This window comes from Halorarum sp. SLYT50, assembly GCF_059821265.1.
Genome location: NZ_CM187555.1, coordinates 280392 through 336376, shown reverse-complemented (window position 1 = coordinate 336376; position 55985 = coordinate 280392). Strand labels below are relative to the sequence as shown.

Annotated in this window: 50 protein-coding genes, 2 tRNA genes and 3 pseudogenes (2 of these 55 cut by a window edge); 25 read left to right on the top strand and 30 right to left on the bottom strand. The window is 69.6% G+C overall.

All coding sequences use genetic code 11. The annotated features are described in order from the left end of the window. From AC6RUA_RS01705 to AC6RUA_RS01685, 5 genes and pseudogenes are all read left to right on the top strand, one after another. Nucleotides 1–730 (top strand): annotated as a pseudogene (locus AC6RUA_RS01705) (permease) (it extends 673 nt beyond the left edge of the window). A gap of 131 nt (nt 731–861) precedes the next feature. Beyond that, on the top strand, nt 862–1455 hold the full coding sequence (locus AC6RUA_RS01700) for a helix-turn-helix transcriptional regulator (RefSeq protein WP_499814230.1): 594 nt from the start codon (nt 862–864) through the stop codon (nt 1453–1455). 250 nt (nt 1456–1705) lie between these two features. Further along, nucleotides 1706–2026, top strand: coding sequence for a hypothetical protein (locus AC6RUA_RS01695; RefSeq protein ID WP_499814229.1), 321 nt, complete (start codon nt 1706–1708; stop codon nt 2024–2026). A gap of 138 nt (nt 2027–2164) precedes the next feature. Further along, entirely contained in the window at nt 2165–2581 is a 417-nt protein-coding gene (locus AC6RUA_RS01690) for a DUF302 domain-containing protein (RefSeq protein ID WP_499814228.1), read from the top strand. Nucleotides 2582–2588: 7 nt separating this feature from the next. Further along, nucleotides 2589–2942 (top strand): SHOCT domain-containing protein, encoded by a 354-nt coding sequence (locus AC6RUA_RS01685; RefSeq protein ID WP_499814227.1) that lies wholly within the window; start codon nt 2589–2591, stop codon nt 2940–2942. Between the two features lie 580 nt (nt 2943–3522). On the opposite strand, the gene AC6RUA_RS01680 is transcribed toward AC6RUA_RS01685, so the two are convergent. Both AC6RUA_RS01680 and AC6RUA_RS01675 read right to left on the bottom strand, forming a co-directional pair. Further along, nucleotides 3523–3885 carry a hypothetical protein gene (locus AC6RUA_RS01680; protein WP_499814226.1) on the bottom strand — a complete coding sequence of 121 codons (363 nt, stop codon included), beginning with the start codon at nt 3883–3885 and terminating at the stop codon, nt 3523–3525. 184 nt (nt 3886–4069) lie between these two features. Then, nucleotides 4070–4144, bottom strand: a tRNA-Glu gene (locus AC6RUA_RS01675). Between the two features lie 150 nt (nt 4145–4294). Between AC6RUA_RS01675 and AC6RUA_RS01670 the strand changes: the two are divergent. Continuing rightward, a pseudogene (locus AC6RUA_RS01670) lies at nt 4295–5538 on the top strand (CaiB/BaiF CoA transferase family protein). Nucleotides 5539–5541: 3 nt separating this feature from the next. Here AC6RUA_RS01670 and AC6RUA_RS01665 read toward each other — a convergent pair. Continuing rightward, complete coding sequence (locus AC6RUA_RS01665; RefSeq protein WP_499814225.1) at nt 5542–6018, bottom strand: cupin domain-containing protein; 477 nt, start codon at nt 6016–6018, stop codon at nt 5542–5544. A 135-nt stretch (nt 6019–6153) separates the two neighbouring features. Between AC6RUA_RS01665 and AC6RUA_RS01660 the strand changes: the two genes are divergently transcribed. Beyond that, entirely contained in the window at nt 6154–6486 is a 333-nt protein-coding gene (locus tag AC6RUA_RS01660; RefSeq protein ID WP_499815471.1) for a CHY zinc finger protein, read from the top strand. A gap of 101 nt (nt 6487–6587) precedes the next feature. Next, nucleotides 6588–7331, top strand: a complete 744-nt coding sequence (locus AC6RUA_RS01655) for a ThuA domain-containing protein (RefSeq protein WP_499814224.1) — start codon at nt 6588–6590, stop codon at nt 7329–7331. An 85-nt stretch (nt 7332–7416) separates the two neighbouring features. Here the strand turns inward: AC6RUA_RS01655 and AC6RUA_RS01650 are convergent, their stop codons facing one another. From AC6RUA_RS01650 to AC6RUA_RS01640, 3 genes are all read right to left on the bottom strand, one after another. Continuing rightward, complete coding sequence (locus tag AC6RUA_RS01650) at nt 7417–7974, bottom strand: metal-dependent hydrolase (protein ID WP_499814223.1); 558 nt, start codon at nt 7972–7974, stop codon at nt 7417–7419. Nucleotides 7975–8046: 72 nt separating this feature from the next. Further along, a complete protein-coding gene (locus AC6RUA_RS01645) occupies nt 8047–9201 on the bottom strand; it encodes a metal-dependent hydrolase family protein (protein WP_499814222.1) in 1155 nt (384 codons plus the stop codon). Between the two features lie 109 nt (nt 9202–9310). Continuing rightward, entirely contained in the window at nt 9311–10690 is a 1380-nt protein-coding gene (locus AC6RUA_RS01640) for an ABC transporter substrate-binding protein (RefSeq protein ID WP_499814221.1), read from the bottom strand. Nucleotides 10691–10785: 95 nt separating this feature from the next. Between AC6RUA_RS01640 and udk the strand changes: the two genes are divergently transcribed. Beyond that, the gene (gene udk / locus AC6RUA_RS01635) at nt 10786–11475 is read left to right on the top strand and encodes a uridine kinase (protein WP_499814220.1); all 690 of its coding nucleotides are present in this window, start codon (nt 10786–10788) and stop codon (nt 11473–11475) included. 3 nt (nt 11476–11478) lie between these two features. Here the strand turns inward: udk and AC6RUA_RS01630 are convergent, their stop codons facing one another. Both AC6RUA_RS01630 and AC6RUA_RS01625 read right to left on the bottom strand, forming a co-directional pair. Next, entirely contained in the window at nt 11479–11814 is a 336-nt protein-coding gene (locus tag AC6RUA_RS01630) for a DUF5785 family protein (protein ID WP_499814219.1), read from the bottom strand. Nucleotides 11815–12018: 204 nt separating this feature from the next. Next, on the bottom strand, nt 12019–12546 hold the full coding sequence (locus tag AC6RUA_RS01625; RefSeq protein WP_499814218.1) for a hypothetical protein: 528 nt from the start codon (nt 12544–12546) through the stop codon (nt 12019–12021). A gap of 161 nt (nt 12547–12707) precedes the next feature. Here AC6RUA_RS01625 and AC6RUA_RS01620 point away from each other — a divergent pair, with 161 nt between their 5' ends. Beyond that, nucleotides 12708–14066: an MFS transporter gene (locus tag AC6RUA_RS01620; RefSeq protein WP_499814217.1), complete on the top strand. Its 1359-nt coding sequence runs from the start codon at nt 12708–12710 to the stop codon at nt 14064–14066. A gap of 128 nt (nt 14067–14194) precedes the next feature. Here the strand turns inward: AC6RUA_RS01620 and AC6RUA_RS01615 are convergent. Further along, nucleotides 14195–14618: pseudogene (locus AC6RUA_RS01615) on the bottom strand (DUF3054 domain-containing protein). A 24-nt stretch (nt 14619–14642) separates the two neighbouring features. After that, complete coding sequence (locus AC6RUA_RS01610) at nt 14643–15281, bottom strand: class I SAM-dependent methyltransferase (RefSeq protein WP_499814216.1); 639 nt, start codon at nt 15279–15281, stop codon at nt 14643–14645. 66 nt (nt 15282–15347) lie between these two features. Here AC6RUA_RS01610 and AC6RUA_RS01605 point away from each other — a divergent pair, with 66 nt between their 5' ends. Continuing rightward, nucleotides 15348–15932 carry a GNAT family N-acetyltransferase gene (locus AC6RUA_RS01605; RefSeq protein WP_499814215.1) on the top strand — a complete coding sequence of 195 codons (585 nt, stop codon included), beginning with the start codon at nt 15348–15350 and terminating at the stop codon, nt 15930–15932. A 92-nt stretch (nt 15933–16024) separates the two neighbouring features. On the opposite strand, the gene AC6RUA_RS01600 is transcribed toward AC6RUA_RS01605, so the two are convergent. Continuing rightward, nucleotides 16025–16975 carry an alpha/beta fold hydrolase gene (locus AC6RUA_RS01600; protein ID WP_499814214.1) on the bottom strand — a complete coding sequence of 317 codons (951 nt, stop codon included), beginning with the start codon at nt 16973–16975 and terminating at the stop codon, nt 16025–16027. A 234-nt stretch (nt 16976–17209) separates the two neighbouring features. Between AC6RUA_RS01600 and fen the strand changes: the two genes are divergently transcribed. Next, nucleotides 17210–18187, top strand: coding sequence for a flap endonuclease-1 (fen, locus tag AC6RUA_RS01595; RefSeq protein ID WP_499814213.1), 978 nt, complete (start codon nt 17210–17212; stop codon nt 18185–18187). Between the two features lie 63 nt (nt 18188–18250). Continuing rightward, nucleotides 18251–18325 (top strand) — tRNA-Glu (locus AC6RUA_RS01590). Nucleotides 18326–18540: 215 nt separating this feature from the next. On the opposite strand, the gene AC6RUA_RS01585 is transcribed toward AC6RUA_RS01590, so the two are convergent. The 7 genes from AC6RUA_RS01585 to AC6RUA_RS01555 all read right to left on the bottom strand — a co-directional run bounded on the left by AC6RUA_RS01585 (nt 18541) and on the right by AC6RUA_RS01555 (nt 28864). Beyond that, entirely contained in the window at nt 18541–19146 is a 606-nt protein-coding gene (locus AC6RUA_RS01585; RefSeq protein ID WP_499814212.1) for a hypothetical protein, read from the bottom strand. A gap of 84 nt (nt 19147–19230) precedes the next feature. Then, complete coding sequence (locus AC6RUA_RS01580) at nt 19231–20271, bottom strand: hypothetical protein (RefSeq protein WP_499814211.1); 1041 nt, start codon at nt 20269–20271, stop codon at nt 19231–19233. Nucleotides 20272–20534: 263 nt separating this feature from the next. Beyond that, complete coding sequence (locus tag AC6RUA_RS01575; protein WP_499814210.1) at nt 20535–21089, bottom strand: DUF7344 domain-containing protein; 555 nt, start codon at nt 21087–21089, stop codon at nt 20535–20537. 120 nt (nt 21090–21209) lie between these two features. Further along, the gene (locus AC6RUA_RS01570) at nt 21210–23192 is read right to left on the bottom strand and encodes a SpoVR family protein (RefSeq protein WP_499814209.1); all 1983 of its coding nucleotides are present in this window, start codon (nt 23190–23192) and stop codon (nt 21210–21212) included. Then, entirely contained in the window at nt 23189–24514 is a 1326-nt protein-coding gene (locus AC6RUA_RS01565; RefSeq protein WP_499814208.1) for a DUF444 family protein, read from the bottom strand. Before AC6RUA_RS01565 ends, AC6RUA_RS01570 begins: the two co-directional genes overlap by 4 nt. Then, nucleotides 24505–26787, bottom strand: coding sequence for a PrkA family serine protein kinase (locus tag AC6RUA_RS01560; RefSeq protein ID WP_499814207.1), 2283 nt, complete (start codon nt 26785–26787; stop codon nt 24505–24507). Before AC6RUA_RS01560 ends, AC6RUA_RS01565 begins: the two co-directional genes overlap by 10 nt. A 7-nt stretch (nt 26788–26794) precedes the next feature. Then, nucleotides 26795–28864: a PrkA family serine protein kinase gene (locus AC6RUA_RS01555; protein WP_499814206.1), complete on the bottom strand. Its 2070-nt coding sequence runs from the start codon at nt 28862–28864 to the stop codon at nt 26795–26797. 320 nt (nt 28865–29184) lie between these two features. Between AC6RUA_RS01555 and AC6RUA_RS01550 the strand changes: the two genes are divergently transcribed. The 5 genes from AC6RUA_RS01550 to AC6RUA_RS01530 all read left to right on the top strand — a co-directional run bounded on the left by AC6RUA_RS01550 (nt 29185) and on the right by AC6RUA_RS01530 (nt 34129). Then, on the top strand, nt 29185–29577 hold the full coding sequence (locus AC6RUA_RS01550) for a DUF5820 family protein (protein ID WP_499814205.1): 393 nt from the start codon (nt 29185–29187) through the stop codon (nt 29575–29577). 25 nt (nt 29578–29602) lie between these two features. Beyond that, nucleotides 29603–30061 carry a UPF0179 family protein gene (locus tag AC6RUA_RS01545; RefSeq protein ID WP_499814204.1) on the top strand — a complete coding sequence of 153 codons (459 nt, stop codon included), beginning with the start codon at nt 29603–29605 and terminating at the stop codon, nt 30059–30061. A 125-nt stretch (nt 30062–30186) separates the two neighbouring features. Next, nucleotides 30187–30780, top strand: coding sequence for an NUDIX domain-containing protein (locus tag AC6RUA_RS01540; protein ID WP_499814203.1), 594 nt, complete (start codon nt 30187–30189; stop codon nt 30778–30780). A gap of 95 nt (nt 30781–30875) precedes the next feature. Continuing rightward, complete coding sequence (locus tag AC6RUA_RS01535) at nt 30876–33536, top strand: AAA domain-containing protein (RefSeq protein ID WP_499814202.1); 2661 nt, start codon at nt 30876–30878, stop codon at nt 33534–33536. Between the two features lie 83 nt (nt 33537–33619). Further along, a complete protein-coding gene (locus AC6RUA_RS01530) occupies nt 33620–34129 on the top strand; it encodes a DUF6789 family protein (protein WP_499814201.1) in 510 nt (169 codons plus the stop codon). 71 nt (nt 34130–34200) lie between these two features. On the opposite strand, the gene AC6RUA_RS01525 is transcribed toward AC6RUA_RS01530, so the two are convergent. From AC6RUA_RS01525 to AC6RUA_RS01510, 4 genes are all read right to left on the bottom strand, one after another. Beyond that, nucleotides 34201–35964, bottom strand: coding sequence for a PH domain-containing protein (locus tag AC6RUA_RS01525; RefSeq protein ID WP_499814200.1), 1764 nt, complete (start codon nt 35962–35964; stop codon nt 34201–34203). 13 nt (nt 35965–35977) lie between these two features. Further along, entirely contained in the window at nt 35978–36436 is a 459-nt protein-coding gene (locus AC6RUA_RS01520; RefSeq protein ID WP_499814199.1) for a PH domain-containing protein, read from the bottom strand. A 53-nt stretch (nt 36437–36489) separates the two neighbouring features. Then, the gene (locus AC6RUA_RS01515; protein WP_499814198.1) at nt 36490–38232 is read right to left on the bottom strand and encodes a NosD domain-containing protein; all 1743 of its coding nucleotides are present in this window, start codon (nt 38230–38232) and stop codon (nt 36490–36492) included. 309 nt (nt 38233–38541) lie between these two features. Beyond that, complete coding sequence (locus tag AC6RUA_RS01510; protein WP_499814197.1) at nt 38542–38787, bottom strand: hypothetical protein; 246 nt, start codon at nt 38785–38787, stop codon at nt 38542–38544. Between the two features lie 98 nt (nt 38788–38885). On the opposite strand from AC6RUA_RS01510, the gene AC6RUA_RS01505 reads away from it, so the two are divergent. Beyond that, nucleotides 38886–40565: a phospholipase D-like domain-containing protein gene (locus tag AC6RUA_RS01505; protein ID WP_499814196.1), complete on the top strand. Its 1680-nt coding sequence runs from the start codon at nt 38886–38888 to the stop codon at nt 40563–40565. Between the two features lie 103 nt (nt 40566–40668). Here AC6RUA_RS01505 and han read toward each other — a convergent pair whose 3' ends face one another. After that, nucleotides 40669–42585, bottom strand: coding sequence for a Hef-associated nuclease (gene han / locus AC6RUA_RS01500; protein ID WP_499814195.1), 1917 nt, complete (start codon nt 42583–42585; stop codon nt 40669–40671). 215 nt (nt 42586–42800) lie between these two features. Between han and AC6RUA_RS01495 the strand changes: the two genes are divergently transcribed. From AC6RUA_RS01495 to AC6RUA_RS01485, 3 genes are all read left to right on the top strand, one after another. Beyond that, entirely contained in the window at nt 42801–43022 is a 222-nt protein-coding gene (locus AC6RUA_RS01495; RefSeq protein ID WP_499814194.1) for a hypothetical protein, read from the top strand. Nucleotides 43023–43136: 114 nt separating this feature from the next. Further along, the gene (locus tag AC6RUA_RS01490) at nt 43137–43622 is read left to right on the top strand and encodes a Mov34/MPN/PAD-1 family protein (RefSeq protein WP_499814193.1); all 486 of its coding nucleotides are present in this window, start codon (nt 43137–43139) and stop codon (nt 43620–43622) included. Continuing rightward, nucleotides 43619–44053: an FAD synthase family protein gene (locus AC6RUA_RS01485; RefSeq protein ID WP_499814192.1), complete on the top strand. Its 435-nt coding sequence runs from the start codon at nt 43619–43621 to the stop codon at nt 44051–44053. The genes AC6RUA_RS01490 and AC6RUA_RS01485 overlap by 4 nt, the downstream gene beginning before the upstream one ends. 44 nt (nt 44054–44097) lie before the next feature. On the opposite strand, the gene AC6RUA_RS01480 is transcribed toward AC6RUA_RS01485, so the two are convergent. Then, a complete protein-coding gene (locus AC6RUA_RS01480; protein WP_499814191.1) occupies nt 44098–45009 on the bottom strand; it encodes a DUF1028 domain-containing protein in 912 nt (303 codons plus the stop codon). Nucleotides 45010–45159: 150 nt separating this feature from the next. Between AC6RUA_RS01480 and AC6RUA_RS01475 the strand changes: the two genes are divergently transcribed. Next, nucleotides 45160–46188 carry a Gfo/Idh/MocA family protein gene (locus AC6RUA_RS01475; RefSeq protein WP_499814190.1) on the top strand — a complete coding sequence of 343 codons (1029 nt, stop codon included), beginning with the start codon at nt 45160–45162 and terminating at the stop codon, nt 46186–46188. 49 nt (nt 46189–46237) lie between these two features. On the opposite strand, the gene AC6RUA_RS01470 is transcribed toward AC6RUA_RS01475, so the two are convergent. Further along, nucleotides 46238–46645, bottom strand: coding sequence for a DUF7528 family protein (locus AC6RUA_RS01470; RefSeq protein WP_499814189.1), 408 nt, complete (start codon nt 46643–46645; stop codon nt 46238–46240). A gap of 327 nt (nt 46646–46972) precedes the next feature. Here AC6RUA_RS01470 and AC6RUA_RS01465 point away from each other — a divergent pair, with 327 nt between their 5' ends. Continuing rightward, nucleotides 46973–47683: a DUF7117 family protein gene (locus AC6RUA_RS01465; protein WP_499814188.1), complete on the top strand. Its 711-nt coding sequence runs from the start codon at nt 46973–46975 to the stop codon at nt 47681–47683. 38 nt (nt 47684–47721) lie between these two features. On the opposite strand, the gene AC6RUA_RS01460 is transcribed toward AC6RUA_RS01465, so the two are convergent. The 5 genes from AC6RUA_RS01460 to glyA form a co-directional block, all read right to left on the bottom strand. Continuing rightward, a complete protein-coding gene (locus AC6RUA_RS01460; RefSeq protein ID WP_499814187.1) occupies nt 47722–48012 on the bottom strand; it encodes a GYD domain-containing protein in 291 nt (96 codons plus the stop codon). 151 nt (nt 48013–48163) lie between these two features. Continuing rightward, nucleotides 48164–49051, bottom strand: coding sequence for a tetrahydrofolate dehydrogenase/cyclohydrolase catalytic domain-containing protein (locus tag AC6RUA_RS01455; protein ID WP_499814186.1), 888 nt, complete (start codon nt 49049–49051; stop codon nt 48164–48166). A 121-nt stretch (nt 49052–49172) separates the two neighbouring features. Continuing rightward, complete coding sequence (locus AC6RUA_RS01450) at nt 49173–53717, bottom strand: choice-of-anchor D domain-containing protein (RefSeq protein WP_499814185.1); 4545 nt, start codon at nt 53715–53717, stop codon at nt 49173–49175. After that, entirely contained in the window at nt 53714–54154 is a 441-nt protein-coding gene (locus AC6RUA_RS01445; RefSeq protein WP_499814184.1) for a hypothetical protein, read from the bottom strand. The genes AC6RUA_RS01450 and AC6RUA_RS01445 overlap by 4 nt, the downstream gene beginning before the upstream one ends. Before the next feature lie 87 nt (nt 54155–54241). Beyond that, nucleotides 54242–55489 (bottom strand): serine hydroxymethyltransferase, encoded by a 1248-nt coding sequence (gene glyA / locus AC6RUA_RS01440; RefSeq protein ID WP_499814183.1) that lies wholly within the window; start codon nt 55487–55489, stop codon nt 54242–54244. Nucleotides 55490–55592: 103 nt separating this feature from the next. On the opposite strand from glyA, the gene AC6RUA_RS01435 reads away from it, so the two are divergent. Beyond that, nucleotides 55593–55985, top strand: partial view of a hypothetical protein gene (locus AC6RUA_RS01435; RefSeq protein WP_499814182.1) — the beginning only. Its footprint extends 1674 nt past the window's final position; 393 of the gene's 2067 nt are visible here — the first part of the coding sequence; its start codon is at nt 55593–55595; the stop codon falls past the right edge of the window.

Below are 55985 nucleotides of genomic sequence, written 5' to 3'. Positions count from 1 at the left end.
CAAGGAGTGGTCGATGATCTGGAAGGACGTAATCGCGGGCTTCCTGATCTCAGGGTTCGTCATCGTGTTCGTGCCACAGTGGGTGTGGAACGCCCTGTTCCTTCGTGGAGACGGCCTGCTCGTGAGCGCAGAAAACGCGATCATGGGCGTGACCATCGCCGTCCTCAGCTTTGTCGGAAGCATGGGCAACGTCCCCTTCGCCGTGGCATTGTGGGGTGGGGGAATCAGCTTTGCAGGCGTCATCGCGTTCGTCTACGCCGATCTCATTACGATTCCCGTGTTGAACGTCTACCGGAAGTACTACGGCTGGACAGTGATGGCGTACATCCTCGGCGTCTTCTTCGTGACGATGGCGTTCACCGGCTTCCTCATGGAGGAGCTGTTCGACGTCTTTGGTATCGTTCCAAACCTCGCCGGCGGACAGACTGCGAGCGAACAGACGTACTTCGAACTCAATTACACGTTCTACCTCAACCTGATCGCGTTCGCTCTCTCCGGGTTTCTCCTCTACGTCTACCGACGCGGACTCGGCGCGCCCGGCCAGTACCACGACCCCGTCTGCGGGATGCGAACCGACGACAGCGGTCCGAGCGTCACACACGACGGAGAGACGCTCTACTTCTGTTCGAAGCAGTGCAAGCGGTCGTTCGAAAAACACCCGTCCGAGTTCTCCCAGCGACATCTTCAGGTTTCGGGAGCGGGAGGTTCCCAGAGCCATGAACGACATTGAACGCCGTATCTCAGAACTTCGCCCTGGAGACAACCACCGCGAGTATTGTGTCGGAGAATCAAAACTGGTACAGCGACGGCACGGCAATCATCGCGTATGAACGAGTATCACGTCAAACCGTGGTTGGAAGAATGAATCGGCGACGCGTCGACACAGTGGTTGGTTTCCTCGTCGCTGCCGTCCTCGTTATTGGCGGTGCACTCAGCTGGCAGGCGTACCAGCGACAGCAGGCCTTCGAGCAAATGGGCTCGGTGATGGGTATGTCGATGGGGTCAGTTCACGGAACGAACCCACTCTGGTACGTCATCGGGACCCTCTTCGTCTCGGCCTTCATCGGGGGCGGATATCTCATACTCCGTGACGAACTCACCAACACCGACGCTATCGACTACTCACGGAACAAGACAGAGAGTCCGAGCGAGCGAGAGAACAATGAGTCACCAGAGCTCTCCGTCGAATCGACTGGAGCAATCCACCCGGAAACCCAGCCACAAGCTCGCGTGTTAGACCTCTTGCCGGACGACGAACGCCGCATCCTCGAACCCGTACTCTCTTCGCCCGGTATCACGCAGATCGAATTGCGTGACCGCTCGGATTTCTCGAAGAGTAAGGTGAGCCAGACGGTCAGTGCCCTCGAGAAGCGTGGTCTGCTGTATCGCGAACGCCAAGGGCGGACGTTTCGTATCTATCCAAGCGAGGACCTGCGTCAAAATCAAGAACGCTAACCCGGGTTACAGCAGTTCCTGAACGTTTGAACTCACCATCGACGGGCATCTCGATTGTTGGAACGACTACTGCTGCCGGGTCGTCTACGTAATCGAGGACCGATTCCGGCGAATTCGACGTTGATGAACGATTCCATTCGATAGAAACGTTTAGAACGCCCTATATACGTTCTCGAACGTTCTCCTGTGTGGATTCACATCCGCGGTGATAACTCCTGAGCCATCCTACGAGTAACCGAGGAGAACGACAATGACCACTTTCAAATTCGGACGCTGGCTGCTCGTGGTGTTCGCGATCGTCGGACTCGCCTTCGCAACGCCGCTTGTGAGCGCCCACGCAAATGAAACCGCTGCTGAGGACGCGCCCCCGTATGACGGCGACGCCGACGACTGGGCGGCCTGGATGGAGGCGCACATGACCGACCACATTGGTCCGGGTGCCGTCGAGTGGATGGAATCGCACATGGGTGTGACCGTCGATGAGATGGCCCGGGGCATGGCCGACGGGCGTTCCGACAACCACGGGATGTACGGCAATGGCGGGATGTACGGTCAGGGACGCGGGTGCTAAGCCTCGTCCTTGACAATTTTTCTCGATTACTACTCTGGGTGCTAGCTCTCAAAAACACGCTCAATCTGCGATTACTCTTCGTAAGGTGTCCCCGCCACGGACCACACCGTTAAGTCGGAGCGGAGAGTAGTGTGTTATATGTCCTATACAGCACAACATACGGTGTCGGGGGGCTTCGACGAAGTCGTCGACACGACGATCGCTGCGCTCGAAGATGAGGGATTCGGCGTTCTCTGTGATATCGATGTGCAGGCGACACTCGAGAGGAAGCTCGGCGAAGAATTCCGTCAGTATCGAATTCTCGGTGCGTGTAATCCGGCACTCGCACACGAGGGGCTGACAGAGGAGATCGAACTCGGTGCGCTTCTGCCGTGTAACGTCATCGTCTACGAAACGGATGGCAGAGATATCGTCGTAAGTGCAATCGATCCGCGACGACTCGTCGGAATCGCGGACAACGCCGCGCTCGATTCTATCGCTACTGAGGTCCACGATCGGTTCGAGAGAGTCCTCGAAGCAGTCTCACAGGAATTCGAATCTACTTCGGGGGTCTGATTCACCGATGTCCTCGCCGAACCAACTCGACACCACGACTATCGTCCTCCTAATCTTGGGGGCGATTGTCGTCCTCCCGTTACTCACGATGGGGATGGGTTTCGGCGGGATGATGGGATACGGTGGGATGATGGGTGGGTACGGACAAACCAGCGGGTGGTGGACGCTCGTTGGAATGTTCGTTCCACTCGTGTTCCTCCTGGTACTCCTCGGTGGTGGCTACCTCGTCGTCCGACGTGTCGCTGGAAACCAGGCACCCCACGATCCAGCGATGGAAGAACTCCGTACGGCCTACGCCCGAGGGGAACTCTCAGACCAGGAATACGAGGAACGCCGTGAACGCCTTCAAAGGGGCGAGTAGTAACGTCCAAACACTGTGCTTCGGGCTGTCCGGCTGGAGTTGCCCCTGGGAGACGACGATAGCTCGGCACGATTACTTTGAAAGCCGATGCCGTAGACTGTTCTCAAGGTAGGACAGCTATCTCTTGACAACGAATGATGAAACAGTACCGACTGACCAGACACCACCGTCTGATGTGCGAGCTCAACAGATGGGATACATGATACGATGAGGAAGAAAACAGTGACACGGACCGTTCTTCGCTTCGCAATCGTCATCGCGGTCGCAACGATGCTCACTTCGGGTATGGTCGGAACCGTAGCAGGCGCAGAGCATCAAAGCGAGGATACAGAGAACATCGAGGTTTGTCACGTTCCCGCGGGGAACCCCAGCAATGCGCAGTTGATTACGGTTTCCGAGCAGGGATGGAAGAATGGCCACTCGAAACACGCGAACGACATCCGCATGGACGAGCACTCCCCGCACCACCCCGACCACCAGCACAGCACGGAAACGATGTGTGAGCACCACGGCGCTCACATGACAAGTAATCAACTACAATCGACACGCACGTGACGTCTGTTTACTAACTTACTCGTCTTCACCGCGCTCGTGATGGCGCCACTTGAACAACATCTGGAGCGCCCTCTGGTGGTTCGATGGTCGACGTTCGACGGTCCTCGTAGGCGAGTCGTTTCAGAAAGGCGTCAGCGTGGTCGTGGGTCGGATCGGCGACGTACCGAGCTTCCTCCTCCCACACCCACCGATAGAAGTAGTCCATCCGAGCACCGCGTGCCTCGACTGTCGACTTCGCGTAGCCCTCAACCTTCTCTGGGTCTTTCCCGAACCTCAGGAGCCACTGGAGGCAGTCTTCTCGGTGCGAGCGATGGTCGACCCGTTGGCGCTCGTTGAGGTAGTTCCGGCTCGGTTCAGTGATGACTCGGATATCGTCAAGGTCTGCCATTGCGGGTCCCCCCGTAGAGCAGAGTGTTTCGACTTGCCGACTCAGTGAATCCCCACTTCGAGGCAATCGCTGAAACCGCACGACTGCGGTCGGGTGGGGTGGTTCGCGTAGTGTGTCTGCCCTCAGGTGGCATAGTGATCTGGGTTCTGCCACGGGCGAAATCGCGAGAAGGCGTCGGGGAGAGTGCTCCGACAGGGATTCGAACCCTGGTCATTGCCGTGAGAGGGCAATATGATTGGCCGGACTACACTATCGGAGCGCACCGCACCGCGCTGTGCAGTCGTCGATTGTGGCGAGGTGATTAAAACGGTGTCGTTTCTCGGCGGCCGTGCGGGTGGTTCACGGGAGTCCCGGCTAGCGATTCGCGGCCGAGCGCCACCGCTTTGCCCCGGGGGGGAGAGGTGAAGACATGGTCGGAGAGGCGGAGCACCCGGCGGGTGAGTCGGGGCCGCTCGACGGCATCACGGTTCTGGACGCCTCGCGCGTGCTCGTGGGACCGTTCTGCACGATGCAGTTGGGCGACCTGGGCGCGGAGGTACTGAAGGTCGAGCGCCGGGGACGGGCGACCAGACGCGCGGGTGGCACCCGCCGCGGTACGGCGACGCCGAGGAGTCGGCCTACTACATGAGCGTGAACCGGAACCGTCGCTCGCTCACTCTCGCGCTCGACACGCCGGAGGGCCGCGAGACGTTCCGCGAACTCGCGCGCGAGGCGGACGTGCTCGTGGAGAACTTCCGCGTCGGCCGGATGGAGGAGTGGGGGCTCGGGTACGCCGACCTCCGCGAGGCGAACCCGGGGCTCGTCTACTGCGCGCTCTCGGGGTACGGCGAGTGGGGACCGGACAGGGACCGCCCGGCGTACGACATCGTCATGCAGGCGGAGGGGGGGTTCATGTCCATCACCGGCGTCGACGGCGGCCCGCCCGTCCGCATCGGCGTCGCCCTCGCGGACGTCGGCGCCGGGATGTACGCCGCGCAGGCGGTGCTCGCGGCGCTGTTCGAACGCGAGCGGGGCGACGGGACCGGGCAGAAAGTCGACGTGAGCCTGCTCGACGGGCAGGCTGCGTGGACGAGCTACATGGCGACGAACTACTTCGCCACCGGCGACCCGCCGGTCCGGATGGGGAGCAAACACCCGACCATCGCGCCGTACCAGGCGTTCGAGACGGCCGACGGCTACGTCGTCGTCGCCGTCGCGAGCGAGGCCATCTGGGAACGGTTCTGTCGGGCGCTCGACCGACCGGACCTCTACGCGGACGAGCGGTTCGCGACGAACAGCGACCGGGTGACGAACCGCGAGGCGCTCGACGGCCTGCTCGACGCGCTGTTCGCCGAGCGACCGACGGACGAGTGGCTCGACCTGTTCGACGACCACGACGTGCCTGCCAGCCGCGTCAACGACATGGCAGACGTGTTCTCGCACCCGCAGGTGCTCGCGCGCGGGATGCGCGCGAGCGTCGACCACCCCACTGCGGGCGAGGTGACGTTTCCCGGGTGCCCGATGCACTTCTCGCGGACGCCCGCCGCGGTCCGGCGGTACCCCCCGCGGCTCGGCGAGCACACCGACGAGGTGCTCCGCGAGCACGGGTACGACGCGGCGGAGGTCGACGCGCTGTACGAGGCCGGCGCGCTCGGCGAGCGGTTCGAGGGGTGACCCCTACCCCTGCGTGGTTCCGCACGCGGTGCAGGTGAGGCGGAACTGTCCGTCGACCATCGCCACGTCCTGTGTCGTCTCGCGCTCGCACTCGGGGCAGTACGCTCGCGACTTGAGGTCGTCCCAGTCGTGGCTCGCGCCGGGTGCGCCGATGGCCCACCCGACCACGCGCTCCTCGCTCTCGTTCGTCCCCGTCTGGAACTGGCCGGGCGGGAAGCGGACGAGTTCGCCCGCGTCGACCGGGACCGCTTCCCGCTCGACACCCACCTCGAACGTGGCGGTTCCGGACTCCACGTAGAACACCTCCTCTTGGTCGTCGTGAGCGTGCAGGCCGCCGGAGAACGACTCTCCGGGTTCGAGTTCGAAGTAGTTCATGGCGAACGCGGTCGTTCCGAGTTCGCGCGAGACCGGTTTTCGGACGCTGTGGACGTTCAGCGGGTTCCGCTCGTTCGCCACGTCGCGGACGGCGACTTTCTGCATACGGACGCGTCGGCCGACCGCGTGAAAGGTGTCTCGACGGAGGCGCTCCGCTCGCTGTCACCGGTCGCACTCCGCTTTCGACCGCGCGTGGTCGAACCGCTTTTTCCGTCGTGGCGACTCCTCCCACGTGTGCCCATCCGTCGCGTTCACGGGGTCGAGGTCCGCGGGGTCGGCGTCGGGCCGGAGACGCGGTGCGCCCACTACGCCGGACAGCGGGACGTCGTCGCGCTACGGTTCGGATGCTGCGAGCGCTACTACCCCTGCTTCGCGTGTCACGAGGCGGTCGCGGACCACCCGGCCGCACCGTGGCCGCGGGCGCGGTTCGACGACCCGGCGGTCCTCTGTGGCGTCTGCGGCGCGGCGCTGACCGCGAACGAGTACCTCGACTGCGACTTCGCCTGTCCGGCGTGCGACGCCGCGTTCAACCCGGGCTGTGCGGCCCACCACGACCGCTACTTCGAGGCGTGAGGACGGCCTCAACGGGACCGGCCGCGGGTCGGTGCGACCGGTAGACGAGGCGGACGCCGGGATGCGGGCGTTTTTACCGCGCGGCGTCGAACCCGCCGCTCATGACGACAGTCACAGTCTGGAACGAGTACCGACACGAGCAGGAACACGACGCGGTCGCGGACATCTACCCCGACGGTATCCACGGCGTCATCGCGGACGCGCTCTCGGACGCCGGCTTCGAGACGCGGACGGCGACGCTCGACGAACCCGAGCACGGCCTCACCGAGGAGGTACTCGCGGACACGGACGTGCTGACGTGGTGGGGCCACGCCGCGCACGACGAGGTGACCGACGAGGTGGTCGACCGGGTCCAGGAGCGCGTCATCGACGGGATGGGGCTCGTCGTCCTCCACTCGGCGCACATGTCCAAGCCGTTCCGCCGGCTCATGGGGACGAGCGGGACGCTGCGGTGGCGCGAGGCGGCCGAGAAGGAGCGCCTCTGGACCATCGAGCCGAGCCACCCCATCGCCGAGGGGGTCGGCGACTACTTCGAACTGCCCGAGGCCGAGATGTACGGCGAGCGGTTCGACATCCCCCGACCGGACGAACTCGTCTTCAACTCGTGGTTCGAGGGCGGGGAGGTGTTCCGGTCGGGCTGCTGCTGGACGCGCGGGAACGGCCGCGTCTTCTACTTCCGGCCGGGTCACGAGACGTACCCCGTCTACCACGACGAGACGGTCCAGCGCGTGCTCGCCAACGCCTGCGAGTGGGCCGACGACGCGGTCGACACGTCGCCGTCTGCGCTGAACAACGCCGACCCGCTCGAGGACATCGACACCGACGACGACCGGACCGTCCACTGACGGCGGGCGACCGACGCCGACCGACCCACCTCCTTCCGTTCGACCACCGGATTCGGTTCTTCCCCGTCGACTCGTTCGTCGCCCGTCAGCGCTCGGTGAGCGTCTCGGCGACGTCGTCGGCCAACGACAGGGTGAGGTCGAGGCCCGGCCGGCCGTCGCGGTTCCAGACGACGAGTCCGACGACGGTCACGACCGCCCCGACGGCGACGGTGGGCGTGAGCGTGAGCGAGCGGAAGAACTCGACGAAGCTCATCCCGTGCTCCGGTTCGACGGGAGAGAACGGCCACGCGAGGAACGTGAGTTCGTCGAACTCCCCCCGCAGGACCAGTTCCCACGAGTCGCCGACGAGGTGCGAGCCGACGCCGACGGCGAACGCGGCGACGAGGTCGCGCCGTGACGGGGGAGCGACCACCCACGACAGCGCGAGCAGCGGGACGAGCACGGGGAGCGCGTGCGCGACCGACCGCCCCGACGGCACGACGGCGAGCGTCCACGCGCCCGGCTTGTCGACGAGGTCCGGGAACTGCGTTCCGACCCCGAGCGCGAGCGTCGCACCGCCCGTCGGACGGCGGTCGAGAGCGTCGAGTCGGAGGAGGACGCGATACAGGAGATAGCCGAGACCGGCGTGACCCCACGGGAGCATTGCCGTACGTGGTGCGCCGGTGGTGATATGGGTGTCGTCCCGAGACGATTCGCCGAGCCGGCGACCGCGCGGTCAGACGACCCGGTCGCCGCCCGCGAAGACGGCCGACGGGTCGCACCACGCGCTCGCGTCGGCCGTCGGGTCGGCGTCGAGCACGACCAGGTCCGCGCGGTACTCCTCGGCGACGAGGCCCACGTCGTCGAGTCCGCACAGCGCCGCCCCGTTCACCGTCGCCGCCTCCAGCGCCTCCGCCGGCGTCAGCCCGCCCTCGACCATCCGCTCCATCTCCTCGGGGACGTCCCGAAAGTGGTTGAACGGCGTCCCGGCGTCGGTGCCCATCGCGACCGTGACGCCTTCGGCGGCCGCGTGCTCGAACGACGAGTCGAACGCCGCCGTGGCGTCGCGCGCCTTCTCGACGGCCGACCGCGGGATGCCCACCTCCGGGTCGGCGTTCTCGACGATGTTCGCCAGCGCGCTCGCGGTCGGCACCCAGTAGGTCCCCTCGGCGGCCATCGCGCTCGCCGCCTCGCGGTCGATGAACGTACCGTGTTCGATGCTCGTGATGCCCGCGTCCACCGCGTTCAGGATGCCTTCCTTCCCGTGGGCGTGCGCGGCAGTCGGGACGCCCTTCGAGCGCGCGGTGTCGACGAGCGCCGCCAGTTCCTCGTAGGTGAGTTCGGGCGCGCCCGTCACCGCGCCCTCGGTCAACACGCCGCCGGTCGCCATGCACTTCACGACGTCCGCGCCGCGTTTCAACTGCTCGCGGGCGGCCTTGCGCACCTCGTCGGGACCGTCGGCCTCCCGACCGAACCAGTGGCCGTGACCGCCGGTCATCACGACGTTCTCGCCCGCCGCGAGCACGCGCGGGCCGACCAGCGTCCCCGCCTCGACGGCCCGACCGGCGTCGATGGCGAGCGACCCCGGCGCGCCGAGGTCGCGCACCGTCGTGACGCCGGCTTCGACGGCCGCCCGGAGGTTCGCCGCGGCCGTGTACGCGCGGTCGTGCGCGCTGTCGGCCATCGCGCTCGCGACGTCGGGACGGCCGTCCATCATCAGGTGGACGTGGCTGTCGACGAGTCCCGGCGCGACGAACGACCCCGCCACGTCCGTCTCCGTGTCGCCGCGACCGACGTCGCCCACGGCGACGACCGTTCCGCCCTCGATGGCGACGTCCGCCTCGCGCGCTCCCTCGGCGTCGACGACCGTCCCGTTCCGCAGTACGTGCATGTGACGTGGGTTCGCACCGCGGGCGGTAAAACCGACGGGTACGGCCGGCGCTCACGCCGCAGCAGCAATCGAGGTGTGGTCGAGGACGCCTCCCGGTCGGGCCGGTCGACTACGCCTCGAAGTCGATGGTGCTGATGGTCTCGATGTTGCCCTCGACGTCGGTGTTGTACCGGAAGTACCCGTAGGTGACTGCCGTCATGTCGCCGTTCTCGTCGAAGTTGACGTTCGAGGACGCCCCCGAGTAGTACACCGACTCGCCCTCGGCGGCCAGCCGGACGCCCTCCGCGAGGTTCTCGGGGGTGACTTCGGTGCCGTCGTTCGGGTTCGCGACCGTCTGCATCTCCTCTTTGATGAGGTTGCCGTCGTTCTCGCCGGCGACGACGTTCGCGAGGATGAGCACCGCCGTCGCGTCGTACGCCTGCGCGTTGAACACGCCGGGCGCGCGGCCGTACTCCTCCTGGTACTGCTGGGTGAACGCCTCCGTCCCGGGGCCCTGCGCGAGCGGCGCGGTGCCGTAGACGTTCGACATGTCGCTACCCACCTCGTCGGGGAGCGTGGACGAACGCAGGCCGTCGGTGACCATGACGTCCGTGTCGGTGCTGTACTCCGCGTAGTAGTCGCGGAATATCTGGATGCCCGAGGACGGGAACCCGATGACGACGAGCAGCTCCGGGTCGCCGTTCATCACGGTGGAGAGTTCGGAGGTGTAGCTGGACTTCTCGGGTTCGAACGCGACTTCCTGCTGGACCGTCCCGCCCTGACTCTCCGTGAACGAACCGACGAACGAGTCGTTGAGCGCCTGGCCGTAGTCGTCGTTGAGGTACATCACCGCCGCGGTTGAGTCGTCGAGCTGTTCGCTCGCGACCTGCGCCATGACCTGCCCCTGGAGCGCGTCCGACGGAGCCGTCCGGAACACCAGCCCGTTGTCCTCGAGTCCGGTGATGGCCGGCGACGTCGCAGACGGCGAGCAGCCGACGATGCCGTTCGGGATGAACGTCTGCTGGTACACCTGCAGGCTCACCGACGAGGCCGCCGGGCCGGTCACCATCGGATAGCCCGCGTTCGCGAGCGCGTTCGCGGCGGTCACGCCCGCCTGCGCGTCCGTCTGGGTGTCCTCGGCCTGCTGGTCGAACGAGACCGGCAGGTCGCCCGCGGCGTCCAGCACCTTCACCGGGAGCGTCGCGCCGTCGCGGATGGGGGCGCCGAGCGAGCCGAGGTCGCCCGTGATGGGCATCAACACCCCGTGCCTGACGGTCCGCATCGACCCCGAGCCGCCGTCTTCGGTTTCGGTCTCCGTCTCCTCACCGGTCTCCGTCTCTTCGCCCCCGCTCGCGGTCGTCTCCACGCCGCCGGCGGTGGTCTCCTCCGGTTCCGCCGTCGTCGCCGCGCCGTCGCCGCCGCCGTTCTGCGTGATGCAGCCCGCGACCCCGAGCAGGCCGGCCCCGCCGACGCCCTTCAGGACGTCTCGTCGGTCGATATCACGTGTCATACACGACTGGTTGGTCCAGCCACGTATAAAGGTGACCGAACCGCGGAGGGCGCGGTTCGATGCGTTCAAACCTTCGGAGACCTCGATACGCGCCAATGACCATCCCCTCGTTCGTCGTCGGTATCGCCGGTGGGACCGGCGCCGGCAAGACGACCGTCTCGCGGCTCATCACGGAGAACGTGTCCGACGCGGTGACTCGCATCCCGCTGGACAACTACTACGAGGACCTCTCGCACCTCGCGCTGTCCGAACGCGAGGAGGTGAACTACGACCACCCGGACGCGTTCGAGTGGGACCTGCTGCGCGCCCACCTCGAGACGCTGCTGTCCGGCGGGTCCGTCGAGATGCCGCAGTACGACTTCGAGGTCCACAACCGCAGGGACGAGACGGTCACCGTCGAGCCGACGGACGTCATCGTCATCGAGGGCATCCTCGCGCTGTACGACGACGCCATCAACGAGATGCTCGACCTCCGCCTGTACGTCGAGACGGACGCGGACGTGCGCATCCTCCGGCGCATCGAACGGGACGTGGTGGACCGCGGACGGGGGCTGGAGGGCGTCATCGACCAGTACCTCTCGACGGTGAAACCGATGCACGAGCAGTTCATCGAACCGACGAAGAAACACGCCGACCTCATCATCCCCGAGGGGGCGAACTCGATGGCCGTCAACCTCCTCGAGGAACGACTCCGCAACGAGGTGGAGGGCGACGCCACGCGGACGTGGGAGCGGGGCGCGCTCGAGAAGCGGGTGACGCGCGTCGGTCCCGGCCCGGAGCCCTAACGATTACCCCCGCGTGCGGCTGAACTGGTCCGCGCCCTCGTACGTCCAGTACCCCTGTTCGCGCATCGCCCGGCCCACGCCCTTGTGGAACGCGACGATGTCCTCGTACGTCTCGTCGTCGTCGACGGCCTCGAAGATGTCCGCCACCGAGACGACCGTCTCCGAGTCCAGTCGGACGGGGTAGTCGCCGTACTCGTCCGCGTAGTCGCCCGCGCGGAGCGGGAAGCTCTCGTCCTCGTCGACGAACTTCACCAGTACCGCGTGACCGTACTTGCGCCCCTCCTCGCTCCCCTGCTCGCCGTCGGGGTCGTGCGGCCAGTCGTGGCTGCCACTGCTCATTACTCCGGCGTGCGGGTGGGAGTCGGTTAGCCGTTTCGCTCCCCGCCTCCGGGGACGACGGAAGAACAATCGTGGACCTGACGCCGGCTCTCTCTTCACCCTGCCAAACAGGGGGGAGAACAAACCCGACCCGACCGGCGAGAACCGTCCCCCGGACCACCCGGGTCGGGGGTCTCGACGAGGGTCCGGTGTGATGGTCGAGGGCTACGCTCCGGCGGCGTTTATGTCGGCTGCGTCGTCCCCGATTTCGAGGTCGGCACTGACCGTCTCGAGGGCGTCCTGGAGGTCGTCCGGACGGAGTTCCTCGGGGACCGCGCTCAACCACCGAATGTATCCCCGCCTCTGCTCCTCCTCACCGACCGGTTCCCCGGCGTTCGTGTTCAGCGACCACGAGCGGACCTCCTGGAAACTTCCGATGGGGGAACTGTCGTGAACCGCCTCGAACCGGATCGGCCGCTCCGAGTCGAGGAACTCGCGGATCGCGTCGAACCGGTCGGTCGGGAGGAAGAGGTAGTACTCGTAGTCCCAGTCGCTCCCCTCGTAGGAGGGAAGCGACACCGACCCCGTCGTCGTCGGGGTCGACACGAACCACATGAACACCGTCGCGTGGATGTCGTGACTCAGGCGCTCGCTCTCCATCTGGATGAACGCGTAGGTTCCGGGTCCGGAGGCGGTGCTGTAGGCGTTGTAACGCGCGCGATACGTCTCGATGTCCCAGTCGAACAGGGCCATGAGATAGAGTACGACTCACACTATCATAATTATATTGTAATACCACTACGTTTCTACTTGCTGGGAGATAATACGACGGCGTCGGCCGGAGCACGAGACGGGGGCTCTCTCGCCTGCCGCCATCGACGGCTACACGGTCCCCGACGGCGCATCCGGACGTAGTGAACCGGAACGACCGTGCCATCGTGGCGCTCGTGATGCTGGCACACGGGATGGTCCACACGTACGAACTCTCCATCCCCATCTTCATCCCCATCTGGCTCGACGCGTTCGACGTCCTCGCCCTCGGTCCCGTGGAGGTGGGGGTCACGTCCGCGACGCTCGGACTGCTCGTCACCGTCGGCTACGGCCTGTTCGGCGTCGGTGCGCTCCCGAGCGGAATCCTCGTCGACCGGGTGGGGTCGCGACGGCTCATCACCGCCTGTCTCGTGGGGATGGCGGCGTCGTTCCTCCTGCTCGGCGTCGCGCCCGGACTCGTCGCGGTCACGCTCGCGATGGTCGTCTGGGGCGTCTCGGCGTCGGTGTACCATCCGGCGGGACTCGCACTCCTCTCGAAGGGCGTCGAGGAACGGGGCACCGGCTTCGCGTACCACGGTATCGCGGGGAACCTCGGCATCGGCCTCGGGCCGCTTCTCACCTCGGTCCTGCTCCTGTTCGTCGACTGGCGGACCGTCGCGGCCGCCCTCGCGGTTCCGGCGGTCATCGCGGCCGTCTACGCCGCCCGCGCGGACTTCGACGAGACCGCGGCGGTTCCGGCCGCGACCGACGGCGGGAGTCCGAACGGGGGACGGGACGACGCGAACGCCCCGGACGACGCCGCCGGGGGGAGTCCGGCGTCGGCGGGCGTCGACTCGGTCGCGGAGTTCCGGCGCGCCTCGACGGCGCTGTTCGCCGGGAGTTTCGCGCTGGTCTTCCTCGTCGTGATGTGTTCGGGGCTGTACTACCGGGGCGTGTTGACGTTCATGCCGCGGCTGCTGGCCGACCTCCCGGGGTTCGAGCCGATTCCTATCGCCGCTGTCGTCCCCGCCGGCCTGCTCGACGCGCTCGGGTTCGACGCGACGGGCGGGCGGACGCTCCAGCCGGAGAACTACTTCTACTCCGGCCTGCTGACGGTCGGCGTGGTCGGTCAGTACGTCGGCGGGAAGCTGACTGACCGCATCGCCGTCGAACGGGGCATCGTCGCCGGGTTCGTCGTGCTCGCGGTGCTCGCGGTTCTGTTCCTCCCGGCCGCGAGCCTCGGGGTCGTCCCGCTGCTCGCGCTCGGCACGGTGCTCGGCGTCGCGCTGTTCGTCGTCCAGCCGCTGGAGCAGGCGACCGTCGCGGAGTACACCCCGCCCGGGACCCGGGGGTTGTCGTACGGGTTCACCTACCTCGGTGTGTTCGGCGTGGGCGCCCTCGGCGGCGCCGTCGCCGGCGCGGTGCTCACGTACGCGAACGCGCCGACGCTGTTCGCCGTCCTCGCGGGGTTCGCGCTCGTGGCGACGGGCGCGGGGCTGTGGCTCGCGCGGACCGACGGGTGATCACGGGACGGAGGGGCGGCGGGCCGACGACGCGACGAACGGGTGAGAGAACGAGCCGACGGCGACGGACGAGCGTGACCGAAGAAGCGGCGTGCGAGAAGTCGAACGGTTGACCGACGCGGCCGGACTCAGAGGACCCGTCCGGCGACGTACCGCCAGACGCCGAGTGCGACGGCGCCGCCGACGAGCATCACGACGGCGAACGCGACGGCGACGCCGCCCTCGACCCACGGCGTCGCGCGGACGAGCAGGCCGACGACGGCGGCGGGAATCCACGACCGGACCGCGAGCGGAACGGACGCCTTCGCCGACTCGACCGCGCCCGCGGAGTACGCGCCCACGAGGCGCGGCGAGCACCCAGCCGAGGAGGAACGGCGCGGCGACGGCGAGCACGGCCACGACGCCGTCGACGCCCGCCGGCGGGAAACTCACCGTGCCGTGGTTCAGCGTCCCGGCGTAGACGAACAGCAGAATCACCAGTACGTCGCCGACGGCGAGCGGGAGCGCGTCGGCGTCGACACGGCTCCGGAGGAACGAGGCGTCGGTTGCCATGTTCGGGGGTTCGCGCCGCCCGTCTTAACGCTCCGGGTTCTCCTCTGCGGCGCTCCCGCGGCGCGCGCCCGACGGCGTCGCCTCGGTCGGCTTCACGCCGACCACCGTGTACCCGAACCCCGGTTCGACCACCCGGCCGCGGAGCCCGATGCCGTCGAGCGCCGCCGCGAGTTCGCTCGCGGTGAAGAACCGCGACTCCATCCGCGCGAGGCGTTCGGCCGCGGCGAGCGCGCGCCCCCGGCGCGTCCCCGGTTCGAACTCGCGGACGACGAGGACGCCGCCGGGCGCGAGGACGCGCGCGCACTCGGCCAGCGCCGCCCCCGGGTCGGGGAAGTGGTGGAGGGCGTCGGCGACGACGACGGCGTCCACGCCGCCGTCGCGGACCGGGAGGCGGCCGGCGTCGCCGCGCACGGTCGGGTGGCCGGCGGCGGCGGCGCGCGCGAGCATGCCCGCGGAGGCGTCGAGGACGGTCACCTCCCCGCCGCGCCCTTCGAGCGCGCGGGCCGCCCGTCCCGTCCCGCCGCCCACGTCGAGGATGCGCTCGACCGGCCGGTGGGCGAACGCGAGTCCGGCGTGCAGCTCCCGGGGTCGAACGCGCGGCATGACCGCGTCGTACAGCGTTGCGACAGCATCGAAGAATCGTACGTCCCCGCGCCCGTGCATGCACGGGTCCACGCACCGGGGGGGCAAAGCCGTGGCGCTCATCCCGACGGCGGTCCGAACGCGGGTATGGAGCCGCGCCTGCTGGGCTGGCCGCCGGACGGTCCCTCGCTCCGTCTCGACCACCGGGCGTTCGCGTACGCCGGGAAGTTCGTGATGTCGACCACCGGCAAGGCCGTCCTCGCCCCCGAGGGGTGGGAGCCGCCGGCCGACCGGACGGCGTACGCCGACCCGCTCGCGGCGGCCGCGTTCAACGAGGACCGCACCGACCCGTCGACGCTCTGGATACGCTACGTGACGGTGCGGCGCGACCGGCGCGGGGAGGGGCTGGGGCCGCGCCTCTGCGCGTTCGTCGCCGACCGCGCCGCCGACCGCGGGTACGACCGCGTCCGCATCGCCGTCAACAACCCCTACTCCTACGAGGCGCTCTCGAAGGCCGGGTTCGCGTTCACCGGCCGGGAGACGGGGCTGGCGGAACTCGTCATGGGCCGGCCGACCGACGCGCCCGCGACGCTCGACTCCGACCGCTACCGCGCGGGTCTCGACGCGTTCGCCGGCCGGGCGGACCTCTCGGACGACGAGCGGGCGTTCCTCGAGCGGAAGCGCGAGCGTGGACCGCCTCGGCCGACGGCGGGAGAGTCGGAAGAGAGGTGACGGTCGACCACGTCCGACCAGGCGCACCCCCGGACTGGCGAAACGGCGGAGCCGCCGACCCAGCGGGTCGTGAAGCGCGACCGGGTCCGGGGTCAGACGACGCCGTCGAAACGGGCTGCGCAGAACTCGTCGACGGCGCGCGAGAAGAACTCGGGGTTGTCCCAGTTCGCGCCGTGGCCCGCATCCGGGACGACGGTGACGGTTACCTCGGCGTTCGTCAGCCCCTCGACGAGGGGTGTGACCATGGACTTCAGCGCGTCGGGGAGGTAGTCCCCGTACAGGACGAGCGCCGGACAGGACACCGCCGAGACGTCGAAGTCGCTCCGCTGGAAGTCGACGAGCGCGTCCGCGCTCTTGCGGAACTCCGGGTGCGGGATGGTCGGCCCCTCGAGCAGGAGTCGCTCGACGGTCCCGACGTCCGCCGCGGACCCGGGGAACAGCCGGTTCCAGAGCCACAGCCGGGCTCCGGTCAGCCTCGTGTACCGGACGAACCGGTCGAGGCGGCTCACGAAGCGGATTTCCGCGAACCCGAGCCGTCCCATCAGGGGGAGCGGCTCCGCCGTGAACGTCTCCGCGAGGACGACCCCGCTGACCTTCTCGGGGTACGTCGCGGCGTACACCTGCGCGATGGCACCGCCCATCGAGAGCCCGCAGAGGACCGGCCGCTCGACGTCGAGCGCCGCGAGCAGGGCGTCGAGGTCGCTCGCGAACAGGTCCATGGAGTACGACTCCACGTCGGACCCGCCCGTGCGCCCGTGCCCGCGAACGTCGTAGGAGAGAGTCGTGTACGTCTCGCCGAGCCGTTCCATCTGCGGTTCCCACATGGCGGTGCTCATGGCGAAGCCGTGGACGAAGACGACCGGCGGGCCGTCGCCGCGTCGCTCGTAGTACGTCTCGATGTCGTTCGTCCGGACGGTTCCGGACTCCGTCTCGCCGCGGCCGCGCGCGTCGTTCGACGCTCGGTCCTCGCCGGTCGCCGGTCGTCCGTCGACTGACCGACCGGGGCGGGCCGACTCGACGCTCCCGCGGTTCTCGTGTGCCATGACGCTATGACGACACGAGGACGAATAACGATGTCTCACGCTACGGTCTCACGGCCGTGAACGGAGCCGACCCGACCGGCTAGCCGGGGAGGTCGGCGTCGGTGACCGGGTCGGCGTCCTCACGGTACTCGTCCGGCGCCGCGGCACGAACGGACGTTCCTCCGGGCTACTGGGGGGTCGACGCTCCGGTGAGGACGCGGGAGGTTCAAACCGCGGACGACCCAACGACCGCCAATGGGAAACGCAGACCTCCGCTCGCTCGCGGCCATCGAGGACGTGTCGTTCGACGACGTGAGCGGCGTCGTCGCCGTCGACGCGCACAACTGGCTCTACCGCTACCTCACGACGACGGTCAAGTTCACCTCCGGGCGAACGTACACGACCGCCGACGGCGACGAGGTGGCGAACCTCATCGGCATCGTACAGGGTCTCCCGAAGTTCTTCGAACACGGGCTCACCCCCGTCTTCGTCTTCGACGGCGGGGTCACCGACCTGAAGGACGACGAGGTGAGCAAGCGCCGCGAACAGCGCGAACGGGCCGAAGAGCGCCGACAGGAGGCCGTCGACCGCGGCGACGCCGTCGAGGCGGCGCGGCTGGAGGCGCGCACCCAGCGGCTCACGCCGGTCATCCACGAGACGTCGCGCGAGTTGCTCGCCCTGCTCGACGTGCCCGTCGTCGAGGCGCCCGCCGAGGGGGAGGCACAGTGCGCGTACATGAACCGCGTGGGCGACGCGGACTACACCGGCAGCGAGGACTACGACACGCTCCTGTTCGGCGGGCCGCTCACGCTCCGGAAGCTCACCTCCTCGGGCGACCCGGAACTGATGGACCTGGAGGCGACGCTGGAGCGGCACGACATCACGTACGAACAGTTGGTCGACGTCGCGATGCTGTGCGGGACCGACTTCAACGAGGGAGTCGCCGGAGTCGGGCCGAAGACGGCTCTGAAGGAGGTGAGGGAACACGGCGACCTGTTCGGCGTCCTCGACGCGCGCGGCGCGCACATCGACTTCGCCGACCGCATCCGGGAGTTCTTCTTCACCCCGCCCACCACCGACGAGTACGAGGTGGACGCGGACGTCTCGCCGGACGTTGACGCCGCCCGCGAGTACGTCACCCGCGAGTGGGAGGTGCCGGGGAGCGAGGTGGACCGCGGCTTCGAGCGCATCGAGGAGGCGCTCACGCAGACGGGACTGGACGACTGGACCTGACTCGCCCGCGCCGGGAGGCGAATCCGATGGGATTAAACCGTCCCGAGGGGAAGCACCGACCGCGCTCGGTTGGTGTAGTCCGGCCAATCATGTTGGCCTTTCGAGCCGACGACCAGGGTTCAAATCCCTGACCGAGCATCTTTGCTTTCGTACTCGTCAGACGGACGCTCGCGGGTCAGCGAACGTGGTCCCGAGCGGACTCCCCGTTCTCGCCGGCGACGAGTCGCCGTGCCTCGCGCCCTTCGTTTAAGTGGTTCTCGACACAACGGGTAGATACGAAGGGCGTTCGACCCCCGTGGGTCGGGCACGGTTCTCTCGGTCACTGCCGACGAAGCGGCGCGACCCGACCGTTCTCACTCCAGCGACCACACGACGACGGTACCCCGCCGGTGTACGGGGTGCCGCAACCCGTCGAACCGTTCGACGGCGCGGACGCTCGCGTCGAGTCCGTACCAGAAGTCGAGGTCCGCGACCACCTTCCGCGCGAGCGTCCCCGCGGTGAACCGCTCGGGTGACCCCCGTACCTGTGTCGGGTCCCCCTCGCCGCGTTCGTAGAACAGACCGAGCAACCCGCCCCGCCGTTCGAACCCCGACTCGGCGAGGCGTCTCGCGTCCGTGAGCAGGGTGTTGTCGTCGAACGGGCTGAAGACGTGCCCGTACATGTGCGGTTCGGGGTCGCCGTTCGCCCGCCAGTAGCGGAGCAGTTTCACCTCCACGGGCGTCTCGTCGACTAGGACGACGTCACACCTCCCCGTCCCGTCCGGGTACGGAACCTCTCGCCCGGCCTCTCGATACCGCTCCCGTTCGTCGCGCAGGGCGTCGAGGAGCAGGCACACCTGTCGTTCCTCCGACTCCGACCCCAGTCCGTCGCCGTACTGGCCGGTGGTCTCGGCGTCGACTTCGGGGACCGCGGACGCGACGTCCGACGCGAGGACGGAGAGGGACTCGTCGGTCGACACGGCCGTGAGACCCGTCCCCACTGACATAAACGGCGGCGGAACGCTCCTCACCGCTCTCGCTCGTTCGAGTGCTCCGTCCCCGTCTCACCGCGACCGCGTGTCCCCGGCGGTCACTCCGTCGAGGTAGCCGAAGAACGCCTTCTTGCGGGCCGTGTTGACGTCCCACCGGACGGGCGGGGACTGGTAGCCGTGCCAGTAGTCGTTCTCGCCGGGGTCGAAGTACCCCCACGACGCCCCCGCTTCGACGGCGGCGCGCATGTTGCAGTCCGACCCGAAGCAGAAGTGGTCGTCCTCGTTGAACACCACCGGCATCGGGTGGTACGTCGACAGCGCTCGCGTCTCTCTAACCATCTCGCGGATTCGGCCGGGGTCGTCGACGCCGTTGCCGTGGAGGAGGACCACGTCCGAGGCGTCGACGACGGCGTCCGTCGGGACGGTCCCGCCTGAGAAACTCGTCCCCACGGGGTAGCGGAACCCGTCGCGACCCATCTCCGCGACGCGTTCGACCAGTTCGTGTACTCGACTCGCGGTGAGCAGTTCGTGGTCGTAGTGGACGTCGCACTCGTTGTTCACCTCGACGACGACGTTGGTGTACCCCCGGTCGAGGAGCCACTCGACGGCGTTCACGACGGCGTCCCGGACCGCCGCCTCGTCGCGGAGCACGCCGTCCTGCCCGAAGTAGAACAGCCCGAGTATCACCACCATCCCGAGGTCGTCGGCGCGGTCGAGCACCCGACGGAGGCGCGCCGTCCACGCCTCCTTGAGGCTCCCGTCCGGCCGGTACGCCGAGACGGTCCACGGCTGGTCGTCGGAGTACCCCTCGGGGCTCCCGCACTGGAGGTTGACCGTCACGGCGCGCAGGCCGTGGTCGTACCACGCGGGCATCGCGGCGAGGAACTCCGCGACGTTGCGCTCCGGGTCGTACGAGTCAGTGTCGGGGTACGCCCAGTCGTCGACCGTAGCCGGGTTCTCGTCGTCGAACAGCGCCTGCACCGTCCGGGCGTTGAACAGACGGCCCTCGATGGAGGTCCCCTCGAACGACCGACCCTCGTACGTCGGCGTCCCGTTCACGGTGAAGCGCTCGCCGTCGATACCGACTCGGGTGGAGCGGTCGCCTCCGAACATACCTGGGGGTCGTCTCCCCCAGCGAAAGGGTTACCGGGCCGGGGGATAGCCGACCCCCCAGGTGTTGGGGCGACCCAGCCGGCGTCACACTGGGTGACTCGTCTGTCCCCTCCGAACTGGTTCAAGTGGTTCTGGTCACAACGGATAGCTACGAACGAGGCCCGACGCGTCCGCGTCGGAGCGATTCTTCCCGTATCGGTCCGTATTGGTCTGCGGCGTCGTCCGTTCCGTTCGTCCCTGGAGTCGAGAGCCCTCGCCGCCGGTCAGAGCCGGTTCCGGTTACTCCACGCCGAGCGTGACGTGACGTCTCGAACCGCGGCAGGCGCGGTCACGAGGACGACCAGTCCGAGCGCCACTGCAGCCCACCCCCCCGGACCGACCGCCGAGAGTGGCGCGAGGCCCGCCATCGACCCGACGACGAGCCAGAACCCCGCGAACGCGAGCCCGAAACAGTACCGTGGGACCGTCGCGTCAGCAGGTTCGTCGGTCCCACCCTCCATGTACGCCGTGACCGCGTCGGCACGACGCGTCAACCGAATCGCCGCCTCGTCTCCGTCGTTCTCGTCGTAGGCGACGACGCCCGTCTCGACGAGTTTCGGAACGTGCGTCTGTTTGAGCGAGGCGTACGCGCTCTGTCGAAGATTCGCGGGCGGGGGCGTCTCGCCCGACTCCTCGCTCGCCACGAACTCGGCGACGTCGGTGATTCGCCACGCCCGACCGGTCTCGTGCAGGCGCTCGATGGTCAGCAGGCGTCGCTCGTTGCGAAGGATGTCGTGGACGTCCGTTCTGGAGAGACCGCCATCGGAGGTGCCCGGCATGGCGGCGATGCTCCGGTGACGCCCTTGAAGCTACCACTCAAACTCAGCTTTCCGATATTCGGGGCGTGTACGACGCACGGTCCACAGCGACGGTGGCCGGGAGAGCGACGGGAGACCCGCTCAGGCCAGCCAGTCGTCGGGCTTGGTGTCGTAGTCCACGTCGGCCGCGCCGATGCGCGCCTCCAGGTCCGAGTCCAGGTCGTGGTGTTCGGTCTCCTCGCCGTCGTACCGGATGCGCACGCCGACCTCCTCGCCGTCGGGTTCGCGCCCGCGCCGGCGGGCGACCTCCAGCTCGTGGTCGTCGTACTCCGTCACGATGGTCGCGAGGTTCACCGGCCGGCCCCACAGTTCGAACACGCGCTCGAGCGTCGCCTCGGCTTTCGCCAGGTCGAGTGCGACGCCGTTGTAGCGGTGCCCGAGCAGGAGTTCGCCCCGGTTGTCGAAGTTGCCGTCGTAGACGGCGATGCTCGGCTTGCCGAAGTTCGTGAACTGGAGCAGCAGCTTCTTCTTCACGTCGTCCGGGTCGGTGCTGGCGACCCGGTAGTCGCCGGTCGCGTGGGCGTACTCGTACGTGAAGTAGTTCCCCTCGACGACGAACTCGCGGGTGAGGAACTCGTCGATGAACGTCACGTCGTTGTGGCTCTCGCGCACCTCGCGCATCCGCTCCCAGCCCGCCCCGTAGTCGACGTCCGCGAGGGCGTCCTCGACGCTGGCGTACAGTTCGTCGTCGAACATGTAGCGGGCGGTCTGTTCCAGTTCGCTCCGTCCGATGCGTTCGAGGAACCCACGGTGGGCCGGCTTCGCCAGCGAGAAGTGGCGTTCACACAGCCCCTCGTAGGTGAGCACGGCCCACGGGTATCGGTCGACGTCTGTCTCGCCCGCTCTCGCGCGCTCTAGCGCGTCGGCGTCCACGCGGGGGTCGTCCGGGTCGAGTCGGTCGAGCGTGTCCGTCCGGACCTCGTCGAGGACCGGGTCGGGCGCGAGCGCCTCGCGGACGGTGCCGAAGTCGATTACGTCGTGGAAGTTGCGCCACGACACGCCGCGAACCCGCAGGAGTCTGTCCGCCACCTCGCGCCGGTTCGCCGCGTTCTCGACGTACTCCCAGAGCTCCTTGCCGAGCTTGTAGGGGTTGAGTCCGGGCGACCCGAGCACGCGCGACTGGTGGTCCGCGTAGGTGACGAACTCGTCGGTGCCCGCGAACCGCTCTTCGGCCATCATCAGCGACTCCCAGTAGGCGGCCCACCCCTCGTTCATCACCTTCGTCAGCCGCTGGGGGGCGAAGTAGTACGCCTCGCGTCGCAGGAGTTCGATGACCTCGTCCATCCACGGCTCCCGCTCGACGGCTTTCCCCTCGTCCTCGTCGTACCGCTCGCCGTGCTCGCGGAGGTACGCGAGCACGTCCGGGCGGGGCGCTGCGAGGTGCTCCCTGTCCGCCTGTGACTCGAGCCACTCGTCGTCGAACACCTGGTCGCGCACCTCCGGGGAGAGGCCGAGTCGGTCGAGGCGTTCGTCGATGTCGGCGAACGCCTCCTCGTCATCGCCGCCGCGCTCTTCGGCCAGCGCGCGGTGCTGGTCGATGGTGTTCTCCAGACAGAGCACCGCGTCGATGAACCGCTCCACCTCGCTCCGGTCCGTCTCCGGGTCGTCCATGTAGCCGGCGATGGCCTCGGCGTTCCGCTCCAGCATCGCCGCGGCGTTCGGTTCCTCCCGCTCGCCGGCGAACCGGCCGAACCACTCGTTGTTGCGGAAGAAGTCGGCGTGCGCCTCCACGTGGGTGATGACCGCCTTCTGGTCCGCGAGGCTGTTCGACTCCTGGAGGAACGCGTGACAGGGGTTGTCGTTGTTGACGATCTCGAACGCCTTCCCCATGCCGAACGCGTCCTGTTTGCGCTGGCGGTCGTACTTCATCCCCCACCGCCAGTGCGGGTACCGCGTCTGGAACCCGTCGTAGGCGATGAGTTCGTTCATCTCGTCGTAGTCGACCACCCAGTAGTTCACCGGGTACGGCCGGAGTCCGAGCCGTTTGGCCAGTTCGCGCGCCTTCTCGGCCGGCTCTTCGAGCCGCGCGGCCTCGCGCCGCGCGACGATTCTGTCGTCTCTCATGAGTTCGAGTCTCCCTCCGTGCTGAGGATGTCGTAGATGGCGTCCGTCACGTCGTCGGGACCGCCGACGCGCGTGACCGCGACGTTGTCGGCGTCGGCCATCGCGCTCTCCACCTCCTCGGCGTGGGTCGCGTTGATGGTGTTGCCGCCGGGCTGGGTCTCCACGTACGCGTGGAGGTTCGCGTCGATGTCTCGCATCAGCGGCACCACGTTCTCGGTGGTGTCGTTGCTGGAGTTCTCCGAGTCGCCCGCCGCGAACACGTAGCGGTTCCACTCGCTCCACGGGTACTCCTCGAGTATCTCCGCGGCCAGCGCGTACGCGCTGGAGATGCGCGTCCCGCCGCCCGACTGGATGCCGAAGAACTCCCCGCGTTCGACCTCCCACGCCTCGGCGTCGTGGGCGATGTAGTGGAACGTCGCCTCGTCGTACTTCCCGGTGAGGTACCAGTCGAGCGGCGTGAACACCCGCTCGACGAGTTCGCGCTTGCGCTTGCGCATCGATCCGGAGACGTCGCGGATGTTCACCACGACGACGTTCTTCTGGCGCTTCTCGACCGTCTCGGGGTGGCGGTAGCGCTCGTCCTCGCGGCGGAACGGCACCTGCTTCAGTCCGTCCCGCCTGATGCGCTCGGTGATTGGCGTCCGCTCGACGTGCTCGGCCATCTCCTCGAACGACGCCCACGTCTCCCGCTCGTCCTCGGGTACGTCGGCCATCGCGTCCTCTATCCAGGCGAGCGAGACGAGGACGTTCTCGCCGCGGCAGAAGTCGAACACGTCGCGGGCGTCCGCGCCCGCGACCTTGCACGCCTCGACCACGAACTCCTCGTCGAAGTCCGTCGCCAGCTTGCGCTTCAGCCCCTTCTTGAACAGCTGCTCGAAGTCGAGCGTGGAGTTCGGTCCGGCGCGGGTGAGTTCGGTGAAGTCGCCCTCCACCTCCTCGACGACCCGTTTCCCCTTCGGCTCCAGGTCGAGCCCGAGTTGGTCGTCGAGCTCCTCGGCGAACTCCTCGGGGTCCATCTCGTAGTAGCCGTGCTCGCCCTCGCCCTCGCCGGGGTCGTCCCCGTCGCCGTCCTCGTCGCCGTCGCCGGGGTCGCCGGGCACGTCGACCGGTTGGCCGGGCTGGGGCGTCCCGCCCTGCCCCTGTCCGACGCCGCCCATGTCGCGCTGGCTGTAGTCGAACTCCGGCAGGTCGACGAGTTTCACGGGGATGCGTATCTTCCCCTGTCCGCCCGAGAGGTCGCCCTCGCGGATGAACTCCGTCAGGTCCGGCCGGCGCTCCTCGCCGACCTCTCGGAACCGTTCGAGGTCTTCTCTCAGGCCCATCGTGCGCTCACCTCCCGCATCACGACCCGACCGACCAGTTCGGCCGACGCCGGGGAGTACCCCTGCGAGACGAGGTGGTCTATCGTCCGTTCCTTCACGCGTTCCGTCTCCGTGTTCGCCGGCGGGTCGTCCCACCGCGCGGGGTCGAAGTCCTCGTAGACGCGCCAGACGTCCTCCCACGAGTGGGTGTCGAGGACCGCCCGGATGACCGGAATCGACGAGAGGTCGACGTCCGCGACCGAGAAGTCCTCGTCGCGGTGCTCCCACGCGTAGCGGTTGAGCGCGGTGATGACCTTCTCGCGGCGGAACGTCTCGACGGCCTCGCTCGGGTCGTTCCCGTCGTAGTCGGCCTCGGTGAACCGGCCGAGGTGCTCGGTCTCGAACACCTTCATCAGAAGCGGGTCGGGGTCGACCGGCCCGCGGTCGGTGTCGACCTGCTCGTCGGCGTCCCACGCGAACACGTGTTCGACGTACTCCGCGACGGTCCTCTCGGCGACGCCCTTGTCCGCGAGCACCGCGTCGAGCACGTCCCGTTCCTGCCGCTCGAAGACGTACTCCTTCACCGTCGCGAGCCGGTTCTCGTACTCGGCGCCCTCCGCCCGCGAGAAGACGGGGGCGTCGGTCAGCCCGTTCGCCATCGCGTCGAGCACGTCCGTCGGCATCAGCACCGACTCGACCGGGAGGTCGGGGTGGACGCGGTCGGTCTCCTCGTGGAGCAGGTCCGCGATGACGTCTCGGGTGTACGTGACCGGAATCCCGTGGGTACCGTCGTCGCCGTCGAACTCGTAGTCGTCCGCCTCGGTGCGTTCGTCGCCCTCGCGGAGGTACCCCCGGTCGTACAGCAGCGCCTTGTCCATCAGGTCGAGTTCCGAGGGGAGGTCCTCGCCGTCGAGGCGCGTGACGACGCTGTACGCCGCCGCCGCCTCTATCGCGTGCGGAGCCAACTCCCGCTCACTGGTGGTGCCGTGCTCGTCGCGCACCGCGACGGTCAGCGGCACGCGCACCCGCTCGTCGACCAGTTCGCGGACGGTCTCCGGGTCGCTCGCCTCGATGGTGGTCGCCCAGACCGTCGTCTCGTCGGTGAGTTCGCGGTGGATGAGTTCGGCCTCCAGCGACAGCCCCGTGAGGTACCGGAACTCGTGGCGGTCCAGCCGGCGCTTGAGCGCCTTCAGCGGGTCGCGGTCGTTCCGGTCGGCGAACTGGTCGAGTTCGGCGTCGAGGTCCGGGTTCGAGATGATGAGCAGTTGGGTGTCGAGGTCCATCCCGATTCCCTTGTCGAGTTTCACGTGCTTCTCGTCGGGGACGTTCAGGAGTTTGCGAAGCAGGTCCGCGTGCTGGCTCGCATCCTCGACGACGGTCAAGAGCCCGTTCCCCTGCGAGAGCACCCCGTCGTAGCTGAACGCGCGGGGGTCCTTCCGTCCCCTGCTGTCGAGTTCCCGCAGCATGCCGGGCATCCACGACCCGACGAGTCGCTCCTTCGGCGAGCCGTCGTCCTCCGCGTGGAGGACGCCGATTCCCGACCCCACGTCGACGACGTAGTTCTTCACCCGGAGGTGCCGCCGGTCCGTCACCGCCGAGAACAGTTCCCGCGCGCCGTCGCGGCGGTACTGCTCCTCGAGGTAGTTGTACGCCTCGCGCGAGAACGGGTCGAGTTCCGAGGTCAGCCTGACGGGCACGTGGCCGTCGTGCGCCCGGTTCAGGTCGGCGAGCAGGTCGCGCCGCACCTCGTCGGGGAACACAGACAGCGGGTGCGCCTGTACGGGGCTCTCGTACCAGTCGTCCTCGTCGTCGGTGTCGCCGCCGTAGCTCAGGTTGGGCGACGCGCCGACGCCGGCGATGTTCCACTCGACGGTGTAGCGCCGGCCCGCCTCCGTCTTGGAGTACGCGCGCAGACCGTTGACGAGACACCGCTTGAGTTCGGACTTGCCGGTCGCCGTCGGCCCGTCGAACCAGTGGATCTTCTCGTCCTTCCCGCGGCCGGCGGCCACGGTCCGGAGGTCGTCCACGAACGCGTTCAGGACGCGCGTGTTGCCGAGAACCGCGTGCTCGCCGTCGTTGTGCGGGTCGTCGAAGAACCGGTAGCGCTCGCGCTGGTCGCCCTCCTCGACGACGGTGCGGGTCCCCATCGACTCCACCGCGTCCAGCAGGTACTTCGCCGCGTGGGCGGCCACGGAGGGGTTCGCGAACGCCAGGTCCACGTACTCCGCGAGGCTCATCGGGGGTTCGTACGCCCCGTCGAGTGCCCGGTCCGCCCGCTCGATGTAGTCGTTCATTGGTGTATCAGTCTTCCAGTTCGGTCTTCGCCACCTCCGCGCCGGCGAACTCGAGCACCTCGCGGGCCCCCTCCCGCGAGTACCCCTGTTCGATGAGCGCGTCGACCCACGCGCTCCGCTCGTCGTCGTCCAACTCCCCCGCCGACACCAGCGCGGAGAAGTTGATGTTGTGCTTCTTGTCCTCCCAGAGCTTCCGCTCGAGCGCGCGGCGCAGGCGGTCGTTGTCCTGGGGGTCGAAGCTCGACCCCTCGCGGGCCCGCCGGGAGACCCAGTTGGCGACCTCCTGGCGGAAGTCGTCCTTCCGGTCGCCGGGTATCTCGAGTTTCTCCTCCACCGAGCGGAGGAACGTCTCGTCGGGTTCCTGCTCGCGGCCCGTGAGCGCGTCCTCGACGGTGGTGTCGTCGATGTACGCCATCACGTGGTCCATGTACTTCTCGCCCTGCCGGCGGATCTCGTCGATGTCGTACGCGAGCGCGTGGCGCACGTCCTCGATGGCCCGCTCCTTGTACTCGGCGCGGACGAGTTCGAGGTACCGGTGGTACGTCTCCAGGTTCTCCTCCGGGATGGAGCCGTGGTTCTCCAGGTTCTCCTCGAAGTGTTTGAACACCGCCAGCGGCGAGAGGTAGTCGCGCCCCCGGTGGGTGGAGTCCATGATGGCCTCGGCTATCTCGTCGCCGATGAACCGCGCGGAGACCCCCTCCATCCCCTCGGCGATGTTCGCGAGGGTGTCGCCGCTCTCGCGGAGTTTGCGCTCGTCGATGTCGTCCGTCTCGTCTATCTCGCCGTTGTACGCCAGCGCCTTCTGGGTCAGCGAGACGTTCCCCTCGGCGGGTTCCTCGATGCGCGTGAGCACGCCGAACAGCCCCGCCATCTCCAGGGTGTGCGGTTCGATGTGCATGTCCGGCACGTCGGCGTTCCGCAGCATCTTCCGGTATATCTCCGCCTCCTGGTCGTACTCGAGGACGTACGGGTAGTCGATGCGCTTGGTCCGGTCGTTGAACGCCTCCATCTTCTCGTCGCCCTTCTTGTCCCGGTACTCGGGCATGTTCGTCCGGCCGACGATGACCTGGTCGATGTCGATGCGGGGGTTGTTCCGCGGCTTGATGGTCTGCTCCTGGGAGGCGTGCAGGAAGTCGTAGAGGAACTCCCGCTGGAGCTTGAGCAACTCCTCGCCGCTGAAGAGGCCGCGGTTGGCGTTGCAGAACGCGCCCGCGTAGTCGAACGCTCGCGGGTCGTTCTCCCCGTACACCGCGAGCTTCGAGTAGTTGACGTCGCCCGTCAGTTCGGTCTCGTCCTGGTTCTTCTTGTCCTTCGGCTCGAACGTCTCGATGGCGCGCCGCTGGTTCTCGTCGGCCACCAGTCGGACGATTTCGACGTGATTGTCGAACACCGCCTGCAGGTCGTCGTCGTAGTACGCCAGCAGTTCGTCCATGTAGAAGCTCGACGCGGGGTCGAGCGACTGCTCGTTGCGGATGGTGTACGGCGCGTCGAGCGCCTCGTTCATCCGCTCGATGACGCGGTCCCGCTGCGGCTGGGGGAGCAACACGAGCGGGTCCTGGTTCATCGGCGACTGGACCGTGTCGTCTGCGGGGTCCTGGTCCCGGATGACGTCACAGAGGTTCGTCCACCGGAACGTGTACATCCGGCCCGCATCGCTGGCCGTGTAGTCCTCGAAGTAGCGCCGGACGAGCCAGTCGAAGTGGCTCTTCCCCGACCCCACGGGGCCGAGCAGGAGTTTGATGCGCTTCTCCGGGCCGAGCCCGCGCGCCCCCGACTTCACCTTGTTCACGAACTCGTGGATGGACTCGTGGACCTCCCGTCCGTAGAAGGTGTTCTCGCCGTCGTGGAGGGGGTCCTCGCTCGCCATCAGGTACTCCACGACGCCCGCCTCCTCGTCGTAGCGCGTCCCGTAGTGGTCGAACATGTCCGCGACGCGCTGGTGGGCGTTCCGTGCGATTCGAGGGTGGTCGTACACCTCCTCGAGGTACCAGTCGAACGACTTTGCTTCCCGCAGGTCCGCGGGGACCGATTCCTTGTAGTGTTCGCTCAGTTCTTCTACCGTTTCCATCTCTCTCATGGTGTGTGGTGGTGTCCTGACGGCGGCTCGGCTTTCGAGCCCCCGTTCGTGCCTGCGTACCGGGTCCCACCGCGCCGCACAACCCCCACGAGTACAGGCGACGAGAACGGCGCAGCGGCGGGTGGGTCCGGTGTTCCAGCCAGGTGACCCGACTGGACACTTAATACCATGTGAGAGGTTAACACGTATAAGCCTTGTCCCAACTCCCACCCAAAAGGCGTCGGCGTGGGGCGGGTGCGAGACGCCCGTCTGACGTCTTTATGTACCATGGGTGAGGTTGAGAGCGGACGGCCTTTGAGTCGCCGCCGCGTACGGCGGGTATGAGCCTCGACGAGACCACCCTCCCCGACGGCTGGCGCGTGTGGAACGAGGAACACGAGGGGCGCGTCATCCTCGTGTACCACCCGGACGTGTTCGACGCCGACCGCTACCCGGCCGCGTGTCTGCCGACCATCTACGTGACGAACGGGTCGCGACGCGCGCGGCCGGGCGCGGGGGGACGCGAGACGGACGAGTGGCACGCCACGCTGTTCCTCGAACCCGACGTCGAGGTGGAGTCGACGACGTACGACACCCGCGGGGACGCCCTCGACGGGGCGAACGACGCGGCCCGGCGGTTCGCGCGCGGCGAGGTAGACTACCGCGGCGCGTACCAGGTCCCCCGCGAGGCGTACTTCGAGGCGCTCGACGACCTGACCGGTCGAAAGGCGTAACCGCGCCGCTGGGGTAGCCGAACGTATGTCCACCGTCACGCTCGTCGGGAGCCGGCTCGCGACGGAGGGGGAGGAGTTCGTCTATCAGGGGGAGTCGTCCGCCTGCGAGGGCTGTCCGTACCGGAGCCAGTGTCTCAACCTCGTCGAGGGGCGTCGCTACCGCGTGACGGGCGTCCGAGAGAACACCCAGTTGCTCGAGTGCGCCGTCCACGACCGGGGCGTCCGGGCGGTCGAAGTCGAACCCGCGTCCGTGACCGCGAACGTCCCCTCCAAGGGGGCGTACGCCGGGAGCAAGGCGTCGCTCGCCGGCCCGTGCCCGCACGTCGGCTGCCCGAGCCACGAGTTCTGCGAACCGCTCGGCGCCGGCTTCGACGAGGAGTACCGCATCGCCAGCGTCGAGGGCGACCCGCCGCACGACTACTGCGCGCTCGACCGCGACCTGACGCTCGTGACGTTCGAACCGCCGGACGACGGTTCGGAGTAGCGGTTGCGGATGGCGGGGCCCCGCGTTGGGAAGCGAGCGGGAAACCGTCGTGGCGGGTGAACCGGACGTCCGTCATCAACGTTCAGACGGTGAGTTTACACGACGTCCACCCCCACTGCTAGAGCATGTCTAACTTCCCACCGGACTACTGTCCGTACTGCGGGTCGAAGCTGGCCGACGTGGACGAGCCCACGGTGTACCGCTGTGACTCCTGTGAAGAGTACGTCTTCCACAACGCGGTTCTCGGGTGTGGGGTCGTCGTCGTCGACGGGGACCGCCTCCTGCTCGTCGAGGACTTCCGTCAGTCCGGCACGTGGAAACCGCCGGAGGGCCGGCCGGAGATACCGGAGTCACCCCGCGAGGGCGCCGCCCGCGAACTCGAAGAGGAGACGGGACTCGTCGTCGACCCGAACGAGTTGGTGTACCTGTACGAGGACGCCAAGGAGGTGGCCGAGGACATGCACACGATGGGCGTCTACTACGGCGTCGACCGCGAGGACACGACCGGACGGCTCGAAGCGGGGGACGACGCGACCGACGCTCGTTTCTGGACGCCCGAGGAGTTCGAGGCCTCCGAGCACTCCCTGCGAGAGATGCCCAATCCCGAGGAGACCCGGTCGTGGGACATCGACCTGCGAGTACTGCGCGACCGGACGAAGGCGGCAATCGAACGCGGGTCGACGCACGACGAACTGTTCGCGGACCACATCAACGACTGAGCGACCGACGGGCCCGTCAGACGGGACTCCGACCGCGGACGGCGAGGACGGCGGCCACCGACACCGTTTTTCGTTCGCGCCCACCCTCTCCGGTAGTGAACGTCCGCGGTCCGGTTCTGGAGGTCGGGGAGGTGCGCTCGGTGGACACACGGTACGGCGAGCGCGACGTGGTGGAACTCACGGTTCGCCCCGACGGTGGCGCGTCGCCGCCCGCCGACGTGACGCTGTGGGGCAAGTGGACCCACACGGCAGAGCACGCCGAACCGGGAATGGAGCTACTCGTCACCGACGCCGAGCGGGACGACTACGGCGGCGAGACGGGGTACACCACCTCGAGGGAGAGCTACGTCGTGCTCGAACCCGACTTCCTCGTCGACGTGACCGACGTCCGGTCGTGGGTGCAGTGCCCGCGGATGTACTACCTGAACAAACTCTCCGGCGTCCCGCTGAACTACCCGGTCGTCAAGGGGACCGTCGTCCACGAGGTGTTCGGCGACCTGTTGCGAGGGGTGGACCTGGAGGACGCCGTCGCGGACCGCGTCGCCGAGGCGGGGCTGGAACTCGGCCTGCTCGGGCGCGAGCGCGCGGAAGTCGAGGACGAGGTGCGGCGCAACGCCGCCGCCATCGAGGGGTGGCTCCAGCAGGGAACCCTGACGGAGGGGGACGAGTGGCGCTCGGAGTACACCCTCATCTCCCCCACGTTCGGCGTGAAGGGACGCGCCGACGCCCTCCGGCGCGGGATGCCGGTCGAACTCAAGACGGGGAAGAACACCAAGCGCGACCCGCGCTTCCAGGACAAGATTCAGGCGGCCTGCTACGCGCTCCTACTGCGCGAGCGGGGAGTCGACGCCGACACCGGGACCCTCCTCTACACGAAGAACACGGCGCTCGACCGGTCGGAGGCGACGGGCGACCTCTCGCCGGCGAAGGAGTTCTCCGTCGGCGAGGGACTGCTCGACTTCGTCGTGCGCACGCGCAACGAGATAGCCGCGATGGAGTTCGACTCCTCGGTCCCGACGGGGTTCGAGGCCGACGCGAAGTGCGAGTACTGCTTCGAGCAGGACACCTGCATGGTCGTCTCCGGCCGACTGGACCAGGAGTCGAAGGCCGGACAGATAGGGACGCCGCTCCCCGAAGAGGAACGGGCGTACCTCGACCGGTTCTACCGGGCCGTCGAGGCGGAACGGCGCGAGACGCACGCCGAGTACCGGAAGCTCTGGGAGCAGACCGCCGAGGAACGCGCCGCGGACGACCGGGCGCTGGTCGGACTGGAGCCGCGGGGTCGAGAGGAACTCGACGGCGGGCGCTGGCGCCTGCGCGCCCGGAAGGACCCCGAGGCGGTGTCGAAACTCCGCGAGGGGGACGTCGCGCTCGCCTCCGACGGCGACCCGGTCGGCGGACACGCCGAACTGTGCCGCATCGAGGAACTCGGCGGAGAGGTGGTCGTCACGACGGACGAACCCGTCGCACTCCGCCGCCTCGACGTCTACCCCTCCGAAATCTCCGTCGACCGGATGCTCACCGCGCTCCACGACGCGGTGCTCAAGGGCGACCCCGACCGGAAGGACGTGCTGTTCGGGCGGCGCGACCCCTCGTTCGACGACTCCGCGGCGACGGCGACGGCGACGTACGTCGACAACAACGACGCACAGGACGAAGCCGTGAAGCGCGCCGTCGCCGCGGAGGACTTCTCGCTCGTCCACGGTCCGCCGGGGACGGGCAAGACGTACACCATCGCCCGCGTCGTCCGCGCGCTGGTGGAGCGGGGCGACCGGGTGCTGTTGTCGGCGTTCACCAACCGCGCGGTCGACAACGCGCTCGACGCGCTCCGCGAGCAGGGCTTCTCCGACGCCGTCCGCGTCGGCACCGAGACGGGCGTCCGTCCGGACATGCAGGACATCAGGCTCGCCTCGCGGGGGGAGCCGAACGAGCGGGCGGCGGAACTGAACGGCGCGCCCGTCGTCGCGGCGACGACGGCCACCTGCGGGTCGCGGACGATGCGCGAGCAGTCGTTCGACGTGGCGCTCGTCGACGAGGCGTCACAGCTGACCGAGCCGAGCACGCTCGCGGCGGTCAACCTCGCCGACCGGTTCGTGCTCGTGGGCGACCACGAGCAGTTGCCGCCGGTCGTGCGCGCGGACACCGACCTCCGACGCTCGCTGTTCGAGCGACTCGTCGAGGCGCACCCGGACGCCTCGACGCTGCTCGACCGGCAGTACCGGATGAGCCAGCGGATTCAGGCGTTCTCCTCCGCGGAGTTCTACGACGGCGCGCTCCGACCCGCCACGCCGGAGGTGGCCGGCCGAACGCTCGCGGACCTCGGCGTCGACGCGGCCGACCTGCCGTCCGAACTGCGGAACCCCGTCTCGTTCGTCGACCCAGGCGGGCGCAGGGAGGGGAACGCGAACCCCGTCGAGGCCGAACGCGTCGCCGAACTCGTCGAGGCGTACGTCGCCGCGGGCGTCCCGCGCGAGGACGTCGGCGTCATCGCCCCGTTCCGCGCGCAGGTCGCCGAAATCGGCCGCCGTACGGACGCCACCGTCGACACCGTCGACCGGTTCCAGGGGTCGAGCGAGGAGGTGGTCGTCGTCTCGTTCGTGGCGACGGGCGACCTCTCCTCGCCCATCTTCGAGGACCACCGCCGGGTGAACGTGGCGCTGACCCGCGCGAAGCGGGCGTGCTGTCTCGTGGGCGACGCCGACGCGCTCGGGTCCGACCCGTTCTACGCGCGGATGCTCGACTGGGCGCGCCGGTGAGCGGACGGTCGCCCGGCCGGCGGTCGGACTCTCGGCGCTCGTCGTCGGACGCTTTATGCCCCGCGCGCGCCTCCCTCGTGGGTATGAGCGATTCGAGCAACACGACCGTCCCGGCGGACGCCGTGACGGGCGACGAGGGGTCGGAGATCGGCGCCCACGAACTGCTCGTCGCGGCCGGCGCGGGCGTCGCCGGACAGGCCGCGATGGCGCCGTTCTTCGTGGTCGCGTACGCCCTCGGCGCGACCTCCGCCCGGTCGTTCGCGGGGCTGGCGACGCTGCTCGGGGTGCCGGGCGAGTCCGGACTGGCGCTCCCGCTCGGCGTCGCGCTGTTCGTCGTCGGCGGGACGGTGACGCTCCCGCTACTGTTCGTCTCGCTCGCGGAGTTCCTCCCGCCCGAGGGGAACATGGGACTCCGTGGAGTCAGCTTCGCGGCCATCGTCTGGACCGGCTTCGTGCTCGCGTTCTCGACGGGCCAGACCGGGTGGACGCTCGTCCTCTACGCCGTCCTCTCGCTCGCGGCGCACCTCGCGTACGGCTACACGCTCGGCTCGCTGTACGACCGGTTCGCCGACGCGCCCCGCCACGACGTGTAGCGGCCCCCGCCGACGGTCGCGCTCCCGCTCACGACTCGGGTGCGGAGGCCGAAGAACGGCCGATTCTCCCGTCAGGCCCCGTCGCCGGTGACGTCCGACCCGTCGGTTCCTCCGGCCGAGTCCGCCTCCGAACCGCCGACGCCCCGCGTTCCGTCTCCCGCGTCGCTCGTCTCGTGTACGCCGCCCGCCTCGGGGACGCCGCTCGAGTCGGTCGTGTCGGATGCGCCGGTCGGGTCCCGCTCGCCGGGCGAGCGGCCGGCGGCCTCCCGACGGTCGGCGAGCGTCTCGCCCAACCGGGCCAGCAGGCGCTCGCGGAGTGCGGTCGCCGCCTCTCGGTCGATGTCGTGGGCGGTGGCGTCCCCGCCGACGAGGCTGGACGTGCTCGCGGTGTCGGCGGTGACGCTCGCCAGGTCGAACCGGCGCTGGAACAGCGTCCGCCTGACGAACACCGTCTGGAGCCGGTAGTACGGGACGACGCGCGTGCTCCGCCGCCAGAACCCGGCGCGCGTGACGAACGCTTCGGGGAGTTCGTCGTACCCCAGGTGGCGCCACTTCGCCCGCGCGGCCACGGGGGCGAGCAGGAGACCGACGAGCGGGAGGTACGCGAGGGGACCGAGCGGGAGGAGGAACCGGTCGACGGCGACCGGCGGCACCGTCAACGCGAGCGCGAGCAGGGCGTACCGGCGGGTGTACCGACGTCGCGCCCGGTCGGGTGGTCGCTCGAACGAGGGCTCGCCGAAGCCGTACACGTCGCGCGCGAGCGCCAGCACTCGCTCGCGACTCGCCAGGGGGACGGTCGTCTCGGCGCCGCCCTGGTTCCCGTCGGACCCGGGCGAGTAGCCGGCGGTCTCCACCGAGAGGCTGGCGTAGCCGAGCCGTCGCATCGCGGGGTTCTCCGCGACGGTGAGCGTCTGGACCTTCTCCAGCGGGATGGTGCCGCTGTACCGCCCGAGCAGGCCGCGCTCGTACCGGAGTTCGTCGGCGACGCGCTCCAGCCGGAAGTCGTAGTAGCGGACGAACGTGAGCAGCGCGCTCGCCACCCACGCGGTCAGGAGCCCCAGCGCCACGGCCGCGAGGCCCGTCACGAGCACCGTGAACAGTTGGACGGAGGGGACCCCGTCGGGACCGAGGTCCACGCCGACGCCGAGCGCCCCGAGGAACCGGTCGAGCAGGCCGCCGAACACGTCGTCGAACAGGCCCGCGCCGAAGAAGGGGGCGAGCACCGCGCCGGGGCGGAACGACACGGCGCTGAGGACGAGGAGGTCGGCGGTCGATATCTCGTACAGCGTCTCGGGTTCGGCGCCCGGTTCGCCCGTGGCGTCCTCGTCCGTCGGGAGGGCGTCGCGCTCGCCCCGATCCGCTCGCCCCTCTCCGCGGTCCCGCCTCCGCTCGCGGGCGCGCCGCGCTCGCGCGCCCACCTCCTCGCGCAGGCGGCCGGCCTCGGCCGTCCCGACGGCGTCGAGTTCGGCCTCGGTCGAACTCCCGCCGGCCGTCTCGAAGCGGACCACCGCGAGGCCGAGCAGCCGGTGGAGCACGTCCCGGCTCACGTCGACGTTCTGAATCCGTCGGAGCGGTATCTCGCGCTCCTGTCTGGAGAACACCCCGGAGGTGACGACGAGGCGGTCGGCCTCCAGCGCGTAGTCGAAGCGGAGGTAGCGGGCCACGGCGTACCCGGCGCCGACCACGACCCCGAGCGGGGCGAGAACGAACGACGCCGAGATGTCGGTGACGCCGACCTGCGAGAGCATCACGCCGACGAAGAAGCCGAACGAGCCGAGCTGGACCGCCCGCTGGAGGCCGTCCGTGAGCGCCGAGAGGGGGTGGAGGCGTGTCATCGGTCGCTCACTCTCAGACGGCGTCGAACTCGCTCTCGGTGGCGAGGTCGCGCAGTCGCTCCCGGAGGGCGCCGGCGCGCTCCGGCGTCAGCCCGGGGATGGTGATGTCGGCCCCGCGCGTGCCGGCGGTGTAGACGACGACGCTCGCGAGACCGACCGCCCGCTCGACCGGCCCGCGCCGCGTGTCCACGTGCTGGACGCGGACGAACGGGACGGAGGTGTCTGTCCGGGTTAGTACTCCCCGAACGAGGTACAGCGAGTCGTCGCGGACCTCGAACCGCCAGACGCGGTACCGGAGGACGGCGAACGCGAGGCCGACGAGCGCGAGGAGGGCGACGCCGGCGGCGAGGAGGGTGACGGGGACCGGCACGCCGACCCGGCGGACGAGCAGACCCGCGCCCCCGAGCACCGCGGCCGTGGCGACCGCGCTCACGGCCCAGACGAGCCTGACGCGGGGGTCGAGTGTCTCCATGCCCGTCGGGTGTCGGGGCGGCAGTAAAAATCGGTCGAACGCGCCGGGGCGCGTCAGTCGTCGTCGCCGCTCTCGTTCCCGTCGGGGAGGTCGACCGCGATGGTGTGCTCGCCCGACTCGTAGGTGCCGGTGGCGGCGTTCAGCAGCTCCTGCTGGTCGACGGTGTCGACGTCGAACGTCTCGCCGGGCATCGAGTAGACGGCGAGCGCGAGCGTCACGTTCTCGCACTCCTCCGGGACGGTGAACGCGACGGACGCGGTGCCGCCCTCGTCTTCAGCGACGTGTCCGTAGTCGAGACAACTCCGGAGGCTCTCTGCGGCCCACGCGGACCCGCGCTCCGTGATGCCCGCGCTCGTGTCGCCGAACGCGTAGCGGAACAGGCGGTCTTCCCGTGCGTACAGCGAGTCGGCGCTCAGGTTCTCGATGGGGTCACCCGCGACGAAGTCGACCTGATAGTTCGTCGGGTTCGCCGCGGAATCGTCTCCGTCGCTCCCGTCCGACGTGTCTGACCCGTCGGCCGGGTCGGCCAGCGGGAGGAAGTCCGTGTTGTTCGCGCCGAGTTCCTTCGGCGCGTCACAGACGCCGTTCTCGTCCGAATCCGCACACGTCTGGCTGAAGCCGGTGCCGTCTGGGTTCGCGTAGTAGTTACCCGCGACGGTGTCACCGCCGACCACGTTCTCGCCCGCCCGCGGCGAGACGTTCCACGTGTTCGACGCGGGCGGGCGCTCCGGCCCGCCGACCAGTCGCCCGAACAGGACGTTCCGGTCGAACACGTCGCGGCTGGCATTGAAGCGGTTGTCGTACAGCCGGTTTCCGCGGGCGCCGTCCGCGAGGTGGAGGGGGGCGTCGAAGACGTTCCCGCGGACCGTGTTGTTCGTGCCGTCGGCGAGTCGCGCGGCGAACAGGAGGTCGGCCGCGAAGCGGTTCCCCGCGACGAGGCTGTCGTCGCTCCGGTCGACGAGGAGACCGGTCGTGAAGTCCCCGCGGAACTCGTTCCCGCGGACCCGCGTGCCGCTGGCGTTCACGAGTTCGGCCCCGCGTCCCTCGGAGAGGCCGCCGCGGAGCGTCGCGTTCGCTATCGCGTTCCCGGTGCCGCCGACCACGCTGACGCCCGCCCCGTCGGTGACCCCCTCGTACGTCCCGCCCACGACCTCGTTGCCGTCGCCGCGGAGGACGAGCGCGGGGTACCCCTGACTGGTGACATCGCGGAGGCGGTTGCCGTCGCCCGTCACCGAGATACCCGCGAACTCCGTTCCGAACGCGGACACGTCGACGAGTCGGTTGTCGTCGCCGCTCACCAAGAGTCGCGCGCCGGTCACGTTCCGGACGAGCGTCCCGTTCCCGACGACGGCGACCGTCCCGCCCGCCGACGTCGGGTCGGTGAGCGTGACGCCGACGTCCGCGACGGTCCCGTTCGTGACCCCGTCGTATCGCAGGACGGGCCGGGGAGCGACGTCGACGTGGAGTCCGGTCACGGTGACGTTCGTCAGTTCGCGGTCGGCGGCGGCGAGGACGACCGGTTCGGTCGAGGGACGCGTCGCGTCGACGGCGTGCCCGTTCCCGCGGACGGTCACATCGCTCGCCTCGATGCGGAGACAGGTGCCCCCACCGGCGGCCAGGTCGCGTTCGAGTTCGTAGACGCCGGGCTCGGAGATAGTCAGGCAGTCGGACACCGGTGCGGGCTGTGCCGTCGCGGGTGTGGGCGCGACGCCGGCGACGAGCGAGACGACGAGGAGTGCGGTCAGGCACGCCGAGACGAGTCGCGTCCGTCCGCCGGACGCTGTGGAGGGGAACACGGAGAGACTCTACGAACCCAGGCACGTAAAGCGCCTCAATCGTTTCACACGACGGGGGACCTCTCGGTTCGCAGTAGGCACGGACGACACTGGGGAGTACCTCGTCAGCGCCCGACTACTGGGAACGATGCTTCCCGTGGTGTCCGTCGCACCGGGCACCGACGCTGGACGCTCCAGAACCGTCTTACGCCGACCCATGACCGCCGTCGCTCGGGTTCGAGCCGCATTAGGGGGCCGCTACAACTCCTCCCGGTGAGTTCGACGACTCCTAACGAACACGAAACTCGCCGGGCGTCTCCACGAGATCACTCACAGCGCAACGAACTCGCCGAGGAACAGGAGCGCGAACCCGACCGAGACGAGGAGGCCGCCGACCCGGCCGAGCGTGGTGTGCTCGGTCACGGTCTGGGGTGCGATGTCGACGTCGTAGCTGTCGAACTCCTCCTCGTACCGGACGTACGAGGGGAGCTGAAAGAACTCGACGAACACCAGCGCGCCGCCGACCGCGCCGAGCGCGGCCCCGGCCAGACGGAGCCCCTGTGCGAGCGTGACCATACCGGGGGCGTGCGTCGCCGGGGCAAAAACGCACCGAAGCCGCTCCCGACCCCGGTGGGCGGCGAACGTTCTTGTAGGGGGACGGGACCACCCTCGCCGTGCGCCCGCTCCCCGCCCGCTTCCGCGTCGCGTTCGCCGTCTGCCTCGTCCTCGTAGCCGTCTCCGCGGGCCTCGCGCCCGCCGCCGCGACGGCGAGCGCGCCGGGCGACGGTGTGCCGGCCGGGGCGCGAATCGTGTCGGCGTACCCGAACCCGGTCGCGGCTGACGACGCGGGCGAGTACGTCGCGCTCGCGCTCCCACGCGGGAACTGGACGCTCTCGGACGGCGAGGACGCGGTGACCGTCCGGGGCGGCGGGCGCGTCGTCCTCGCCGCGGAACCGAGGGCCGTTCCGAACGGGACCCCGGGGCGGGTCGCCGCGGCCGCACTCTCGCTGTCGAACGCGGGCGAGCGACTCGTCCTCTCCCGTGGGGAGACAGTCGGAGGCGAGCCGAGCGGTCCGGTCGTCGACGAGGCCCGCTACGGCGACGCGCCAGAGGGGGAGCGCTGGCTCCGGAACGCGACGCCGGCGTGGCGCCCCGTCGGCTACGCACCCCGCGACCCAGTCGCGCTCGGCGGCGCGAACGCGACGGCGTTCGTGCTCCCGGACGCGCCGGGACCGCCGGTCCAGACGCTCCGGCGCGCCGACCGCCGACTCCTCCTCGCGGCGTACACGTTCGCCTCCGAGCGGACGGCCGACGCCCTCGTCGCCGCGGAAGCGCGCGGCGTCGAGGTGCGCGTCCTCGTGGAGGGCGGCCCGGTCGGGGGCGTGACCGCCCGCGAGGCGCGCCTGCTGGACGAACTCGTCGCCGCTGGCGTCGAGGTTCGCGTCCTCGACGGGCCGTACGCCCGCTTCCGCTACCACCACGCCAAGTACGCCGTCGTCGACGACACCGCACTGGTGCTCACCGAGAACTGGAAGCCGGCAGGCGTCGGTGGCGCGAGCAGCCGCGGGTGGGGAGTCGCCGTCCGCTCGGGACGGGCCGCGGACGAACTTGCCGCCGTGTTCCGCGGCGACGCCGGGTGGGACGACGCGCTCGCGTGGCGGACGTTCAGCCGCGGACGGACGTTCGAGCCGGGTACGCCGACGAACGAGTCGTACCCGACGCGCTTCCGGTCGAGGGACGTGCGCGTCCGGAACGCCACCCTGCTCACCGCGCCGGGGAACGCGCGGTCGGGCGTCGTCGGCGTTATCGACGCCGCGGAGGAGCGGGTCGACGTGATACAGCCGACGGTCGACCGTGGACCGTTCCTCCGCGCGTGCCGCCGGGCCGCCGAACGCGGCGTCCGCGTCCGCGTCCTCCTCTCCGGCGCGTGGTACGTCCGGGAGGAGAACGCGGCGCTCGCGGCGTCGCTGAACGACTGGGCCGACCGGACCGGCGCGCCGCTCTCGGCGCGCGTCGCGGACCCCGCGGGCCGGTACGGGAAGGTTCACGCCAAGGGCGTCGTCGCCGACGACGCCGTCGTGCTGGGGTCGCTCAACTGGAACCCGACGAGCGCGACCGAGAACAGGGAGGTCGCACTCGTCCTCCGCGGCGACGCCGTCGCGGAGTACTACGGCTCGGTGTTCGCGGCCGACTGGCGGGGCGGGCGCGGTGCGGTCGACGAACTCGGGAGCGTCCCGCCGACGCTCGGAGCCACCGCCGCGGCGGTGGGAGCACTCGTCGTCCTGTACGCGCGTCGGCGGGTGACGTTCGCCGGCGGCGCGAACGAAGAACGAGACGGGGAACACCGGTGGTGAGCCGTCGACTCCTCCGGGTCCGTGGCGGGACGGCGGTCGGTCGGCGCCGCACGGCACCCGCTTGGAGGGAGCGGAGAGAACCGGAGAGGTGCGTTCGACGGCGTCAGTCGTCGAGACTCGCGGTGCTCGACAGGTTCTCGTCGAGGTCCGCCTCGCCCATCTTCTCGACGAGCGTGTCGATGACGTCCTCGCGACGCCCCTTCACGAACTTGATGGAGCCGACGACGAGGTGACCGCCGCCGGAGACGCCGCCGCCGACCACCTCCTCGTTGAGTTCCGAGACCATCCGCGGGATGTCGAGGCGGACGCCGTCCGACCGGAGCACCACGAAGTCCGGACCGTACCCGACGGTGATGACCGGTTCGCCGTGTTCGGCGACCTTCCGGTCGTGGAGCTGTCCGGTGGTCTTCCCCGGTGCGGGGTAGGTGAATCGGTGCGCGAAGTTCTCCAGGTCGATTCGGTAGAGGTGAACGCCCGAGTCGAGCGTCTCGTGTTCGACGTGGGGCTCGACGGCGTCGAGCTGGCGCTCCACGTCGCGTGCCGCCCGCTCGGAGAGGAACGAGACGAGTTCGCGGTGGCGCGCCTCGTCGTCGGCGCCCACGTCGAGGACGTCGTTCACGAGCGTCTTCCCCTCGCTGTAGCGCAGCCAGTGGGCGGCGTAGTCGAGCGCCTCGCCCACGTCCTCGATGTGGTCGCGGTCGTAGCCGGCCTCGTCTGCGAGCGCGAGGTACTCGTCCATGACCTCCGCCTTCGAGCGGTCCGACAGTCCGGCGACCGCCGGGACGTGCCTGAGGTCGTCGGTCACGTCGGGGTCGATCATGCGCGCGAGTTCGACGCACATCATCCCCGTCGTGATGCGGTAGTCCTCGCCGTGGAGGTAGGGGTTGACGTGGGCCTCGAGCAGGTCCTCGACCGCGTCGGGGTCCGGGTGGTGGTGGTCGACGACCGCGACCGGCATGTCGTAGTGGGTGAGGTTCTTGTAGGCGGGTACGTCCTCCTCGGTCGACCCGTTGTCGAGCATCAACAGGAGGGGGAGCTTCTGACCGTGGCGCGCGCGCCCCTCCAGCGCGAAGTTGAGGTCGCGCGTCACGTCCTCCATCTCGTAGAACGGCGCCTTGCTCGGCAGGCGCTTGAGGTGGTGTCGGGCGGCGTCGGGGTCCTCGTGAACCGACTGGATGAAGTTCTCGAGCGCGAGTTGGACCGGGATGGCGGCGCACATCCCGTCGCCGTCGGCGTGGTGGCGGATGCGGATGGGCCGTCCCTCGAGGACCGTCCGGCGGAGCAGGTGCGCGACCTCCTCCAAGTCCGCGCGGAGCGACTCGAACGCCTCCCACTCGACCAGCGGGTCGACCGCCTCCGGTTCCGCCCGCTCCGCGAACGCGGCGTCGAGTCGCTCGCCGGCGTCGGTGGCCGCCTCGTCCGCGAGTACCGTCACGCTCTCGGCTTCGAGTTGGAGGGCGCCGTTGTGTTCCTCGACGTCGCCGCCGACCCGCACGAGGTCCCCGAGGTCGATGTCGGGGTACGCGCGCACGCCCGCCTCCTCGAACGCGGCGGCCGCGACGATACCGGTGTCGTCGGCCACGTGGAAGATGGTGGGTCCGCCCGTCTGTTTTATCTGGACGACCTCCCCCTCGACGGTCGCCGCGTGGCCGACGTCGAGGTCGGTCACGGCCGTGATGTCCGGTTCGTGTTCGACCGCGACCGTCCGGTAGTCGTCGAGGTCCGCGAGCGCGAACGACACGTCGCCGTTCTCCTTCGTCTCCTCCAGTTCGACGACGAGTTCGTCCCCGACCGCGAACGACTGGCCGTCCATGTTCGACTCGTGGAGCAGCCCCGAAACCGACTCCGAGATGTCGACGAAAACGCCGTAGTCGACGACGCCGTTGACGGTCGCGTGGTAACGAGCGCCCACCTCCGTGTCCGAGAGGGTGCAGTCGGGCGCGAGGTCGTAGACGACGGGACGTTCCCCGTCCCGGTCGTCGCCGGAATCGCCGGAATCCCCGGCGGATGCGTCAGTCATGTCCGTTGCTACGCCGACGCCCGGTGTTAAGGTTTGTACTTCGTCCTCGGTCGGGGCGTCCGGCCCCGTCGACGCGGCGGTCGGCGACCGACCGTCCGGCGGTCGTCCGACCGCCGAGTGGGCGTGCGACCCCCCGACTCCTGTCGGCGAGGCGAATCAAACGTGAAACACGAGGCACAAAACCTATACCGAAGTTTGTCGGTGTCTCACGCGAGATGACTCGAGCGAGCAGGAATACGGCGTCCGAGCGGGAGGTCACGCTCCGCGTCAGCGAGAGCCGCCTCCAGCGGCTCGTCTTCGCGGCCGAACAGGTCGCCGCCGCCGAGACGGACCCCGACCCGGACATGGCCGCCGCGTTCGCCGACGACGAGGCGGCGCTCCGCGCGGCGGCCGACGGGACGGGGGTCGACCCCGACGCCGAGTTCGACGCCGTCTGAGCGCGAGCGGTCCGACGGTCGCCCCCCGCGGTCGCGACGACGCTCCGCCCGGTCCCGGCGTGGGACACCGGCCCCATCGACACGCTTAGAAGGCGACCGGACCGAGGGTGCGGTATGCGACTGTTCCGGTCGGGCGGGGTGCTCGGTATCGCCGCCGACACCCTCACGTTCGCGCTGGAGGCGTCCAGCGAAACCCACCCGAACGAGTACATGGGCTTTCTCCGCGGAACGGACGCCCGGGAACTCGGTCTCGACCGCGACGGAACTGTCATCACGGACGTGCTCGTCATCCCCGGAACCACCTCATCGCCCGAGAGCGCGACGGTCCGGGAGAACCTCGTCCCCAACGGGTCGGGTGCGGTCGGGTCGGTCCACTCGCACCCCAACGGCGTGTTGCGGCCGTCGGATCAGGACCTCACCACCTTCCACGCCGGGTCGGTCCACATCATCATCGGCGCGCCCTACGAGCGAGACTCCTGGCGGGCGTTCGACGCCGACGGGGAGCCGCGCGAGTTGGACGTCATCGACGTGGACCTCCCGGACGACGACGCGTTCTTCGACTTCGACCAGTCGGACATCGACGCGGAGTTGCGCGAATGAGCGGTCGCGTCGCGCTCGCGCAGGGGACGTTCGACCTGCTCCACCCGGGGCACGTCCACTACCTGCGGGAGGCGGCCGAGTACGGCGACGAACTCCACGTCATCGTCGCCCGGAGCGAGAACGTCACGCACAAGCCGAAGCCGGTCTGCCCGGACCGCCAGCGGCGCGACATGGTGGACGCGCTCGCGGTCGTCGACGAGGCGCACCTCGGGCACACCGAGGACTTCTACGTCCCCGTCCGGGCCATCGACCCCGACGTCGTCGTCCTCGGGTTCGACCAGCACCACGACGACGACGCCATCCGCTCGGCCCTGCGCGAGCGCGGACTCGACGCCGACGTGGTGCGCGCGTCCGGCCGCGAACCCAGATACGAGGGGGAGATACTCTCCACGAAACAGCTCATCGAGCGGATGCTCGACCGGCGCGGCTGAGCCGGCTTCTGACGGTTCCGGTGCCCCCGAGCGCCGCCCTGCGCTCACTCCCGCTCGTACCGCTGGAGTCCGTGCCAGAGCGCGTTCACCAGCCGGGTCTCCCCCTCGCCGTCCGCCTCCTCCCACCCGCCCACGAGCGCGTCCTCGACGGTGGCGAGCGAGTGGTTCTCGAAGTTGTTCAGCCCGCGGAACGCCTCCAGCGCCTCCCGCTCGTCGGGACCGAACGACCCGCCCGGCTCGCCGTCGTACAGCCCCGCCGCCGCGAGCGCCCGGCTCACCTCGCGGGCGGCGTCGCCGGCGAGCGTCCGCGGGTCGGCGGGTTCCTCGCGGGCGAGCAGCGTCACGTCGTACAGCCGGAACACCCGCTCCAGTTCGGCGATGGGCGTCTCGTGGTCGTCGACGCGGACGTCGACCCAGCGGTCGTTCCTCCCGCCGTACCCGCCCTCGGGCTTGGCGACGTACAGCGCGGCCGACTGCTCGCCGCGGCTGTCGCCGCCCGCGTCGTTGCCGGCGTACAGCGCCGCGGTGAGTCGTTCGGGCAGGCCGCCGTCGCTCACCTCGAACGCCTCGGCCATCGCGGTCAGCGTCGCCTCGTTCTCCAGAATGTTCCCCTGGACGGTGTACGCCTCCCCCTGCAGGTCGCCGGCGTAGTCGAAACACTCCGACCCGGTGAACGCGGCGACCGACCCGTCGCGGCCGACGACGCCGACCTGCCTCGACGAGGCCTCTTCGTCGTCCGCCGTGAGCGTCTCGACCACCTCCCCGGCGGTGTGGCCGTCTCCGAGGAGGTCCAGTCCGTCGGGACCGTACGCGACGTTGGCGTGACTCTGTGTCGCGACTGCGCCCGCGTCGGCGCTCACGAACGGGACGACCGCACCGACCGCGACGAACTTCGAGTGGACGGCGACGCCCACCGCGTCCGTCTCCGGGTCGCGCGCGGCGATGGAGAACGTCATGCGCGGTGGTGGCCCGGTCGGGGCAAAAGCGTTGCCGCGAGCGAGTCGTCGTGCGCACGGGTCGACTACGAGCGGGTCCATCGGGTCGACCCCCGCCCGCGATGGACGCGTGACCGACAGGTGTTTGTCGGACGACTCGGACGGGACCACATGGCACCCCGACCGGACGACGACGGCGAGCGGCTTCGGTTCGGACTCAGCGGCACCGGCAACTGGGGACTCGAAGACGGACGGCACGTCGCCGCCGAGGAGCGCGCGACGGTCGTCGCGGCGGCCGACGTGAGCGAGTCCGCCCGGGCCGACGCGGCCGCGGAGTTCGGCCTCTCCGACGGGTCGGTGTACGAGTCGTACGAGGAGATGCTGGACGCCGAGACGCTCGACGCCGTCGTCATCACGACGCCGCACACCTTCCACTACGAGCAGACCGTCGCCGCTCTCGACGAGGGCCTCCACGTGTTCTGCGAGAAGCCGCTCACCGTCGACGTCGCGGACGCGAAGGACGTGGTCCGGCGGACGGAGTCGAGCGACAGCGTGGTCATGCCGGGCTTCCAGCGCCACCTCGACCGACCGTACGTCGCCGCGCGCGAGCACTGGCTGGACCACGATACGGTCCCCACCTCGATTACCGCCAGCAGCACCCAGCCGTGGGTCGAACACGTGACGGACACGTGGCGGGTGGACCCGGACCTGAGCGGCGGTGGGTTCCTCTACGACACCGGCACGCACCTCCTCGACGCGCTCATGTGGATGACGGGGTTGACCCCCGCGGCGGTCAGCGCCGAGATGGCGTTCCTCGACGACGACCGCCGCGTCGACGCGCGCGCGTCGCTCCTCGTCGAGTTCGCCGAGGGGACCACCGCCACCGTCACCGCCGACGGCCGCGCGCCCGCCGTCGACGAACACTACTACGTGTGGGACGCCGACCGTGGCATGCACGTCGGCGGCCGCGGGTGGGACGAGCGGGAGCTACGACTCGTCGACCCCTCGGCCGACCGGATTCCGAACCTCGACGAGATGCCCGAGCGGACCAAGGTCGGCGCGTTCGTCGACGCGGTCCTCGAAGGGACCGAACCGCCGGCCACGGCCCGCGACGCCCTGCGAGTGACCGCGGTCTGTGAGGCCGCCTACGAGGCCGCGCGCACCGGCGAGCGGGTACCCGTCGACGCGTCCGTGGAGTAGGAGCAGCGGCCGACGGTGGAGCGTCGGTCGTTCCCGGACCCGAGCGCGTTCACGCACCCCCGTCGGGTTCGGTCCGGCCGGCGTCGGCCGACTCGCGTTTCCGGACGGTCAGCGGCTGGCGCGCGGTCAACTCGCAGTCGAACGCCGGGTGCTCCGCGAGGTGACGGACCACGAGGTGGCGTCGCCCGCCGGTCAGTCCCGGACCGCCAACGTCCGCGGCGGTGAACTCCCGGGGCAGGCGCTCGTACAGTCGTTCGAGCACGGCGAACCGCTCGAACACCTTGGCGTGGCCCGTGGAGTCGGCGGCGCGTCGCTCGACCGCGTAACTCCCGTCCTCGCGGTGTTCGCCGACGGTGTGGAGGAACGTCCGCCGCCCGGTGAGCGCGTCCGCCAACCCGTCCCGCAGCGCTCGGGCGTCGGCGCGCGTCAGCCGGTACTCCTCGCCGTCGACCTGCAACGCGACCCCGGCCGCGTCGTCGCTCGGCCGCGCGGTTACCGTGGCCTCAGCGTCGTCCTCGTCAGAAGCGGCTCGTTCGCGGGAGGATTTCTCGACCAGCCGCCGCGTGGCGACTTCCGCTATCCTCGTCGTCGGTCCGCGTGTCTACCGACATGGTACCCGACCGGTCCGTCGGAGCGGGCATAAACGCGGCGGTCGAGCACCTCGACTGTCGGACCGGGTGAGCGTCGGCTGGGCGGTCCGACCGCTAGCGCGCCTCGGGACGGACGAACGTCTCGGCGTCCGGAGGCTCGGGGCGTTTTTCCCTCCGGGGAGCGAACGGCCGCCATGGAGGTTCGCGGGGAACGCCGGTGTCGCGACTGCGGGACGCTGTGGTCGTACTTCGAGACGGGGAGCGTCGCGTGTCCCGACTGCGGGAGCGTCCGCAGCGTCGGGACGGGCGAGCGGAAGCGCCACACCGACGCGCCGGCGGAACTCGACCTCGACGCGGTGCTCGCGCGACTGGACGACGCCCCGCTCGCTGACCTGACCGACGACGTGAAACGCGCCTGCCGCGAGTACCTCCGCAAGCGGGGGTTCATCCGCGGCGGCGACCTCAAGCCCCTGGACGACGCCTACCTCGCCGCGCAGGAACTGTCGCAGGCGGCGGACGTGTTCGCGCGACTCCGCGACCCGAGCGACGACGAACGGTGGTACCTGACGGCGCTGCTCCGGGCGGCCGACACGGGCGAGCGACCGGCGTCCAGCGACGTCCCCCCGCGGATGTACGAGGCGCGCGGGCTGGCGGCGGCCGACGCGGCGCTCGACTACCGGCGCGACGTGGCGGCGTACCTCGACGACCACCCGGACCACGAGGCGCGGGCGGCGCTCGGCCCGTTGCGCGACCGGGCCAAACGGGTCCGCGCGCTGGAGGGGGAGGTCGACCCCGACGAGGCCGACGCGCTCGTCGCCGCGGCGCGCGCGCTCGGCCGGTACCTCATCGAGGGGGACGACGAGGCGCTCGAACGGGTGCGCGAGGGGCTGTCGGCGTCGGAGTAGCCGTCGAAGAAGCGGCCGTGGTTCGTCCCCGGTCCGTCTCAGGCGACGTCCTCGACGAGTTCCCCGATGCGCTCGATGGGGAACGCCTGCATCGTCTCGGTGTCCAGTCCCCGCTGTTCGATGACCTGCGAGACCTGGAACGCGGTGTTCTCCCCCTCGACTTCGAACACGAGGAGGAAGTCGTACTTCCCGAGGATTGTGTAGGTGTCGATCACCTCGCCGCCCAGTCGCTCGATGTCCTCCTTGACCTCCCCCCACAGCGACGCGAGTCGCTGTGGGTTCGTTATCTGCGACTCGTTCACGTCGATCTCACAGACGTACGTGGGCATAGCGTCGCCTTCACGCCGACGAATTAAAAGCCTGCGGCCTGCGGGCGGGCGATTCGGTCCCGCCCGCTCCCGAGGGCGGACCGACCCTCGGTCCGACTCGACACGCCGGCGAGAGCGACGAGAACCGGTGGGAGTACGGGAAGCTACGGCACTACGGCAACTCGACGTCGACGCCGCTCTCGGCGGACGCGGCCTTCACGGTGTTGTACAGGAGCATCGCCCGCGTCATCGGCCCGACGCCGCCCGGGACGGGCGTGATGGCGGACGCCTTCGGTTCCACCTCGTCGAACGCGACGTCGCCGACGAGCGTCGAGTCGCCGTCGCGCTCGACCCGGTTGACGCCCACGTCGACGACCACCGTCCCCTCGCTCACCATGTCGGCCGTGATGAACTCCGGCCGACCGGCGGCGGCGACGAGGATGTCCGCTCGGCGTGTGTGGGCCGCCAGGTCCTCCGTCCGGGAGTGACACACCGTCGTCGTCGCGTTGCCGCCCGCGGCCTTGGTGAACAGCAGGTTCGCCATCGGCTTGCCGACGATGTCCGACCGACCGACGACGACGGCCTCCCTCCCCTCGGGGTCGACGCCGGCGTCGGCGAGGAGTCGCTGGATGCCGTGGGGGGTACAGGGTTTGAAACGTGGGTTGCCGGCGACCACCCGGCCGACGTTCTCCGGGTGGAACGCGTCGACGTCCTTCTCGGGCGCGATGGTCCGGAGGACGCGCCGCTCGTCCACCTGGTCGACGAACGGCTTCTGGACCAGAACGCCGTGGACGCCGTCGTCGTCGTTGAGGCGCTCGACCGTCTCGTACAGTTCCTGGGCGGGGGCGTCGTTGTCCACGTCGACGTGGACGCCCTCGATGCCGACCTCCTCGCAGTCGCGCTGTTTCATCGAGACGTACGTCTCCGAGGCGGGGTCGTCGCTCATCAGGACCGTCGCCAGCCCCGGTTCGACGCCCTCGGCGACGAGCGTGTCCACGCAGTCGCTCACGCCGGCGCGTATCTCCTCGGCGACCGCGTTCCCGTCGATGACCTCCGTCATACGTCGAGAGGGGAGCGGGAGCGGTAAGTACCCTCGGATTTGCGCAAGTAGGTGCCACTCGAGAGAATTATATGCACGAACGTGTATTATACCGCTCGGCGAGGGAAGTCGCCCCGGGGGGTCAGCGCCGCCGGAGCAGGAACGCGCACGCCAGCGCGACCAGTGCCGCGAGGGGACCGAACCCGGGACCGGTCGTCTCCGTGCCGGCGGGCGTTCCGCCGCCGTTCACCGCGGCCGTCCCCGTCTCCCCGACCAGGGGCGCGGACGTGTCGGTCGGTTCGTCCGTCGGGGTCGCCGTCTCCTCGGTCGGGGCCGGGGTCGGGGTCGCCGTCTCCTCGGTCACGACGCCGACGGCGAACGCGGTGAAGTCGCTCGTCTCGGCCCGGTAGCTGTCGCCGCCGACGTGGCTCGTCTCTAGCGGTTTCCACGAACCGTCCACGAGGCGATACACGACCAGGTTCTCGGGCGACGCGCCTTCCGGGAGGTCCGCGACGCGGACGCCGACCGTGCCCGAGTCGAGCCGTTCGGTCTCCAGCCTGACGGCTTCGGCACGGAAGTACGCCAGCGGCGTCGCCTCACCGAGCGCCGGCAGTCCGTCGGGCGAGGCGGTCGGGGCGTCGAGTTCGACCCGGAAGTCGGGCGCGTCGAAGCCGAACGCGAACCCGACCGTCTCGACGGTGACGCCCGCGCCCGCGACGCCCGGTTCCGTCTCGACGGCCGTCCCGCCGGTCACGTCCTCCACCCGCACCGTCGCGCCGGAGCCGAGTTCGACCACGTCGTAGCTGGTCGTCGGGTCGCTCCCGCCACCGCTGCTTCCGCCGCCGCTGCTGTCTCCACCGTCGTCGCCGTTGTCCCCGCTACCGTCACCGCTGCCGCCGTCGCTCACGTTCCCGCCGTCGTCGGTCTCCGAGGGCTGCGTGACGGTCGCGCTCAGTCGGAGTTCGACGGGCGAAGACGTCTCCGAGGCGTTGTGACCTACTTGGACGGTCGCGCCGCGTTCGCCCGCGGACTCCGGCGTGTACGCCACGGTGAGCGTCCGTTCCGTGCCGGGCGAGAGGACGAACGACGCGTTCGCCAGCGCGTACCCCGGGGAGGCGTTCGCGAGTCCGACCCCCGAGACGCGCAGGTCGGCGGTGCCCGTGTTGCGCACCGTCACCTCGTGCGTCAGGTTCTCGCCGACCGTCACGTTCTCGCGGACGGCGTCCGCGACCGACAGCGCGACGCCGGGGGCGACCGCCCGCCCGGACAACGCCACCGTCGCGGGCGACCCGTCTGCGCCGTGTTCGACCGTCACCGCGCCGGTCACCGTCCCGTTCGTCCGCGACCCGGGCGACCACTCGACGGTGACGGTCCGCGTCCCGCCGGGTGCGACCGTTCCCGTCGGGTCGCCGACGACCGTGAACGGTCCCGACGCGGTGACGCCGGTGAGCGTGAGCGGGGCGGTCCCGTCGTTGCTGACGGTCACGTTCCGCTGGCGCGTCGCTCCGACGGGGACGTCGCCGAAGGAACGCTCGGTCGGCACGTCGAGCGAGGGCGTCCCGACGCCGGTGCCGCTCAGTGTGACCGTGGTGGGCGAGCCGTCGGCGTCGTGGCTAATCGACAGCGTCGCCCGGAGGGCGCCGGCGTCCTCCGGGGAGAACTGCACCGTAATCGTCCCGGTCTCGCCGGGCGCGATGCGCTCGAGTGCGCCCGTGACCGTGAACGACGAGGCGTTCGCGCCGGTCACGGCGACATCGGAGATGGACAGCGGCGCGGTCCCGTCGTTCGTCACGCGAAGTTCGCGGGTCGCCGTCTCGCCCACCGAGACGACGCCGAACGGCACGCTCCCGGCCGCCTGAATCGCGGACTCGCCGACGCCGGTGCCGCTCAGTGCCACGGTGGTCGGCGAGCCGGCGGCGTCGTGGCGTACCTCCAGCGTCGCTTCGTGCGCGCCAACCCGGCTGGGGACGAACTGCACGGTGACCGTGCCGGTCTCGCCGGGCGCGACGCTGCCGGGTGCGCTCGTGACCGTGAACGCCGACGCGTCCGCGCCGGTCACGACGGCCTCGGAGACGGACAGCGGCGAGGCCCCGTCGTTCCTCACCGCGACGTCGACCGTCGCCGTCTCGTTCACCCCGACCTCGCCGGCGGTCGCGTCGCCGGGCGCGCTCGCCGTCGGACGGGTGGTCTCGACGGCGGCGACGGAGCCGAACGCGCCGACAGTGCCCGTCACGACCCCGTTAGCGACCGTCGACCCGGTCGTCTCGGTCCACGCGTCCCCGTCGTACCGCCGGAGCGCGAGCGCGGACTCGTCGGCCGACCCGGGGTAGCCGGCTCTGACGGTCAGTTCGCCGGTCGCGTTCCCGCTCGTCCCGGCGAACTCCACGACGGTCGAGCGGAGCCGACCGGACGTCGGGGACGCCGGCGCGGACCCCGTCGCCACCGCCACGTCGGTCCCAGTCACGTCGACCGTCGTGTCCGGTGCGAGCGTCAGGTTCGACGCCGTCGTCCCGCTGGACCCGGACGCGGCGCTGAGCGCGGTGGTCGTACCGGTCGCGTCCACCGCCTCGAGGCTCGCGTTCGGCGCGTTCACGAGACGGACGCCGGTTGCGACGCCGTCCGCGAGGCGCACGTCGCGCACGGTCAGCCCGTCCACGTTCCGGGCGAGGACACCCCGGTCGGCCCCGGTCACGGAGAGGTTGGTGAGGGTGACGTTCGAGAGCGCGGTCGACCCGTTGGCGACCCTGACTCCGTTCGCGCCCGCGGCGACGGTCCGCCCCATCCCGTCGAGCGTCACGTCGCTCGCGGTCACGCGGAGGCAGGTGCCGTCGGTCGAGACGTTCCCGGCGAGTTCGAACCGCCCGGAGCGCGAGACGGTCGTGCAGTCGTCGAGGGTGCGGTCGACGCTGCTCGCGTCGCTCCCCCCCGCGTCGAGTCGGGCGACGGCCGCGTCGGCGTCGACGAGGCCGTACCCGGTACGGTTGTTCGGCCCGCTCCCGCTCGCGGTCGTCTCGGCCAGCGTCGTCTCGACCTCCTGCGGGGTGAGCGTCGGGTCGACGCCGAGGAGGAGCGCCGCCACTCCGGCGGCGTGGGGCGTCGCCGCGGACGTGCCGTAGAATCGGGAGGCGGACGCGCCGGTCGAGACGTTGTCGGGGGCGACCAGGTCGGGCTTCCGCCGACCGTCGACGGTCGGCCCGCGCGAGGAGTACGGCTGGAGCCTGCCGCTCGCCGCGTCCACCGCCCCGACGGTCGTCGCCGACGGTGCGACGCCCGGTTCGGTGACGCTACGTCCGTCTGTCGACGGCGTCAGGTACTGTTCGTCGCCACCGAAGACGGTGAAGCGAGTGTCGCCGCTCGGCTCGCCGTCCGCACTCCTGACAGCGACGTACAGCTCCCCGTACGTGTCGCCCGAGAACAGTTCCAGCGGCTCCTGCGTCCCGCTCTGGGTCGTGTTCGAGACGAGGACGGGCTGGCCGGTGCTCGACTCGTTCTCGGTCCCGGGGAAGTCCGACTCGTATCGGTAGGCGTACAGGTCGTAGTCCTCGTCGCTCGCGGGCCAGTCGTCCCACTGGAGCGTGAGGTACAGCGGCGACGGGTAGTCGCTCGACCGCACCGTCATCAGTTCGTCGCCGCCGCCGAAGTTCAGCCAGCCGTCGCCGTCGGTGTCGGTCCACCGCCCGTTCCAGTGGTGCCCGTTCGCGGCGTTCCCGGCCGCCACGAAGTACGGCGTCCCGTTCTGCGTGCTCCGCCGAATCTCGGTCGAGAGCGGCGCCGACCCGTTGAGCGGCCCGACGCTCTTCCAGCCGAGCGACATCGACACCACGTCGGTGTCGGTCTCCTCGCGGAGCCACGCGACCGCCTTCTGCGCCCCCAGGTAGTTCTGGACGCGGACGACCACCACGTTCGCGTCCGGGGCGACGTCCGAGACGAGCGCGGCCGTCCGGGTTCCGTGTGCGTCCGTCGTCGCGTTGCCGATGCCGTCCTCGTGGAAGCTGCGATGGGCGACGACGCCGTCGAGTTCCGGGTTCGAGAGGTTGAACCCACCCACGTCGACGACCGCGACGGTGACGTTCTCGCCGGTGACGCCCCGCTGGTGGAGGCGGCTCGCGTTCACCGTCCCGACCCCCTGACTCACCACGTCGGTCGTCACCGGCCGGTGGGGCTGCCGGACGTACTCGACCGCGCTCCGGTTCGCCAGCGCGCCGAGCGCGTCCCGCGGCAGAGTCGCCTGGAGCGCGTCACCGTGCGTCAGGTCGACCGTCCCGCCGACGGCCCGTACGGCCGACGCGACCGAGTCGACCGTTCCGGGTTTCGCCTCGACGACGACCGTCACCGGGGCGGCGCCGTCGACCGACGCGGCGTCGAGCGCCGAGGCGCCGGGGTCGCCAGCCGTCCCGCCGCGCAGTCCGGCCGCTATCTTCGGACTGCCCGCCCGTTCGTCGGAGTCACCGGTCGCGTTCTCGGTCGTCGCGCCCGTGGTCCCGTTCTCGGTTCGGTTCTCCGTCGTCGTGTTCTGGCTCGTCGCGGTGTCGGCCGGGACTGTGGCGCCGCTCACCTCGCGTACCGTCGGACTGGCCGCGTCCGCCGTCGCGGTGTGCGCGGCCGACGACCCGGCCGCGTTCACCACCGGCGCGGCGACGAGCAGGAGCACCACGGCGACGGCGAGCGCGTGCGCTCGTCGGCTCACGCGTTCGGCTCCCGCGGGGTTCGAACGAACGTCACGTTCTCGTGTGCGGAGAGCGGCCGGAGTTCCGCGACCGGGACGGTCGCGTGGACCGTCTCGCCGCGGGCGAGTCCGACCTCCGCGTCGTGCCCCTCGGGGAGCGTCGTCCCCTCCCGCAGCGTCACGACGACCGACACGCGGCCGTCGTCGTAGTCAACCCCGTGCGACGCGGCGAACGCGGCCGGGTCGGCGGCGGTCGTCAGGTCCACCAGTCGCGACTCCATCGCGTCGGACCCGGTCGGGGTCGTCGCCGCCGTCTCCGTGGCCGTCGTCTCGGCCGCCGCCGACGTGGAGGTGGAGCCGGCCGACTGCACGCAACCCGCGACGATGGCGAGCAGTACTACCAGGAGGCACGCGGCCGTCGTCCGAGGCCGCCATGAGCGAGCGGGGGTTTCGGCCATCAATTATATTCGGTGCTCCCTTTAAAGATAAGAAAGTAGTTCCTACTTCCCGACCAGGTGGTTGTAGGTCGACGATACCCGAGGGGCTTACTCGTAGAGCGGGTGGGCGTCGGTGAGTTCGTCCACCCGCTCGCTCACCTCGTCGACGACCGACGGGTCGTCGTAGTCGTCGACGACTCGGTAGATGAGGTCGCCTACCTCGCGCATCTCGGCCTCCTCGAACCCACGCGTCGTCAGCCCTGGCGTCCCCGCGCGGATGCCCGAGGGGTTGAACGCCGAGCGGGTCTCGGCCGGTACCGTGTTCGCGTTGAGCACGATGCCAGCGTCCGCGAGCGCCTCCTCCGCGTCCTTGCCCGTCGTCTCCGGGTGCGACTCGCGCAGGTCGACGAGCACGAGGTGGTTGTCGGTGCCGCCGGAGATGAGCGAGAGACCGCTGTCGACGAGCGACTCGCCGAGCGCCTTCGCGTTGTCGACGGTCTGGCGGGCGTACGTCTCGAACTCCGGCTGGAGCGCCTCGTGGAAGCCGACCGCCTTCCCCGCGATGTTGTGCAGGAGCGGACCGCCCTGCATCCCGGGGATGACGGCTCTGTCCACGTCGTCGGCGTACTCCTCGCGGCACATGATGATGCCGCCGCGGCCCGAGCGGATGGTCTTGTGCGTCGACCCGGTGACGAAGTCGGCGTGGCCGACCGGCGAGGAGTGGACGCCGGCGGCGACGAGACCGGTGATGTGCGCGATGTCGGCGATGTGGTACGCGCCCACATCGTCTGCGATGTCACCCATACGCTCCCAGTCGACGTCGCGGGTGTACGCGGAGTAGCCCGAGATGAGCGCGTCGGGTTCGAACTCGCGGGCCTGCTCCTCGACTGCGTCGTAGTCGAGGCGGCCGGTGTCGGGGTCGACCTCGTACTGCTCGACGTCGTACACCTGGCCGGCGAAGTTCGCCGGGTGGCCGTGCGAGAGGTGGCCGCCGTGGGTCAGGTCCAGCGAGAGTATCTTGTCGCCCGGGTCGAGCACCGCGAGGTAGACGCCCATGTTCGCCTGCGACCCGCTGTGGGGCTGGACGTTGACGTGTTCGGCCCCCCACAGCTCCTTCGCGCGGTCGATGGCGAGCCGCTCCACCTCGTCGGCGTACTCGCAGCCGGCGTAGTAGCGCTTGCCGGGATACCCCTCGGCGTACTTGTTCGTGAGGACGCTGCTCTGTGCCTCCAGCACCGCCTTCGAGACGTGGTTCTCGGAGGCGATCATCGCGAGCGTGTTCTCCTGTCGGTCGACTTCGCCGACGAGCGCGTCTGCGACGGCGGGGTCGGTCTCGCGGACGTGGGGGTACTCCATACCGGCGATTCCCCCAGCGGCTACAAAAACCCACTCTCTCCGGCCCGGTCCGACGGCGGCGATACGCCTATACCGTGATAGGTCCGTGTCTCTGGCGAACCCAATGAGGGTCGAGAGGACCGACGAGGGCATCAGGGCCGTCGACGCAGCCAAGTCGTCCGTCACGGTCAGCGTCGACGACTGGTCCGAGGGCGGGGACGCGCCCTCGCTCAGTGCCGCACACGAGGTGCTGGGCGACGACACGCCACAGCCCCCCGAGACGGTGGTCACCGGGACGGCGACGGAACTCGGCTTTCCCCCGTACCGCGCGACGGTCTGTTCGGTCACCACCGGCGAACGGTTCGAACTCCCCGGCGGCGCCGCGCCCGTCCACCTCTCGGCCGACGAGTACCTCCTCCGCGTGCAGGGGAGCATCGCGGTAGAGGTCCGCTTCGACGGGGAGGCGACCCTCTCGCTGTGCGACTACGAGCGACTCGTCCTCTCGTTCTCCGGTCCG

Excerpts from the sequence above, each read along its gene's own strand:
- AC6RUA_RS01605 (WP_499814215.1), top strand. The coding sequence starts at position 15,348 with ATGGAGCCGCGCCTGCTGGGCTGGCCGCCGGACGGTCCCTCGCTCCGT.
- AC6RUA_RS01475 (WP_499814190.1), top strand. The coding sequence starts at position 45,160 with ATGGCACCCCGACCGGACGACGACGGCGAGCGGCTTCGGTTCGGACTC.
- AC6RUA_RS01560 (WP_499814207.1), bottom strand. The coding sequence starts at position 26,787 with ATGAACGACTACATCGAGCGGGCGGACCGGGCACTCGACGGGGCGTAC.
- AC6RUA_RS01570 (WP_499814209.1), bottom strand. The coding sequence starts at position 23,192 with ATGAGAGACGACAGAATCGTCGCGCGGCGCGAGGCCGCGCGGCTCGAA.
- AC6RUA_RS01465 (WP_499814188.1), top strand. The coding sequence starts at position 46,973 with ATGGAGGTTCGCGGGGAACGCCGGTGTCGCGACTGCGGGACGCTGTGG.
- AC6RUA_RS01530 (WP_499814201.1), top strand. The coding sequence starts at position 33,620 with ATGAGCGATTCGAGCAACACGACCGTCCCGGCGGACGCCGTGACGGGC.
- AC6RUA_RS01690 (WP_499814228.1), top strand. The coding sequence starts at position 2,165 with ATGTCCTATACAGCACAACATACGGTGTCGGGGGGCTTCGACGAAGTC.
- AC6RUA_RS01610 (WP_499814216.1), bottom strand. The coding sequence starts at position 15,281 with ATGCACGGGCGCGGGGACGTACGATTCTTCGATGCTGTCGCAACGCTG.
- AC6RUA_RS01640 (WP_499814221.1), bottom strand. The coding sequence starts at position 10,690 with ATGACACGTGATATCGACCGACGAGACGTCCTGAAGGGCGTCGGCGGG.
- glyA (WP_499814183.1), bottom strand. The coding sequence starts at position 55,489 with ATGGAGTACCCCCACGTCCGCGAGACCGACCCCGCCGTCGCAGACGCG.
- AC6RUA_RS01580 (WP_499814211.1), bottom strand. The coding sequence starts at position 20,271 with ATGTTCGGAGGCGACCGCTCCACCCGAGTCGGTATCGACGGCGAGCGC.
- AC6RUA_RS01645 (WP_499814222.1), bottom strand. The coding sequence starts at position 9,201 with ATGCACGTACTGCGGAACGGGACGGTCGTCGACGCCGAGGGAGCGCGC.
- AC6RUA_RS01685 (WP_499814227.1), top strand. The coding sequence starts at position 2,589 with ATGTCCTCGCCGAACCAACTCGACACCACGACTATCGTCCTCCTAATC.
- AC6RUA_RS01510 (WP_499814197.1), bottom strand. The coding sequence starts at position 38,787 with ATGGTCACGCTCGCACAGGGGCTCCGTCTGGCCGGGGCCGCGCTCGGC.
- AC6RUA_RS01630 (WP_499814219.1), bottom strand. The coding sequence starts at position 11,814 with ATGAGCAGTGGCAGCCACGACTGGCCGCACGACCCCGACGGCGAGCAG.
- AC6RUA_RS01650 (WP_499814223.1), bottom strand. The coding sequence starts at position 7,974 with ATGCTCCCGTGGGGTCACGCCGGTCTCGGCTATCTCCTGTATCGCGTC.
- AC6RUA_RS01485 (WP_499814192.1), top strand. The coding sequence starts at position 43,619 with ATGAGCGGTCGCGTCGCGCTCGCGCAGGGGACGTTCGACCTGCTCCAC.
- AC6RUA_RS01625 (WP_499814218.1), bottom strand. The coding sequence starts at position 12,546 with ATGGCCCTGTTCGACTGGGACATCGAGACGTATCGCGCGCGTTACAAC.
- AC6RUA_RS01445 (WP_499814184.1), bottom strand. The coding sequence starts at position 54,154 with ATGGCCGAAACCCCCGCTCGCTCATGGCGGCCTCGGACGACGGCCGCG.
- udk (WP_499814220.1), top strand. The coding sequence starts at position 10,786 with ATGACCATCCCCTCGTTCGTCGTCGGTATCGCCGGTGGGACCGGCGCC.
- AC6RUA_RS01665 (WP_499814225.1), bottom strand. The coding sequence starts at position 6,018 with ATGCAGAAAGTCGCCGTCCGCGACGTGGCGAACGAGCGGAACCCGCTG.
- AC6RUA_RS01555 (WP_499814206.1), bottom strand. The coding sequence starts at position 28,864 with ATGAGAGAGATGGAAACGGTAGAAGAACTGAGCGAACACTACAAGGAA.
- AC6RUA_RS01600 (WP_499814214.1), bottom strand. The coding sequence starts at position 16,975 with ATGGCACACGAGAACCGCGGGAGCGTCGAGTCGGCCCGCCCCGGTCGG.
- AC6RUA_RS01545 (WP_499814204.1), top strand. The coding sequence starts at position 29,603 with ATGTCCACCGTCACGCTCGTCGGGAGCCGGCTCGCGACGGAGGGGGAG.
- AC6RUA_RS01525 (WP_499814200.1), bottom strand. The coding sequence starts at position 35,964 with ATGACACGCCTCCACCCCCTCTCGGCGCTCACGGACGGCCTCCAGCGG.
- AC6RUA_RS01700 (WP_499814230.1), top strand. The coding sequence starts at position 862 with ATGAATCGGCGACGCGTCGACACAGTGGTTGGTTTCCTCGTCGCTGCC.
- AC6RUA_RS01565 (WP_499814208.1), bottom strand. The coding sequence starts at position 24,514 with ATGGGCCTGAGAGAAGACCTCGAACGGTTCCGAGAGGTCGGCGAGGAG.
- AC6RUA_RS01540 (WP_499814203.1), top strand. The coding sequence starts at position 30,187 with ATGTCTAACTTCCCACCGGACTACTGTCCGTACTGCGGGTCGAAGCTG.
- AC6RUA_RS01550 (WP_499814205.1), top strand. The coding sequence starts at position 29,185 with ATGAGCCTCGACGAGACCACCCTCCCCGACGGCTGGCGCGTGTGGAAC.
- AC6RUA_RS01455 (WP_499814186.1), bottom strand. The coding sequence starts at position 49,051 with ATGACGGAGGTCATCGACGGGAACGCGGTCGCCGAGGAGATACGCGCC.
- AC6RUA_RS01495 (WP_499814194.1), top strand. The coding sequence starts at position 42,801 with ATGACTCGAGCGAGCAGGAATACGGCGTCCGAGCGGGAGGTCACGCTC.
- AC6RUA_RS01680 (WP_499814226.1), bottom strand. The coding sequence starts at position 3,885 with ATGGCAGACCTTGACGATATCCGAGTCATCACTGAACCGAGCCGGAAC.
- AC6RUA_RS01695 (WP_499814229.1), top strand. The coding sequence starts at position 1,706 with ATGACCACTTTCAAATTCGGACGCTGGCTGCTCGTGGTGTTCGCGATC.
- AC6RUA_RS01480 (WP_499814191.1), bottom strand. The coding sequence starts at position 45,009 with ATGACGTTCTCCATCGCCGCGCGCGACCCGGAGACGGACGCGGTGGGC.
- fen (WP_499814213.1), top strand. The coding sequence starts at position 17,210 with ATGGGAAACGCAGACCTCCGCTCGCTCGCGGCCATCGAGGACGTGTCG.
- AC6RUA_RS01575 (WP_499814210.1), bottom strand. The coding sequence starts at position 21,089 with ATGCCGGGCACCTCCGATGGCGGTCTCTCCAGAACGGACGTCCACGAC.
- AC6RUA_RS01520 (WP_499814199.1), bottom strand. The coding sequence starts at position 36,436 with ATGGAGACACTCGACCCCCGCGTCAGGCTCGTCTGGGCCGTGAGCGCG.
- han (WP_499814195.1), bottom strand. The coding sequence starts at position 42,585 with ATGACTGACGCATCCGCCGGGGATTCCGGCGATTCCGGCGACGACCGG.
- AC6RUA_RS01460 (WP_499814187.1), bottom strand. The coding sequence starts at position 48,012 with ATGCCCACGTACGTCTGTGAGATCGACGTGAACGAGTCGCAGATAACG.
- AC6RUA_RS01490 (WP_499814193.1), top strand. The coding sequence starts at position 43,137 with ATGCGACTGTTCCGGTCGGGCGGGGTGCTCGGTATCGCCGCCGACACC.
- AC6RUA_RS01655 (WP_499814224.1), top strand. The coding sequence starts at position 6,588 with ATGACGACAGTCACAGTCTGGAACGAGTACCGACACGAGCAGGAACAC.